This window comes from Lawsonibacter sp. OA9, from assembly GCF_022440585.1.
Map to the genome: position 1 here is coordinate 2,567,003 of NZ_JAKNTI010000022.1, position 57,671 is coordinate 2,624,673.

Sequence of the window (57,671 nt, forward strand, 5' to 3'; positions counted from 1 at the left end):
GGTCTGTCCGGCAGAGGGCATTTTGATCTGCTGTACCATAGTTCGGTCCCTCCCGATCACAGCTTGGCCAGTTTGCGTGCGCCCTCAATGATGCGCTGGGTAGAGGGGATCACAAACTGCTCCAGCGGCGGAGAGAAGGGGGTAGGCGTATCTGTGGCGCCCAGGCGGACAATAGGCGCATCCAGCAGGGTGATGGCGTTCTCAGCTACATAGGAGCCCAGTTGAGCGCCCCAGCCGCAGTTGTAGTGGTCCTCGTGGACGATCATCAGCTTCCCGGTCTTCTCCAGCGAGGCCAGCACCGTATCATAGTCGAAGGGGACCAGGCTGCGGGGGTCGATAATCTCACAGCTGATGCCCTCCTTCTCCAGCTCTTCTGCGGCCTCCATCGCCCGATACCACATCAGCAGGTTGGCCACGATGGTTACATCCTTGCCCTCCCGGCGGATGGCCGCCTTTCCAAAGGGAACGGTGTAATCTCCCTCAGGCACCTCGCCGGCGGAGCTGAGCTGGCCGGCCTCCTTTCGGGAGCCTCCGTACAGCAGCTTGTGCTCGAATACCAGCACTGGGTTGTTGTCCCGGATGGCCTGCTTCATCATGCCCTTGGCATCATAGGCGGTAGAGGGGCAGATGACCTTCAGTCCGGGCACATGAGTAAAATAGCTCTCCAGGCTTTGGGCGTGCTGGGCACCGCGGTTGGTGGCGCCGCAGGGGGCCCGCATGACCATCGGCACAGACACCTGACCGTTGGACATATAGCGCATCTTGGCCGCCTGATTGACCAGCTGATCCATCATGCAGAACAGGAAATCGCCATACTGCAGGTCGGCCACCGGGCGCATCCCCGCCATAGCCGCGCCGACACACACGCCGGAAATCATGATCTCCGCGATGGGCGTGTTGATGACCCGAGCCTCGCCAATGGGCACCGGCGTGCCGCCGAAGCCCTTATCGTCAGCGGATCTCACATTAGCGCCGAACTCGTCAGCCAGCCCCTTCGTAACGGTAAAGGCGCCGCCCATACCTCCGGGGATATCCTCGTCCTCACCGATGCAGAATACGGTGGGATCTCTTCTCATTTCTTCCGCAATGGCGCTCTTGAGCGCGTCAGCGATAGACATCACAGCCATCACTCATCATCCTCCTTAAACACGTTGATCAGAGCGTCCTCGTTGGCCGGGAAGGGCGCCTGCTTGGCGTATTCCACCGCGTCCTCGATCTCCTGCTCGATAGCCGCCTCTTCTTTTTGCAGTTCCTCCTCCGTGATCACGCCGTGTTCCAGGATCTTCTTCCGGAACAGAACCACAGGGTCCTTGGCAAACCACTCGGCCTCCTCCTCCTTGGGGCGGTAGCCGCAGGCGTCGTTTCGGGAGTGTCCGCCGTGGCGGTAGGTCTTCAGCTCCAGGATAGTAGGACCCTCCCCAGCCCTAGCCCGAGCAATGGCCCGCGTAGCAGCCTCGTTGACAGCCAGCACGTCGTTGCCGTCTACCACCTCGCTGGGAATGCCGTAGATGGCAGCCCGGTCGGCGGCCACGTTCTCCTGCAGGCAGGTCAGGCTGATTGAGGTGGTGGCAGAGTACAGGTTGTTCTCGCACACAAAGATCACCGGCAGCTTCCACAGGCCGGCCACATTCATCGTTTCATGGTAGGAGCCCTCATTGCTGGCCCCGTCGCCAAAGAAGCAGACCACCACATTGTTCTTCTTCTGCATCTTAAAGGCCAGAGCGACACCCGCCGCGATGGGCAGGTTTCCGCCAACGATGGCGTTGGCCACCATAGCGCCCACAGAGATGTCGCCGGTGTGCATAGCGCCGCCCTTGCCGCCGCAGCAGCCCTCGGCCTTGCCGAACATCTCACACATCATGGCCTTGACGCTGATACCCTTGGCGATATCATGGCCGGCGGGCCGATGGGTGGAGGCCATCCAGTCCTCATGGCTCAAATCGTAGAGCATACCGACGGCGCTGGCCTCCTCGCCAGTGCTCTGGTGGATGGTGCCGGGCATGATGCCCTCTAAAAACAGATAGTAGATACTCTCCTCATACTTTCTGATCTCGTACATCTTTTTGTACATTCCAAGGGCTTTTTCTTTCGATGGGAAATCGCTCATGATCATATCCTCCTGCTCATTACATTTTGCCGGCTGTGCCGTATTCCTTCCCACTGTTTTCCAACCAGTCCCGTCCCTTCTCCCCCTCTTTTTATTACTAATATTTTATTTCCTCGAACGTAAAGCAAGTATACTTCTAGCTCTTATTTTTGTCAATAATAGACTGAAAATAAATTTTTTCAAATCTAATTTATCTATTTTTTCTCAACCTTCTTTTACTCACGTTGTTTTTTTATTTTTTCGAACAATATTCTATTTTCTTTTATAATTATTTATTTTTACTAACATTTTTCTTTTATTTTTCTTATTTTTTACATTTCATTTCTCTTTTTATTAATTACTAATATATTTTTCAGGTTGATGGTATTCCTCTTTACCTTTTTATTCGGCACTTTTTACCTTCATTTTACTTGTGTTTCCCAAAATCATCATGTATAATAGCCAAAATCGAGCGATCGATTTAGATCAGGCCGGCAGCCTACTCCATTCTTATAGTCTGTCAGGCTAATAAAGTAAGGAGGACCAAATATCCGCGCGGCTTGCGGTACAGCAGTGTGGAGACCTGCTGCAACGTCCGCGGAGTTCCGCTCTCCGCGGGCAAGGGGTCACAGGCAGAGGCCGTGACACCAAAGCCGATCACTATGGCGACTCTCTCCCTTAGAAACATCAAAAAGATCTATCCCCATGCCAGCAACGGCAAGAAAAAGAAGGCTTCCAAAAAAGGCGAGGCTCCCACAGGCGAAAAAGCCAATCTTGAGGTGACCTCCCAGGGCGTGGTAGCTGTCCAGCAATTCAATCTGGATATCGCTGACAAGGAGTTTATCGTACTGGTCGGTCCCTCCGGCTGCGGAAAATCCACCACGCTTCGGATGGTCGCCGGTCTGGAGGAGATCTCAGAAGGCGAGCTGTACATTGACGGCAAACTGATGAACGACGTAGAGCCCAAAGACCGTGATATCGCAATGGTCTTCCAGAGCTATGCCCTGTACCCCCATATGACTGTATATGAAAATATGGCCTTCCCCCTGAAGCTTCGGAAAATGCCCAAAGACGAGATCGACCGCAAGGTGAAAGAGGCCGCAGCCACTCTGGACATCACCCAGTACCTGAACCGGAAGCCCAAGGCCCTGTCCGGCGGCCAGCGTCAGCGTGTGGCCATCGGCCGCGCCATTGTCCGCGAACCCAAAGTGCTGCTGATGGACGAGCCCCTGTCCAATTTGGACGCCAAGCTCCGCAACCAGATGCGCTCCGAAATCATCAAACTGCGCCAGAAAATCGATACCACATTTATGTACGTTACCCACGATCAGACCGAGGCTATGACCCTGGGTGACCGTATTGTCATCATGAAGGACGGCTTTATTCAGCAGATCGGCACGCCTCAGGAGGTCTTTGACCACCCGGCCAATCTGTTCGTTGCCGGCTTTATTGGCACACCCCAGATGAATTTCTTTGATGCCAAACTGCTTCTGGAAGGTGGGCGCTATTTTGTCACCACCGGGGCGGTCAAGGTGGAGCTTTCTGAAGAGAAGCAGCAAGCCCTAGCGGCGAAGAAAGTTTCCGCCCAGGATGTCACCTTAGGCGTCCGCCCCAACCACATCATCCTCAACGACGGCACCAACGCCATCGAAGCCACGGTAGATGTGTCAGAGATGATGGGCAGCGAGGTCCATCTCCACGCCAACACCCAGGGCCGGGATGTAATTATCATTGTCCCCACCATGGATATCTCCGGCAGCCATAAGGAGACATTCTCCTACGGCGCCAAGATCAATTTCACTTTCGGCGGCAACGTATGCCACATTTTTGGTGCTGACGAGAACAATTTGGAGCTTTAATCCGCTCCAGCAAATCGTTTCTTTTTGATAACAGATGAGACCGGAACCCCTACGGGCTCCGGCCTCATCGTTTCAGCAAGGAAAAGAGCGCGGGCCCCACTGGGGCTCCGCGCTCTTTTTTGGTCAATCGTTATCCAATCAGGTCCCGCAGTTCAGGGACGATGAACTTGGGTGTACGGCCGGAGAAAAAGTCGTCGATGGCCTGGGCACAGGCCAGGGAGGACCGGGTGGATGCCTCCTTGGTCGCGCCGCCGATGTGAGGGGCGACCAGTACGTTCTCCATCTTCAGCAGAGGATTCTTTAGGTCGAAGGGCTCCTGCTCCACCACATCAAGGCCGGCTCCTGCGATCTTCTTCGCTTCAAGGGCTCGGATCAGCGCCGCCTCGTCTACGATCTTTCCTCGGGAAGTGTTGATGAGAAAGGCGCTCTCCTTCATCAGGTCAAACTCATGGTCACTGATGCTGTAAACAGTGTCCTTGGTAGCGGGTACATGGAGAGACACATAGTCGGCACAGCGGAACACCTCGTCCCGATCCTCTGTTAATTGAATGTAGTCCGGCAGCTCCCGGGCGAAGGGGTCATATGCCACTACCTTCATATCAAAGCCAAGCGCCGCTTTCTTCGCCACCAGTTTTCCGATGTTGCCCGTGCCAATCAAGCCCAAGGTCTTGCCCTCCAGCTCGGTCTTTGGGATTCCCATCTTGGCATAGCGGTAGTCGCTCTCGCAGTGGGCCATCACGGCCTTAAAATTCCGGGAGCAGTAGAGCATATAGAAAATCGCCAGCTCCGCCACCGAGATGGCGTTGGCCCCGCCGGCAGTGGTGACCAGCACCTTATTGCGGCGGGCGGCCTCCAAGTCAACTCCGTCATAGCCCGCCCCATGGCGGGCTATGATCTTCAGTTTGGGGGCGTTGTCCAGTATCTTCGCGGTAATCTTAGCGGTCCGGACAATCATGGCGTCACAGTCAGCCACATCCGCCAGCACATCCTCCTCCGCAAAGCCACGTCCATCCACCACTTCATAGCCGTGGTCACGGAGATAGGCATAGCCTTCGGGTAGAATCGGCTGGGGCAGTAAAACCTTATAACTCATTATTACACTCCTTAGTCTGCGGAGGACATCCCTTCCAGCAAACGCTCAGGCACTTGCCGCATCATGATCCCCAACTCCTTTGCGGTAAATCCCTGGGTCATCAGCACCCGGGCATATTCCTCCATACCCTCGTCAGAATAGAGGGAATTCAGCTGACCAAAATCTGTGGTCAGCAGCACATGTTCACATCCTACCGCCCTGATTTGCCGGGCGATCTCCTCGATAGGTGTCCTGTTGTGGTATGTGGTAAAAAAGCTGTGTTCCACATAGGCTCCCAACGCCACGGCCTCCTGCTGTTGTTGGATCGAATAGCAATCGGCCGGGTTATCCGCATGGGTCAAGACAACGGTGCAGCCTCGCTCTGCCGCAGCCCGGACTAGAGCCATACCCTCATCGGCCCCAATGTGACCAGTCCCCACCACCATTTGGTGTCGTGTGGCCACATCCAGCACTTCCAGCGCCTGGGGCAGGAGATTTCCCTTTTCATCGCAGACCGACAAAAACCGGGACAGGTCTGCACTGGGCTCGTTCCGATGCTGATATTGCTGGTATGACCGGGCCTCCAGGGTGGGAAACCAGACCAGCTTGCCGCCCGCCTGGGCGGAACGCTCCACCGCATCGGGATTTACACCCCCAACAGAACGGTTCAACGTCACGCCGCCCGCAACTCTCAGCTGAGGAAATTGCTCTTGAAGGAGTTTCGCCCGGACGGCAGTATCGAAATAGTGATTCTTGATCGCGCACCCGGCCATCCCCCGATGGACCAGCCGCCGGGCCAGCTCCAGATCTCCGCATTTCCGCTGAACTACATCAGGAGCCGTATGGATATGCAGGTCATATGCGCCCTTTAGGAGGTCTTCCATCGTGCACCTCTTTCTTTAGTAAGGCAGGAAAATCGGAACCAGCGCAACCACCACCACATAGGTGACCAACAGCATAGGCAGACCAATCTTGCAGAAGTCCACAAACTTGTAGTGGGTCCAGCCGACCGTCATCATGTTCTGGGGCGCAGCAAAGGGGGTGGCATAGGAAGCGGCACCCGCCAAAGTGATAGTCATGGCCACAGGATATGGGCTGACACCGATCTGCTCGGCAATGGAGATGCCGATAGGCAGGAACAGCATAATAGAGGGAATGTTGGACATGAACTGGGTCAGGATGGCGGCGGCAAAGAAGATCACAGTCGTAACCATAAAGGGACTGGGATCTTCGCCCAGGATCTTTAAGATTAGTTCCGCCACGGCATCACCCGCGCCGCTGTTCTTGAATCCGGTTGAAATTGCGGTAAGAGAACCAACCAGCAACATGCAGTTCCAGTCAATAGCCCGTATAGCCTCCTGGACAGTCATACACTTGGTACCCACAATAATCAGAGCACCAATCACAGCTGCCACATGCATAGGCATGTTCTTGGGGCTGGCCGCGATCACCACCAGCACGCACAGCAGTGTGATCACAGAAATAGCGGCCTTTCTCTTGTCCAAGGGCTTTTTATCGGTCTTGGCAAACTCAGGAACATAGCCGGTGTCGGGGATCAGCTTGCGCCCTATAAAGGTGAAGTACAGGGTACCCAGGATGCAGATACCGATGCCGAAGGGAGTGATGCTGAAGAATCCGAAGGGAGTAATGCCCAATTCACTCATTACACTGTTGGCCGTGGCGTTGGAGCCGACACCCACCAGGGTCACAAAGCCTCCAAACTGAGCGCCGAACAGCAGGGAGAGCAGAGCCTTGGAGGGACCAACTCCGGCGGCGATGCACATGGCGGTAACCAGGGGAGCCATTGCAGTCATCACACCAATATTGCTGCATACAGAGCTGAGGGCGCAGGACACGATCAATGTGGCAAGAATGATATTCCTTTCACTTTTACCCGTTACACGAACCATCTTTTCACCAATCAAATCGGTGATGCCGGCGTGGAACAGGGACGATCCAATCACCATCATACCAGCCAAAAGAACGATAGTTGTGCTGTTATAGCCGGTAAAGATATCATCAATGGTAATTAGACCAGTGTAGGCGAACGCGATAGACGCGCCAATGGCAGTGACGATGATGGGAATCGGCTCCCAGATAAAGAGGACGACAGTGATTGCCAGAATGATCAGTGCGATCGTAATTGGACTCATGGTTCTCTCTCCTTATGTCGTTGTATTGGCGGGAAATATGTGTTCAGGGCCGGTATACGTCGTCGATGATTTCAAACCCCTTTTCTTCCAGTGTCTTTTCCACCCAGGCCCGGTTTGCAGTACCCTCTCTGGCCGCAATCAGCTTCTTTTCATCCGCGGCCTGGAATTTCTTGGCCTCCTCCAGAATCACGGGAGCGTCTTTTCTGGGGATCACGATCACTCCGTCAGGATCAGCCAGGATAATATCCCCAGGGTTAACACTGACACCGCCGCAGGAGATGGGCACGTTGATCTCGCCGGGACCCTCTTTATAGGGGCCGCCAGGGGTAGTTCCGGTGCAGTAGACCGGGAAATCCCAGTGTCCAATCTCGTCGATGTCACGAATGGGGCCGTCCAGAACGATACCGGCGATTTTTTTGGTATACTTCAGGTAAGCCATCATCACCTCGCCCATCAGAGCTCTGGTATCGTCCTCCTCGTTGGACACCACCAGCACATCCCCCTCCTGACACAGGTTCAGCGCCGCGTGGAGAGCCAGATTGTCCCCCGCCCGGCCCTTGACGGTATAGGCCGGACCCACCATCATCTGGTCCTTTGGCTGACTCACCAGCTTGATACGGGGGTTCATGGCACAGCTGCGGCCCATGACATCGGCGGTGTTGGATGCGGGAATGCTCTTAAACTGTGCCATGATCTCGGGGTCCGGCATCTCGCGCTTGAGGTAGATCCTCTTGCCAACAGACATAATCAATTCCTCCTCTGCTTTCCTTGTTTTTTGCGTTGCGGATTTTGTAGTTTCATAGTAATATAGTGGTATGCAAAAATCAAACGGAGTTTTTTTGAGTTTTTAACAAAAAAATTTTGTGGAGGTATGTATGGATCTGACCAGTCTATATTACTTCTCCGAGTTGGCAAAGGACCTGCATATGACTCGCACCGCCAACCGCCTCTTTATCTCCCAGCAGACGTTAAGCAACCACATCCAACGCCTGGAGGACTACTATGGTGTTCGGCTGCTCCACCGCAAGCCATCCCTCTCCCTGACCACGGCAGGGGAGTTTGTGCTGGCCTTTGCGGAGGTGATGATGAAGGAACAGACCAATCTGAAGGACATTCTGTCCGATATCGAGCAGCAGGAGCGGGGCGTCCTCCGTTTCGGCGCCAGCGCCTTGCGCTTAAATATGTGTTTGCCCGCTGTCCTGCCGCAGTTCTCTGCCCGCTATCCCAATGTGGACATCCACATTACCGACACCATCACACCCCGTCTGGAGCCGCTGGTATTAGACCGGTCCCTCGACTTTGCTATCACCCTCAACGGTGAGGAGCACCCCAAGTTGGTCACCCACCACCTGATGGACGACCAGGTCTATCTCTGTGTCGCGGACTCCCTGCTTCAGTCCTACTATGGTGAACAGGCCCCGATGCTGAAACGGAAGGCCCTCTCCGGCGCCCATGTGGAGGACTTCTCCAAGCTCCCCTTCTGCATTTTTGACAACCGTATGGGACGCCAGATCAACCAGTGTTTTGAAAGCGCCAATTTGATTCCCCGCGCCTATATCACCAGCACCTATACCCAGGCCGGCATCACCGCCTGTTTCCAGGGACTGGCCGCCTGCTTCTGCTCCCAGGCGAACCTGGTCAGCCAGCGGGACAACATTCCTTCGGATATCAACATTTTTCCCCTGCTTTACCGGAATGAGCCCCTGTCCCAGCGGCTCTCTCTCATCCGCATGAAGGACCGCTATCTGTCCCACTATTCCAAATTCTTTTTGGAGCAGCTTTTCGACTATTTCAGCGACGTGGAGCGCACCCGCATGGAGCGTCTGGGACAGATCTCCGACTGATGTTTCCGTCCGTCTGGCAGCAAAAGCGCCGGCTGGAAAGAGTATCTTTCCGTCCGGCGCTTTTCTATTCTATTATCTGGACCGGACCAGTTCCACGATTATGGAAACACACTTTTCAACGCCAATGACACCGCTGTCCAGAGAGAGGTGGTAGTTCTGGCAGCGCCCCCACTCCCTGCCGGTGAAGTGCTTATAGTTGACCTTTCGCCTTGTGTCCTTGTCGTGCAGCCGCTCCTCCGGCTTCTTCTCGCTCTCACCGTACAGACGGACGATCCGGTCTGCCCGGAAGGCAGGAGCGGCGTGGACAAAGATATGGAAGGCGTCTGGGTTATCCTTCAAAATATAGTCGGCGCAGCGGCCTACGATCACACAGGAACCCTTTTCCGCTAGATCCAGAATGACCTGGCGCTGCATACACCATAGGAAGTCGGAGGCGTTCATGCCGCCCATGACATCGGCCCGCCCACTGAAGGCGGCGAAATAGGCCAGAATGGACTTTCCAGGCGCGTACTCCCCCGCATTCTCTACATACTCTGGCGCGAAGCCGGTCTTCTCCGCCACTTGTTTGATGAGTTCCTTGTCGTAGTAGGGGATCTCCAGAGCCTCGGCCACTGATTTTCCGATACTTCTGCCCCCGCTGCCAAACTCCCGGCTAATGGTAATGATTGTCTTGCTCATATTCGTTCCTCCTCATTTAGCTCTCGATAGATTTTTCGGATGACCGGCGCCACAATCAAAAAAGTCAACAGATTTAACCCCGGCATAGAATTCGGGACTCCATCCAGATCCTAAAAGCATCGGCAGCGACAGGGAGGAGCACACGCAGAGCACAGCCGCGTTCCCAGTGCCCCGATGAGCCCCCTCGGCGCGTCCCGCTCCTATGCTGATGCTGGAAAAGCAGCCGTCCTGATTATCACTTCCGCCACCTGTGCCACCATGGTGATTGGACAGGCCACCATATTGGCAGCAAAAATCTGCTTTATCATATTATACAACGCCGCGGCCAATAAGGAAATAGTACGTGGTATCGCATATTTTCCCATCAGGACGCCCAGCCCCTCCCGCCTTTTTCAATTCCTCGGGATTTTGGAATTTTTATCTTCAAGCAAGCTGTTCCAAATTTAAACACTTTATGGCAAGTGGGCAAAAAAGGGCTCGGGACTGTCATCAACAGTTCCGAGCCTCTCACATATGTTATAAAGAATTCCTATGTATGTCAGGCTACACAGATTGCTTTATCTTCTTCCATTTTCTCATGTTAATCAAGATCAGGAGAAGCGCAATAGCAAGACCGATCAGGTCTGTCACTGTTCCAGGAATGAACATTAACAGACCACCTACGATAAAGGCTGTCCGTTCCAGGATATTCAGTTTCCACAGCAACCAGCCTTGGAAGGCCGCGGAAATCACAGCCGTACCAACAATGGCTGAAACCGCCACCGAAATAATATCCACCACGTTGCCTTGCATCATCATTGCCTCATTATAGCAGAAGGCGAATGGCACCATGAATCCGGCAAAGCCCAGTTTGCATGCCTCGATTGCCGTTGTCATGGGGCTTGTCTTTGCGATACCAGCGCCAGCATAGGCTGCCAGGGCTACAGGAGGTGTAATGGCAGACAGGCAGGCAAAATAAAACACGAACAGGTGGGCGGTCAGCGCAGGCAGACCTAGCTTGATCAGGGAGGGAGCCAGGATAGAGGCGGCAATGACATAGGCCGCTGTGGTGGGCAGGCCCATGCCCAGGATAACACAAGTGATAGCAGTAAAGAGCAGTGAAGGGAACAGCAAGCCGTGGGCCGCTTGGATCATCATGTCACCGAAGATGACTCCGATACCGGTGAGAGACACCATGCCTACCACAAATCCGGCGCAGGCACAACCGATAACAATGGACATGGAACTAAAGGCGGATTTTGCCATGGCAGGCAAAATGCTTTTTAGGGTGAATCGCTTTTTCTTGTCAAAAAGCATGATAACAGGCACTGCGCAGGTCGCCCACAGGGCGGAGTACAGCGGGGAATACTGGGCCACCAACAGGCAATACAGCAGGATCGCAATAATCAGCAGATAGATCCAGCCGGTCTTCATCACGTCCCGGGATTTGGGCACATCCTTGGGATCCATTAACTTGATGTCAGCCAACTCAGACTGGCTGACAACCGCCACTCCGCAGCCCCAATAGTATAACAGGGCAGGAATGACGGCGGCAATACAGATCGTAATATACTGGTTTTCAGTAAATGCCGCCATTAGGAAGGCACCGGAGCCCATAACTGGAGGAAGTATCTGGCCGCCAGTGGAGGCCACCGCCTCCACACCGCCAGCAAAAGCGGGCTTGTAGCCGCGGGACTTCATCAGCGGAATGGTAAAGGTGCCCGTGCCCACCACGTTGGCTACGGCGGAGCCGTTAATGGAGCCCATCAGTCCGGAGGCCACCACTGCAGAGAGGGCAGGGCCGCTCTTGATTTTTCCGGTCAGGGAGATAGCGATGTTATTGATGAAATCGGAACAGCCGGAGGATTCCAGAAATGCGCCAAACATTACAAACATGAAAATGACGGTGGCCGACACACTCATTGTCGTACCAAATAAGCCATCCAGGTCGGTGGCCAGGAAGGAACAAATACGCTCCAGTGAGTAGCCCCGGTGAGCAATAGCCCAAGGCAGATGGGGCCCAGCCAAGGCGTAGGCCACAAAAATCAGAGCTAACACAGGCATAATGTAGCCCAGCACACGCCGGGCACACTCCAGAACTACCAGACCCAGAACCGCACCAGCAAAGACGGCCATCCATGTTGTCTGGCTCAGGCGTTCGGTCATGTGATGCACCTCATCCTGGGCCATCCACCAAGCCAGCCAAGTGAGGGCAATCAAGGCAATATCCACCACCCGGCAAAATATCCGGAAGCCTTTATTCCCGGCAAACTTGTCCTTGAAGACGTGCTTATAAAGGGGCTGCGTCAGCAACACTAAGGTAAGGGCAAAGCTGAGATGGACACCTCGCTGTGTCACAAAATCAAACAGGCCGAAGAACCCGGTGTAGATATGAAAGATCGTCATGGCGATCGCCACAATGGTAGCAATCTTGATAAATTTGTCCTTTCTCCCATCTTCTACGGCTTTGGCCGCGGCCAGTTCGCTGTCCAACGAGGTTATGTCGATCTCCTTGTACTCTTTTTCTGCCATAAAATTGAATCCTTTCCTTACTACAGATTCACACAGTATCGTGTCCTACATAAAGAGAGGCCGGAGCCGAGGGCTCCTCAGTTCCGGCCGCTAGCGCATTGATATTGAAACTACCAAACCTTGTAGCTCAGGGCGCTCAAATCAGGCCCTGCTCGGCATAATACTTCTCAGCGCCTGGGTGCAGGGGAATAGGCATGTTGGTACACAGGAAGGAGGGATCGGTCATTTCGCTGAGGATAGCGTTGCCGGCCGCCAAATCGGCAGAGTTCTCGTTCATGGTCTTGCACATATCATAGACCAGGCTCTCGTCCAAATCCGCGCTCACGATGACCAGGCACTTCACACCGAAAGTCAAGGTATCATAGTCCTGACCAGTGTAGGTGCCCGCAGGAATGGTGGACTGAATGTATGCCTCGTTTCCAGCCAGAATGTCGTCGATCTCTTCCTGGGTATAGTTCAGGACCACAATGTCCTTAGTGGCAGCCAAGTTGAGCTGTCCGCCAATGGGCAGCCCAGCAAAGCCAAAGGCCGCATCAATGATGCCGTCGCCCACAGAATCGGCACCATCACCCAGCCCAAGGTTCTCCAGGCTGGTATTCTCGGCGCTGATGCCCATAACCTCGAAGGCATCCAAGCAGGAGTTCTCAGTAGCGGAAGCGGCGGGGCCAACAGCAACACGCTTGCCCAGCAGATCATGGACATACTCCAGACCGGACTCCTTCAGCGCTACGCCACTGGAAACAGAGGTGTAAACCGCGCCGATAACCCGGACATTCTCCAGTGCGGATGTAAAGGGTTCGACTCCATTGTAACCATTCAGCACCACGTCGGCGGTAGCCACGGCTACATCCACTTCGCCGCTGGCCACATCCTGAACGTTTTGGAAGGATCCAGTAGAGGTTTGGGTATTGCACTTCACACCCTGAACGCTGTTGGTCCATAACTGTGAGAGCGCCGCGCCAGCCGGATATAGGGAACCGCCAGTATCACCAGTTCCAAAAGTCATCATCACATTTCCACGGGAGGGGCTGTTCGAACCGCTTGCGGCACCACTACTGTTGTCCCTGCCGCCCTGAGAGGTGCTGGGCTTTCCGCCGCAGCCAGCCAGCATAGCCAGCATCATCGCCGCAGACAGCAAAATCCCGATCGCTTGTTTTGTTCTTTTCATTTTTTCGCTCCCTTTCTTCGATATTGAACCATTTCATTGGTTCTCAAACCATTTGCTGTGTACGACCGTACACAGCAAATCCCCCGGGGGATTTGCTGTGTACGACCGTACACAGCAAATCCCCCGGGGGATTTGCTTTCCATTTTTTCCCTCATTGGGTGAGTGTATTATATCACGGCTCATCTTTCTGCGCAATATCTCTTCTTTATTTCGCGAAACATTTGTGAGATATTACAATTTTCTGGATTTTTCTTAAACTTTTGTAATTTAGCCTACTTTTGCTCCAACTTTTTCATTTCAAATTCCGCTGTGTTTGATATGCGCTCGGTGAAGCAGGTAGTAAAGTAGTAAAAGTGAGGAGGCAGAACTCTAAAATTTCCGTAACAATCGGGATACAGAACACCTTTCACAGTCAGCAATTCAACCACTTTTTAAATATTTTATCGCTGTAGAGGCGCGCCGGATAGGGAAGCACTGTCCCCATCCGGCACTTTTTTATAAAGGCTTCTCCTCTCCACGCTCTCTACTGGAAGTGCTCTTGAGCGTATTGCGCCAAGCTGTCCCGAAAATCAGGATGGGCTATTGCGATCATAGCCTCTGCCCTCTCTCGAAGCGTTTGTCCAGATATCCTCGCTATCCCATACTCGGTTGCTACATATTGGACCATCGTCCGGGGAACAGAAACAGCGCTTCCACTGAAAAAGTATGGGACAATATTCGATTTTAGTGTTCCGTCTTTGTATCTATGAACAGCATTCAAGCAGATAAAACCTTTTCCTCCTCTGGAGCGGCAGGCTCCCTCTAAGAAGTCCATCTGTCCTCCAATGCCTGAGAGCCGACGGGTGCCAGCAGATTCTGCATTTTCTTGTCCCATAAGATCCAGTTCTACTCCGCCATCGATACTGATCACATTACTCATCCGGCCGATACGCTCCACCTCTTTTCTTGCATTGGTCAGTTTACCTGCCTTCCACAGCTCTAAAAAGGCGTCGCTGATCGTTCCTGTGTGGCAGCCCAGGTCCTTCCGATCTGACCAAGCTGGCAGCTTGACCACAGTAAAGGGCACGCTCCCCACCCCTGGGGCAGCACCGCTCCATCGGGGATTTCCTTCACCACCAGCTTGGCGATCTCAAGGTCCGCTCCACTGGGCTCCCGATAGCTGCGTTGAGAGAGCATCTCTATTTTCAGTCTCCAAAAATACTATTTTAGTTATCCTAAAAAGCAATAATAGATATATTATTTTCATATAGCCGAAGAAAAGTTTTGAATGATGCGTTTGATTACTTCGTCTGCCAGCGGGGAGAGGGGACGGTTGTCTTTTTTTATCCAGGCGATCTCGGAACGAATATTACAATCCTTTAAACGTAAAGTCCGAAAGCTGGAATAAGGGGTGTAAGCTTCTGCTTGCGTAATGTTATGAGGGTAAGCGGAATTGAGATAATATGCGTCACTGCTGTGTAGCGTTTGGTAGAGGATTGAGCGGGAAGAGACGACAAAGTAGCTGCCGGCATCGGGCAGGTGCAGGCGGTTATAAATATCCGAATAGGGACCGGAATCCAGGTAGACATATTTGATGGCGGGAAAATCTTTTAGATCCGACGCGGCTATCGTATCCTCCTTGCTGTAAAAAAGGGGATTCTTTTCGCCGATCGTGATCGCAACATCAAGTTCTGCAATGGGATAATAAAGCAATCCACGGGAACTGAGCTGCTTGAGATATCCCGGTTTATAGCAAGTCCATAGATGCGTAACGCCGATCTCGGCCACAGAGTCGACGACCATATCGGCGATGCCGTTGATGGAATTTTCATACTCCTCAATGCGGATCCCCATGGCTTTGTATTTCTTATAGATATCTGCACAGATCAGATCCAGAAAATAATAGCCTGTGCTGGCGATTGAAAGAGAAAATTCGATCTTTGGTGTGCTGTGATAGATCAGATAGTCCAATTGCTGCAGCTGCGATTGGATAGAGGACACATAGGAAACGAATGTAATGCCGAAAGGAGTGAGCGATACGCCGTTTGGTGTACGGTTGAAAATCGTACGGCCAATTTCGGTTTCAAAATTTTTGATGGATGTTGATAATACGCTTTGGGAGACAAAGAGATTCGCGGCAGCACGATTAATGGACCCTGCCTTCGCAGCCTCTACTATGTATTTTAATTGATTGAGTGTCATATGTTCCTCCTGGATCGATAACATATCTGTTATCTGTAATTACGATAACAGATATATATACTATGAACTATCTTTTTTAAAAAATCAAGTGGTATAATCAACTTGCGCTCTGGACTTTAATCGCAATTCTGAGTTGTAAAATTTAAAAAAAGGAGGAGTTTAATTTAATGGTTGGCAAGAGCGAAAATGTTCTGACAAAAAAGAACTATGGTGGATTGGCGTTTATTCCCATGCTCGCATTTTTAGTCCCATATCTCGGATGCGGCCTCTTTTTCTACTTTAGGGGCGAGAGCAGCCCCTTCAGCTTTGTTCCGCGTGAAGCGGCTCTGATGTTCGGTATCGCTGCGGCGCTTCTGATGGGATCTGGTAAATTCGAGCAGAAAACGGAAAGCTTCATGAGACATGCGGCGAGCCCTACCTTGATCCAGCAGTGCTTGATTTTCCTTATGGCAGGTATGTTTTCCTCGGTAAGCAAGGCCATGGGTGGTGTGGATGCTGTCGTTAACGCTGGTATGTCGATCCTGCCTGAGCGCTTCATCGTTCCCGGCCTATTTTTGATCTCCTGCCTGATTTCCATTTCAATGGGCACAAGCTTTGGTACCATCAGCGCAGTTGGTCCTATCGCGGTTGGCTTTGTTGAAGCGGGCGGCTATGATATGACGTTGGTCCTTTGCGCGGTTCTTGGCGGCGCCATGTTCGGCGACAACCTGTCCTTTATCTCCGATACGACCATCGCTGCTACACAGGGTGCCGGCTGCGAAATGAAGGACAAATTTAGGATGAACTTTGCTATCGCGGCACCGGCAGCAATTTTTGCAACGGTTATGTATGCGATCTTCGGTGTTGGCAATACGGTTGCCGGCACCTCCAGTGAAATTGAGATTATTAAGATTCTCCCGTATCTGGCTGTTCTTGTCATGGCTTTCTGCGGTCTGAACGTTATCTATGTTCTTGGTCTCGGCCTTGTTTTCTCTGCTACAGTCGGCTTTGTGACCGGTGGCATGAACTTTTTTGATATGTGCACTAACATGAGTTCTGGTATCAGCGGCATGTACACCATCTGCCTGATGGCCTTCACCCTCAAGGGTATCGTTGGCCGTGTGCAGGACATGGGCGGTATCGACTGGCTGCTGTCGAGAGCTACCAGTAACATCAAGACCCGTAAGGGTGCGCAGTACTTCATGGCAGTGATGATCAGCCTGGTAAACATCAGCATCGGCAACAACTGCATCACCATCATCATTTCCTGCGAAATGCTCAAACCCCTGGCCAAAAAGTTCAAAATTGCGCCCAAACGCTTCGCGTCTATCCTAGATATCTTTGCTTGCATTATGCCGGGCCTATCCCCGATTGGTATGAACGTTCTTGCGATCATGGCATTTGGTGGCCTGACCAATCCGTTCAGCATGATGAAGTATGCCTTTTATCTGTATGCACTGGGCATCATCATGCTCCTCACCATCCACTTCGATCTGATGAAGACAAAGGAAGAGATCGAAGGTCAGGAGTTCTATCCCGAACTCGATGCACAGTAAGCGGAATGGAACATTAATTGGCATAACAATGTGCAATAGATCAGAAAGAGGAGTTCTAATGAGAGAATTTACTGAAAAACATCACGCATTTATTGTCGGTTCGTTCTACTCACTTCTGACAGAACGTTTCGCACAAAGAGGGGAAGCGGCATTCGTCCATGCGACGCAGCGCTACGCTGAACAGCGCGGTGCTCGTATGGCACAACGTGCCATACGGGATGGACGAAAGCTGGATTTTGCAACCTATCGAGAATACGGCGAATGGGTCAATACGCAGACCGTAAAGGATGAGGGTTGTGATAACCAAGGGTATGTTGTATCCTATTCCCCTGATTTTGACGAACGTGTAACCCAGTGCCCCTGGGCAGCACAATTCAAAGAGATGGGGCTTACCAAATGTGGAACGACCTATTGTACTTATGTTGACAACTCGGTATGCCGCGGATTTAACCCGGATCTTGTCTTCGATGTACCGCAGTCCATGCATGAGCATGGCAGCTGTATTCAAATCCTCCGGGGAGCAAACTTCCCCGAAGGCGCAAAGTTCCAAAAGCATGCAGAGTATTTGCGGACATTCGATTTCCATTGTGGTCATGTTTACAAGACATTCAGTTCCATCACGATTGCGATTTTTGGAGCTGAAGGTCAGGTCACCGCGACCGAAGTTCTCTCTCGCTTTGCAGCGACGTATGGAGAAGATATGGCAAACGTTCTCGTCAGCTACTACGATACCGACTTTGATGTGATCTAAGAGGAAGGGGAAAATAAATGCTGAAAATTGCTAAGAAAGTCGTTACAGACGTTTTAGTAATTGGCGGCGGCGGTGCAGCTTGCACCGCCGCGGTCGCCGCATCCCGAAACGGCGCCAAGGTCGTGATGGTAAGCAAAGGAAAAGTCGGCAATAGCGGCAATACCATCATGATCGGCGGCTCCTACGGAATGGATGGAGAGAGCGCCTACTACGATTACAAAATTCCCGGAGCAGATCCGTCCTTTACCCGTGAAGTTATGTTTGAGTCTATCGTAAACGACGGATTCAATTTGAGCAACCAAAAGATAGTTCAGCAGTTTGTTGACGACAGCCCGCGCATTGTTTACGAAGTCAAGCAGTGGGGCGAGGAGCTCGGTGAGCGCTTTGACTTCTATCCTCCCGGCAACTGGGACGTAACCGGGCGCAGCTTTGGCCGTGCATTGATAAACGGTATTAAGAAATGTGAAAACATTACGATCTATAATGATGTCTCAGTGACCGATCTGCTCAAAAGCGGGGACAAGGTGACCGGTGCGCTCGGTATGGATCTTTACAACGGCGAGTTGATCCAGTTTGAAGCGAAGGCGACGATCCTTGGCACAGGCGGATTCCAACCGTACACGCTCAAAAGTTCCAATACGGATAGCACCGGTGACGGGCAAGCGATGGCTTATCGGGCTGGAGCAAAGCTCGCCGATATGGAATTCATTTTGTTCATGGTCACGGCGATTGAGCCGAAGGAGTATAGGGGTTCCATCCTGCCTGCACTTTGCACCTTCCGTGCAGCGTTTGACTATGATGCGGTCGATGCCTCTGGCAAGCTAATTGACATTCCCAAAAAGGTTCGTGAGATGGAATCTGTGAGCGAAATGGCCAAAGTTCTGGACATGTACTACTATGGCAAAGTCCTCAACGAAGGCCGCGGCACGAAGAACGACGGTTTTTATTTCGATTTCCACCGTTTTACGGACGAGGAAATTGACCGTATGTTTGATGCGGTTATGGAGCACTTTGAAGGCTTTTATCCCCATGGATATTATCACGGGGAGAGCATCATCAATTACCGAGACTACATTAAGAAACATCGCCGTATAGAGGTTGGTTTTGGCGGCGAGTACAGTGTTGGCGGTATCTATATCGATGAGAACATGATGACTGGTGTACCTGGCCTGTACGCGGCAGGCGAAGTCGGCTGTGGCGCTTTCGGCGCAAACCGTGTAGCGGATGCAGTAGTTGAAATGATAGTTCAGGGCTATAAGGCCGGTGAGGTCGCCGCACAGCGCAGCGCAGGTGAAGTTTTGGTCGAAGCAGAAAAGGCTTCTGTTGCAAAGGCTGTCGGCACGCTGGAGAAGATCCTCAGCAATAAAGGCGGTATCACGGTCAAACAGGCGAAAGAGCGACTGCAGAGCATCTCTGACGCTACATTGAAGCTTCTGCGCAACGAGCAGACTTTAGCAAAGGGCGTCAGCGACTATGAAGCATTGAAGGAGGAAATGGATAACATCAGCATTACCGCAAAGGGACTGTTGTATAACCGGGAACTTCTCGAAGCGTTGCAGTTACGTAATCTGCTGACCTGCTCTACAGTGTCGGCCAAGATGGCGCTGATGCGTAAGGAAAGCCGCGGCGTGCATTTGCGTGAAGATTACCCGTTGATTGACAATGTGGATTGGCAGGTTCGTCTGGTATCTGAGCAGAAGTGCGACAACGACAATCTGTCTACGGTGCTGCCTGTAGTAACGAAAATTCCCATGAAAAAGGCTGAGAGAATCGATTATGGGACTTACGTTATGACAGAGGATTTGGGAATGAAGAATCAGGAGGACGCCAAATGATTGCAAAGATTTTTCGTTACGATCCGACGGTCGACAAAGAGCCGTATTTCAAAGAATATGAAGTGACGATCGATCCGGAAGAACATATGACGGTCATGGCTCTATTGGAACAGATCGCAGAAACGATGGATGGTACCCTGAGCTTCTTTTCGCACAGTGCATGCCTCCATGGAATCTGTGGCCGCTGCGCTGTCAAATGCAACGGAAAGGCCGGCCTTGCCTGCCAGATGGTCCTAACAGGGGAGGACGTTGTGATCGAACCGGCCAGGAAAGCTGTCGTAAAAGATCTTGTCATTCAAAATTAAAGGATAAACGCAATGAAAAAGAACGACCCTGCCTATCAGGCATACGTCGATATTCTCTCGCGGGAACTGGTTCCTGCTATGGGCTGTACAGAACCAATTGCGATCGCCTATTGCGCGGCTAAGGCCAGATCTGTTCTGGGAGCACTCCCAGAACGGATTCTGGTTGAGGCCAGCGGAAACATGATAAAAAATGTCAAAAGCGTTGTGGTTCCCAATACAAACGGTCAAAAGGGGGTCAAGGCCGCAGCAGCGATTGGCGCATTTGGCGGCGACGAAGCCGCAGTTCTCGAGGTGATTGCGCATATCAGCAACGGAGTAAAGGAAAAGCTTCCGGAGTATATCGATGCACTTGATTTTAAGCTTTTGCCGTTGGAAACGACAGAGGCACTTGATTTTATTATAACCGTTTTTGTAAAGAACTCTTATGCTCGTGTCCGTATTGCGCAGGAACACAGCAATATTGTTCTGATCGAAAAAGATGGGGAAATTCTTTTCGAAAAAGCACTTTCATCTGTTGTATCTACGGATATACCGGACTATACTTTTTTGAACATGGCGGGGATCTTTGATTTTGCTACAAGCTGCGACCTCGAAGACGTTAAGGATATCCTGGCAAGACAAATTGCGATGAACAGCGCCATTTCGGATGAGGGCCTGCGCGGAAATTATGGTGTAAACATCGGAAAAACCTTACTTGCCACCTACGGAACAGATATCAAAACAAGAGCAAGGGCCAGAGCCGCCGCAGGATCTGACGCCCGTATGAACGGCTGTGAGCTGCCGGTGGTTATTAACTCCGGCAGTGGTAATCAGGGTATAACGGCATCTTTGCCAGTTATCGAGTATGCCGCGGCGCTAGGCGTAGATGACGAGAAGCTCTACCGTGCGCTGTTAATCTCCAATTTGACGACAATCCATGAAAAAAGTAGCATAGGGCGGCTTTCTGCCTACTGTGGTGCTGTAAGTGCCGGCGCAGGCGCAGGCGCGGGAATCACCTATTTGATGGGGGGAGATTTGAACGCAATATCACATACGGTGGTCAATGCGCTTGCCATCACGTCCGGAATTGTCTGCGACGGGGCCAAATCCTCCTGTGCGGCTAAAATTGCCGTAGCAGTTGACGCGGGAATTTTGGGTTACGAAATGTACCACAGCGGCAAACAATTCTATGACGGCGAAGGTTTGGTCGTCAAGGGTGTTGATAACAGCATCCGGCAGTTTGGGCGGCTCGCAAGAGTTGGGATGCACGAAACGGACAAAGAAATCATGCGTATGATGACGGAGGAATAATGAGAGAGCAGCAGAGTATTCAGTATCCCGCATGGTACGAAGAGATTGCTTTATTGCGGGCAAAGCTGCATGCAGCGCCGGAACTAGGGCATTGTGAGGTTATGACGACGCAGTTGATTAAAGAAAGACTGCGCGCTTACGGTGTCGAGGTACTGCCCTTCGATTTGCCTACAGGAGTCGTCGGCCGTCTTCGTGGCGCAAAACCGGGCAAGATCCTTGCGATTCGGGAGGACATTGACGCACTGCCGCTGCAAGAAGATACCGGTTTACCGTATGCTTCGACGGTCGCAGGTGTCAGCCATGCTTGCGGACATGATATCCACGCCGCCGCTCTTTTGGGCTGCGCGAAACAACTTGCACAGCAGCGCGAGGCTCTACAAGGGACAGTACTGTTTGTTTTCCAATGTGCGGAAGAAACCTTCGACGGAGCGAGCACGATGCTTTCCAAAGGAATTTTTCAGGATGAATCTCCCGATGCATTGGTGGGATTTCATTGCGCCCCGGCATTACCTCTTGGCAAAATTGGTCTGTTCAGCGGCGTGGCAAACGCAAGTTGTGATGTAATCACGATCCGTGTGATCGGTAAGGGTGGGCACGGGGCACATCCGGATGATTGTATTGACCCCATTGTGACTGCCGCTGGCCTGCTGATGCAGTTGCAGACCATTGTGAGCCGCCGTAATAAAGCAACCCATCCCCTTGTGCTCACGTTTGGCGAATTCCATGGCGGAAGTGCACCAAACATTATTCCCGATGAAGTGCTCTTGCGAGGAACAATGCGCTGTATGGACAATGCGTTCCGCTTAAAACGGTTGGAAGAGATCCGAACGCTCTGTCATTCTTTTTGTCAGTCGATGGGGGCACAGTGCGAAGTGGTCGTGGAGAAGGGGATGCCGCCGCTCGAAAATGCGGAGGACATCTGCACACAGTTGGCGGAATCCTCGAGAAAAGTACTCGGTGCAGACTGCGTAGTGCAGGACTTGACACCGTCTATGGGTTCCGATGATTTCTCCTGCATGTTGGAGGCCTGCAAAAACCACGGCGCACAGTATCTGTTGGGGACCCATCTTGCAAGCTTACCACAAAGCGGCCTGGGACTTCATGTCGCACAATGCATTTTCCCATCAGAGGCACTTTGCCCCGGTGTTGAGACCTTGACGCAGTTCGCTTTGGACTATCTCAAATGAAACAGGAGTAGGAACATCAAGGTTGTGCATCCTCAACAAGCTGTAAATAAAGGAGGAGCAGAAAAAGCGTGCAAAAATCAAGTTCAGAGAATCTGGACTATTTTTGCACACTGTGCCATCTCGATTAAAGAATGGGACAAGGCATTTACCACAACACCAGCATATCAGATATAAAATCGATGGTGAATCCAATGCCCAATACTGGGAGGCAGGCACTCTTGACCAAATTATATCGCCCTGCGCCATATAGGTGAAGCGGGTCTCATGTCCCTTTGGTGCCTTGAAGTACAGCAGAAAGGAATGGTCATACATATGAATATCGCGTTGCTTGGCTTTGGTAATGTTGGGAAGGCATTCTACAGCCTTGCCTGTAACCGAACCGATATGGCTGTAACAAGGGTCCTCTCCCGCCACCCCCGCCCCGAATTGACATGCGAGATCACGGCAGACTTTGCACAAATCGAAAATGATTCAAGTATCGATACGGTTATCGAAGTGTTGGGCGGACTGAATCCTTCTCACGACTATGTGTGCCGTGCGTTGCGTGCCGGTAAGAATGTAGTGACGGCCAATAAGCACTTGATGGTGGTATACTATGACGAGCTGGTTTCGCTGGCGCATAAAAATGATGTCAAATTGCGCTGTACAGCAGCGGCAGCAGGAGGAATCCCGTGGCTGAGTTCTATCTCTCGCGGGGCGCGCATGGACAATATTGTCGAGATTGCGGGAATACTGAATGGTACGACCAACTACATTTTAAACGAAATGACTAACCATGGATCGGATTATATGACTGCGTTGAAAGGCGCACAGGATATTGGTTTTGCGGAAAAAGATCCGACGGATGACGTAGAGGCCCTGGATCCACGACGTAAGCTTGTGCTGTCTGCAAATCTAGCCTTTGGTGTTTCGTTACGTGAAGATGACATCCCCTGTTTTGGCATTTCAACGATTTCCGCGGAAGATATCACGTTCTTTCGTGAACATGGGTGGATCTGTAAGCTGTTCACCCGTGCAAAAAAGGTGTCAAGTGGAGTTTCCGCTTTTGTCATTCCCACCCTTTTTGGCATAACAGCACCGGAAATTTACAGCAATGTGGCATTTTATGGTGAGCGCATTGGCAAGTTTGGCTTTTCCGGTGCAGGGACCAGTGCGGGTGTTTATCCTACTGGCAGCAGTGTATTGGCAGACTGTCTGGACATTCAGGCGGGCTGCGATCCATTCTATCACGTCATTGCCCCCCACCCCTGTCTGATAGATAACAGCAATGAAATGAAACGGTTTTATTTCCGTACGCAAGGAAAACAGTTTATCACCGAGCCGATATGTGTTGGAGAAGCGTTTGATCAAATAAGGCAGATCCAAAAAGCCGAACCGAGGGCCTTCATGGCTTGCCTAAACGAATAAAAAAGAATTGATTGGGTCCGCACCAAGTGAGCTTCTTTCCGTCAAGAGGACAGTGAAAAATGTAAAATTCCCCCGGCCAGCAGCCTGTAGGCTGCTGGCCACTTTTTATGCACCAAGGAACAACTCATGTCCCTCTACCGGTGTCAACACGCCCGGGCTGGCTGAATTCTCCTGGTGTTGTAATAACAGATGTAATTCACTACAATTGGCGCAAGTTCCATCTTACTGGTGAATTGTCTTCCGTCATAGCGCTCCCGCTTCTTCAGAAAGCCCTAAAAGCCTTGGGCCATTGTCAATACAGCGGGCCATACGAGACATGCTTTGTACCGTTTCCGACTATACAAATTTCTGGTGGAACACTTGGCTTGTGTATTGAGATGTGCATCCGGAGTATCCTTAACAGCCCTGTCAAATGTCTTGAATATGAGTGAATCATCGTTGCGCTCACCCAGCGCCCAGAAAAGAGCACGACGGTCTCAGAGATTTAGAATAGCACTCAGATAAAGCTTATGTACCTCAATGCACTCATTTGAGCTCCATCGCATCAGCGATCCATTTCTCGCTGGGCCTTTCAGCATAAAATGGCGGCCCGGCAAATCCTCAGCCCCCTCTTGTCGTTACCCTAGATACCATCATTATGGCGCAGATCGTTATCAGTCTCCGGCAGCCTTTATCCTAGCTTCCTGTATGGCTCCTTTCAATCTTATCTGCTACTTGCCCGTTCTCCGCAGTTTTGCTGCTCAACTTCCTGAAGCTAATTTGTGGTAATCGAAACACGCCACATCAAGCATGAACTGCCCCAGCTATACGGACAACACACAAAGTGCCCATTTTAAGATGTAGGAATATAAAATTTTAGGCTTTATCGGCTTCTTGACAACAAGGGTAGGCTTTGTTTCTTAGCAAGAGCAATTTCCATCGAGGACTACTGCTGTACCTCCATACTCTCATAATCCGCTCGACTGATAATGTTATAGAACAGGCTGACATTCTCTGCGGCATCGTGCTTTCGCAATCTATTGTATTCAAGGCTTGAATCCCCATATCGCTTGAACTTGTACACTGCTTCGTTCATCAGTGTGTCGTTGAAAGCACCAAGGGAAACCAGAAGGACAAAGTCTTTTACATCCAAGCCGGTAACTTTTTATAAAAGTGCAGGCTCAAATTATATACTGGGATTTTGTTCTGGCGCTCTGTATATACCGTACCATGAGGACCATCTTTTGCTTTAAAGAACGTTTGAAATATCTAGAAATATATTTTCCATCGTGCAGGCCGGAGCAAGCGAGAGAAGGAGCAGCAAGAGCCAATACTGAAAGCAAAGCAGATTTTTGATGACAATCAGCATCGATTTAGTATCGAGGAGATCAAAACGGTTTTAACACAAAATGGGGGTACGGGTCAGTGTCAAACAAGTCTCGGCAATCATACAGGAGTTGAAAGACTCAATACGCAAGGCTTTCTGAAAATGACAAGTCCATTTTTCGATAAAAATGTTCAAAAAGCGGACTTCATTTATCCACTGCAACAATAACATCCTCAATGCACACGTCTTGTTCTCTGGCAATGCGCGCCAAATCTTCGTACTCATACTTCGAACGGCTCACACCATACCCACGGGAGTTTTTGAGGCGAATGGTTCCATAAGGAGTGTCCATCATTGTCACATCACGATCCAGAATATATCGTTGCGTTTTCGTTTCCCGCACGCCAATCGTCGTTGTGTATTTAAACATCCAACGAACCAATTTCCCTTTGTCCTGTTCACGGCACATGACCCTAATCAGTGCGCCAGGACGAGATTTTTTCATGCCGATAGGGATAGTATAAACCTCCAACGCACCACCGTCAAACAGTCGTTCCATAGCAAAGCCGATCTGTTCTGCCGTCATGTCATCCACGTTACAGGATAGTTCCAGAACGGCATCCGTTTTTCCCTCTCTCTCGCCCAGCATGGCCCGAATACAGTTAGCGGCCTCAAAATTTTTCTTTCCCATGCCATATCCAATGGCCTGCAACTTCATCACCGGCATCTCACCAAATCTCGTCGCAAAGTGCTTCAGCAACGCAGCTCCTGTGGGCGTACAGAGTTCGCCCTGAATGCTTCCGCCGTAGATGGGAACATCTTTGAGAATGAAGGTGGTTGCGGGAGCCGGTACCGGCAGAACACCATGGGCACACCACACCGTACCGCTTCCCACATGGACAGGAGAAACAATCACCTCATCGGGTGCGATCTCATTCATCAGCAAGCAAACCGCAGTAATATCGGTGATAGCATCCATCGTCCCAACTTCATGGAAGTGGATCGCACTCACAGGTACTCCATGAGAATGGCTCTCTGCCTCAGCAATCAGTTCATAAACAGCCATGATATCCTCCTTGACCTTCTGCGGAATGGGAAGATGATCATAGACAATGTGGGAAATATCGTCTATACCACTGTGGTGATGATGCTCGTGGTCATGATGGTCATGGCTTTCTTCTTCTCCATGAACCTTCACAGAAAAATGGGTGCCGGCAATTCCGCACTTGACAGATGTCTCTTGTGTAATTGCTACATCGGGCAGGCCAAATGAGTTCATCCAACTGACAAAGCCATCACGCTCCGGAATCAACTCCAGCAGGGCTGCCGCCAGCATATCACCCGCAGCACCCATGCCGCAATCCAAGTACAGCGTCTTCATATGTTAATTCTCCTTTTTTGCATCCATATGGTTAATCATGCTGGCCAGATAACCAGCTCCAAAACCATTATCGATATTCACGACAGAAACGCCGCTGGCGCAAGAATTCAGCATAGACAACAGGGCAGACAAGCCGTTGAAAGACGCCCCATAGCCCACACTGGTGGGCACAGCAATAACCGGGCAGTCCGCAAGACCGCCGATGACACTGGCAAGGGCTCCCTCCATGCCTGCTATGGCCACAATCACGCTGGCGCTCATAATGTCGTCCAAGTACCTCAGAGTACGGTGAAGCCCAGCAACGCCCACATCGTACAATCGCACAACCTCATTGCCCAAGATCTGTACAGTCAAGGCAGCTTCCTCTGCTATGGGAATGTCACTGGTTCCTCCGGTAGCAATCACAATTCTTCCGATACCGGTAGGCTCCGGTAGCTGACCGACGATCCCTACTCTGGCATCAGCGTGATAGTCCAACTCATGAGCCTGTCCAACGGCGGCAGCGGCCTCCGGCGACATACGGGTAATAAGGATGGTGTCTTGCCGATTTTTCTTCATCACATCCAGAATTCCGATGATCTGTTGCGGTGTTTTACCTGCGCCGTAGATAACCTCCGCCACTCCCTGACGGATCTTGCGGTGCAAATCCACCTTTGCAAACCCGATGTCCTCAAAGGGTTCAGCTTTAATTTTCAGCAAAGCATCATCCACTGACAGTTCTCCGGTCTGTACGGATTCCAGTACACGTTTAATTTCGTTGTTCATTCCCGTACCTCCAGATCTAGCAGCACAGCACTGTAACTCTTTTTTAATTCGGAGAAGATTGCCTGCCGCTTTTCCAACAAAAGCGGCAGTTGTGCCTCAGGCAGTTGTAGCCGAGCGGCAGTTCCAATCATTCTCACCCGAAAATCCGCAAACCCCTGTGAAAACAGGAAGTCCTCCGCCGTTTCAGTCCTTTGCAGCATTTCCTCCGTAATCTCCACGCCGGTAGGGATTCGGGTGGCGAGGCAGGCATAGGCCGACTTGTCCCAGGTGAAAAGCCCCGCCTTTTTGGAGAGTCGCCGCACCTCCGCCTTTGTTAACCCACATTCCCGCAGAGGGGAGCGAACCGAAAGCTCCCCCAGCGCGCGCATTCCGGGACGATCTCCCGCATCATCAGAGGCGTTGGTCCCGTCTATCAGTACAGAAAATCCATCCTCTGCCGCCGCCTTGATAATGGCATTGAAAATAGAATATTTGCAGTAATAGCACCGGTCGGCGGAATTAGTTGTAATCTGTGGATCGTTCAAGACATCCACATCCAGCATCTTCATATCCGCCCCTAATTCCGACGCAAGCCGCCTAGCGTCATCCAGTTCAAACCTGGGCTGAAATACCGACTTTACATAGTAGGCCCTGACCTTGGCACGGCAGTTGGTTGCGGCATACAGCAAATACGAAGAATCTACCCCGCCTGAAAAAGCTAACGCAACTTTTGGATTTTCAGCAAAGAATTCCTGCAAGGTCATAATTTACACCTGTCACACTTTGATTTTACAGAGATCATAATAGATGAAAGTATCTTTTCCGTCAAACACTTTCATATTAACCAGTAAAGGTATGCCGAACCAAATTATGAGCATCGGCCTTTCCCCAAAATCCACTCTCAAATTATACACGGAAACGGTCATAACTTTGGTAACAATCTATGCAAAGCTTCCTGCCCTCTTGAATCCGAATCCAGTTGGCAGCGGCAGATTCACCACAGCACTCACAAATGTAAGAATCAAAAATACGCGCGCGTTCCGGCAAATCAATTCTAACCTGTTTTGCATCAAACATTTCATCGTTGTTGCAATCGTGGTAATAACGAAACGTTTCTTCTCGGCTCATAGAAGCAGTCTTATTTTTCAAAACCAGCCTGACAGATGTCCCATTGGCTCGGTTATAGAAAGAAAATGCCTGTTTTCCGGTCATATGGAATAACAAATTTCCTTTACCCACACTACAGCCCAAAATAACCTGGATCGCATCCACACCACAGGCATCGTTTTCTGTGATACATGCCACCTGCTCGTCCTTTGAAAACTCAATTCCCAGTAACTCGATGGCATACAAAGCTGCCCTATATCCAATCGTCAGGCCTGGGCACGCATGACCATGGAACGCTGCACATTTTTCCCACAAGGCCTTTTTATCTATCTCCATCTTTTTCTCCTATCCAATCATGACAAATTTTCGTCCATCAACTTCCATGACTTGCGCGGAGATCCCGTAAACCTCCTCAATGGCTGACTCTTCTACTGTTTCTATTCCACCATAGCGGTAACCCACGCCATTTTTCAAAAAGTAAAAACGGTCACAATAGCGCAACGCCAGATTCAAGTCATGAATGACAATCAGCACCGTGATTCTTTGTTCCTTCGCAATTTGCCGCACCAATGCCATCATTTCGTATTGATTTCTTGGATCAAGATTGCTGGTTGGTTCATCCAACAATAGCACTTTTGGTTGCTGCACCAAGGCACGCGCCAACATGACCTTTTGCAGTTCTCCACCTGAAAGTTCGTCCATCTGCCTCACCTGAAATTCTTCCAACCCAACCCGTTGGATCATGGCCGCGCACAAATCCAGATCCTCTTGGCTAACTCCCCACTTGATATATGGTTTTCTTCCCAATAACACACAGTCAAACACCGTAGCCTGCGTTATTTCATTTTTCTGTGCTACATACGCAATGGTTCGGGCCATCTCGTTCCGACTCATGCTCTGGACAGATTTCCCATCAATGAGGACCTCACCAGCTTCAGGTATGCGGATGCGATTAATACAGGTAATCAACGTACTCTTACCTGCTCCATTATTGCCCAAAATCCCTACACATTCACTGTCCTGAGCCGCAAAATTCACATCCCGCAAAATTTGACTTTTTCCATAAGAAAAGGAAATGTTTTTTATTTCGATCATTTTACACTCCCTCTCCGCATGATCAGCCACAGGAAAAGAGGTGCCCCAAGAAAAGAAGTCAATGCGCCGATGGGCAGCACTACAGGCGGGACCAACATCCGGCAGGCAATATCCGAGGCCAGCATAAGCACTGCACCGCACAGTGCCGTGCAGGGGATCAAAAACCGAAAATCATTTCCTACAAAGCGCCGCATGATGTGTGAGGCAATCAAACCGATAAAGTTGATACATCCCACAAACGCCACAGAAACTGAGGAAATCAGCGCACACATGACCATGCTGGTGGGAATAAGAAAGTCCACAGGCACACCCAGACTTTTCGCCGTATGGGTCCCGCTCTCCATGGCGTTATAGCTCCAGCGATGGTAGTAGAAAAACAAGAATGCAACCAAACTGAGCTCTGCGATTAAGGTAATCTCACCCCAGCCAGCGCGTCCCAAGTTGCCAAAAGTCCAGTGGACTACTGTGGCCACCATCACATCATCCGCAAAATATTGTACTAATGTCGTTCCACCGCTGAACATGGAGCTGATTGCAACACCTGCCAGTACCATAACAGATGGTGTGACACCTCGTAGCCGGGACAACGCCAGAATCACTGCCGTTGTTGCTACTCCACCCAAAAAGGCGCAAAATGTCACCATTGCCGGATTGGTAATAGTAAGAGAGGCAACAGAACCGCTGCCAGTATTGACCTGCGTTCCGGCTCCCAGATAGATAATCGACACCGCAGCGCCAAAGGATGCTCCTTGAGATACCCCCAATGTAGATGCGGACGCCAACGGATTGCGTAACACATTTTGCATGATGCACCCACACATAGCAAGTGCCATACCCACTACAAGTGCTGCGGCAATCCTTGGCATTCGCACGTTCCAGACAATGGTGGATGTTTGCCTTGTTCCGTTCCCGAACACAGCGAGAACGACTTCCTTCAAGGTCAATCCAGCGGAACCTGCCATCAAAGAAGCAAGGCTGGCAATCACTGCCAAAATTACCATTACCAGCAGCACCAGCCATTTCCGCCTGATATATTGCTGATATTTCACCATATCATTTGGCTGATGCTTTATCATTGGGAATTACGCTCCAATCTCAATCTTTCCGTAATACAGACCGCCGGCCTTCATCTGCTCAAAGGTGTTGTCACCCAGCATGAACTCCAAAATCTCACCGGCCTTTTCCTCAAAATCAATGTCAGCAAATTGCTCGGGATACAGGATGCTACCAGCAAAATAAGAGTTGACCAGAATATAAGAAATATTAGGACCTGCCGCATTGGTGGAAGGCATGGTATAGACCTGGCCTTCCTGAATGGCACGCAAGGATTCAAACACACCTGGGTTGGTGGCATACTCGTCATTTACAAGATCCATATTGCCAGGATCAAGGAATACGATATCAGGATCCCATTCAATAATCTGCTCCCAGTCCACCTCAAAGCCATTTTGTCCCAGATATGCCTTTCCGGACTCCTGTGCGGTATCTGTCGCCTCGCCAATGACCTCTTCTATGTAGCTATCCGCCACATTATTCGCATTCACAGCCAGGAACGGCGGGAAATTGACATAAGTAAAGGGGAACCCGTGGCGCCCATTGAATGTAACTGCTCCTGTATAGGCTTTCAGCTTTTCCGTGTCAGGAATATCTTTGGTGCGGTCATTCAAATCGTCTTTACAGGCATCAACATAGGCCAGCACTTCTTCACACCGATCCTCAGCGCCAACGACCTCGGCAAACACACGCATAGCACGATAGAAGCCCTCATCAATAAAATACTGGGTTCGATAGCGAACACAAACAACCGGGATACCAGTCTGGTTTTGCAGTTCCTCAGCGGCATCTTCGTTGAATCCAGCAATGATGACATCCGGCTGAACCTGAATGATTTGTTCAGCGTAACCATTATTTTCTCCACTGCCGCCACCAGAACCGACAGAGGGAAGTCCTTTCAGTTGCTCATGATAAACAGGGCTGTAATCATAACGAGCTGTCATCCCATTGATGTCGCTATCCTCGGCACCCACCATCATGTCTACTACATCTAAATAGGCAGCAAAGCGGGGAGCCATGGAGCCAAGACAAATAATGGAATCTACTTCATAGGGAATTTCCACTTCACGGTTCCACACATCAACAACTGTGCGGGCCTCTGGCTGCTCAGTACCGTTGGTATCTGGTGTCTGATCTTGATCGATGCTATTTTCAGGACCGTCAGAGTTGCCACAGGCCACAAGACTAAATGCCATTATCAACGCCCACAGCAGTACAGGAAACTTTTTCATGGTAATTTCAAATCCTTTCAAGTTGAATCCATCTGCATCTTGCCAAAAATAAAAAGAGGCATACAACCTCCCTTCAGAGAAGTCATATGCCTCTTAGCATACATTTCAGCAGCTTATCAGATACGCCAGCAATTGGAGCGCTTCAGCCTCCTCAACTTGCTTCACACAAGTTATTTTTACCTATCATACATGACCCTTTTCTTTTTGTCAAGACTCGTCCTTTAAAAATCCACCGATTTCTTTGACCGCCTATTTAATCAAAAAGCTGCTAAAAATAATGAGAATTCCTTCTTTGATATTGCGCCAGCCCCCCCAATCTACAGATATGTGTTGGCTCGTACCCCTCTATATAATTGGCAAGGCCACTAAGTTTCGTTACCTTACAGTTAGGCGAAAGCCTAATCTCACAGCTACCTGGTGAGGTTCACACCTATGTGTGGCCTCAGACATTCCTGGACCTCGTAGCGCACCACCACTCCTATATACAGGAAACTTCCATGAAGGTCTACAGTTTTTGGCGCTGTCCCGGCAGAGCAGGTGTGTATCTCTTCGTTGAGAGTAGAAGAGACACAAATGAACCACTATGTCGTGATCAAATACAACGGTGAGCAATTATCGGTGCCAAAGGAGGTAGCAGAGTTCCCGGAGCAGGATCGTAAATAGGAACAAGCACAGAAGAAGCAGGACGTGGGGCATCTGGGTAAAAACGAGTTTGAAACGGTGTGGCCCGGCTTGGACTGTGTCAGGCGATCCGTGGAGGATGCCGTGCTCCGGAACCTCCGATTTGAAGATCTCATGGAGCCATTGAAAGGCTGAATGCCAGAGAGCAGAAAATGATCTCTCTACAGTATGACGACAAGGTGACCACGCTAACCAAATGCCCATTATGGACAAGCTACTGGAGTATGTGGGAGGCATCCTGCGGGCGTTCTGCGATCTAATCTGCTATTAACAAATGAACCAAGTCCCGCATCGGCAATCCAGTCTAAGAATTGTCGAACTGTTCTGTCCCAATGAAAAGGAGTGTTGAAATGAAATCGTCTATTTATAAAAGCTACGATAAACTGCCGCTGCTCCTCCACTCTGATATAGTGTCAAAGGCTTTGGGCTTCGCGCCGTCCAGTGACTATGAATTGATGCACGAAAAAAAATTCCCCATACGGCAGGGGCCAATGAAGCATCGATTCGGCGTGCTTTTGATGCAAATAATATCTGTGTGAGATCTTGCAGCGAGGCGATATTCTTATAAGCCTGCTTTCGATCTGAGCAGATCCCATGGACCTCCCAACAATGCAGAATAGCCGCCGACAATATGGAACAGAGCTCATTCGTGCTTTGATACAGAAATTGCAGCAGATACAGGATTCGCATTTGACTTTTATTTTTCAAACTGCGCCCTCTCACTATCCTTTGTTAATATCAGCTGTCTAATTTCCCGTATTTTAACAGTCTAATTCTTCAGATATTCAGATAGAGTTTTTTACAGATGTCCGGCATAAATGATAATCAGTTGGTTTGTAATAAAGCCGACAATATTCCTATCTGTTCTATAGGAAATAAACGAGCTAAAACTTCATATTTTTAGTAATACTGTTTCGTTGTTCTCAGAAGTTCGGCCACTTGCTCCTAAGTCAAATCGCACTCCTCCCCCAAATCCTTGAGTCGAGATTCAATGCCCATATCATGTTTCCCCATAACAATACATCAAAGGTAGTTTAATCATTACGGTGCTTAAAGTCCACGATAATTATTGATAATAGTCTCCAGAGAATCCATCTGTTTTGATGTCAGGCCAGAGACGTCCAGAAAACAGTACTTCTAATCATTTAGGCCAAAAAGGAAATTCCTTATCACACCTAATGCAAGAAACAGGAAAATAAGCCTATGTAATGAAAGTAGGGCAAGAGGATGTTCCGCTTCGTCACCCATGTTGTTCCGCCATCTCAACTTATCCCGCCCCTGAAACCGCTACAGGCCCCGCCGCAAAACGATTTTGCGACGGGGCCTGCTCGGCTTTTTCTCAGATAATTTTTTATTCCTCATTTTTTTTACGCAATGCCGTTTTGAAATTGCCGTAAACCAGAAGAATCAGCAAAATCAGAATGACCAGAGAAATGGGGCGGAACAGAATGTAGGACACAATGTTACTGTTCTTGGCAGCTGCAATGGTCAAAGACCGACGCAGATTTTTTTCCGCCATGGACCCTAGGATCATACCCAGTACCGCAGGCGCAATAGGGATCTGGAACCGCTTGAACACCAAGCCGATAAGGCCAAATACCACCGCCACCAGAACGTCAAACAGGCTGTTGCGTGCACTGTATGCGCCGAAAATGGAGAAGGCCAGCACAGCTGGAATAATTAGCTTGATGTCCACACTCAGCACCTTGCTGAACGCGGGGGTAGCCAGCAGGCCAATCACCACCATGAGAATAGTGCTGACAAGCAAACCCAGCATCAGAGAGTAGACAACATCGGCGTGCTCGCTGAACAACTTGGGACCAGGAATCATCCCATGCACAGTTAATGCCCCAAAAATGATGGCCGAAGTGGCCGAACCCGGAATACCCAAGGCCAGCAACGGGACAAAGGATCCGCCCACAGCGGCGTTATTGGCACTTTCAGGGGCTACAATTCCGTCTATTGCTCCTTTGCCAAACTGACTGGCTTCCTTGGAAGTGCGTTTTGCCTCTCCATAGGAGATAAAGGAGGCAATTGCTCCTCCAGTACCAGGCAGAATTCCAATTATCGTACCAATAATTGAGGACTTGATCAGTAGCTTCCACCGTTTGGCCACACCCCGGATACCCTCCAGCACCGGGAAAGGATGGTTTTTCCCACTGATGACGGAGTTGTCTCCCTGATTGCAGATCAGGTTGAGCATCTCCGCGATGGCAAATAGGCCCACACTTACAGGAATGAGATCGAAGCCGGCCTGAAGATTGACGTTGTCGAAAGTAAATCGGTAGTTGGCACTGACTGCGTCCATTCCCACAATGGACAGCACTAGGCCGATGGCCACAGAAATAAAGCCTTTGCTGAAACTCTTGCCCATCAGGCTCCCCACCACGGCCAGGCCTCCTAGACAGACTAGAAATAACTCCGGCGGGCCAAATTTGAGTGCCGCCTGGGAAAGGAAGGGTGTGAACAGCATCATGATAACTACGCCGAACACACCGCCAAATCCACTGGCCAGCACGGAATAGCTCAGAGCCTCCTTGGCCCGGCCCTGGCGGGCCAGGGGACTACCGTTCAGGGCGGTGCAGGCAGCCTCTCCTGTCCCGGGGCAGTTGAGCAGGATGGCGGAAATCGAACCACCGTAGGTAGCCCCCATATACAGGCCGCTGAGCATGATAAGCCCAAGAGAAGGAGACAGCCCATAGGTCAGTGGGAGCAACAGTGCCACACCCACCACGCCGTTTAGTCCGGGCATGGCCCCGAAGATAATTCCCAATACCACGCCCAACAGGTTGATAAGCAGGGCCATGGGGGAAAATACTGTGGAAATAACCTCTGCAAGCATAGTGGTCCTCCCTGGTTGTCAACGGTTGAGGGCGTCGGGATTCTCCTCCAGAAGCTGTTGGATCATTTCATAATCTTGATCTAATCGCTGCTTGACCTGATCCTGATCCAGGAAGCGATAGATCTCACCCATGTTGGCCATACTCTCCTGGAACTCCTCGGCGGAAGAGACCTCCTGAATCTTCTGGGTGATGGCATCCTCGATCTCCTTGGGGGTGCCAGCAGGGGCAACGATCACCCGGTAAGTCTCCGTCGACACATCATAACCCAAGCTTTTCATGGTGGGAATATCAGGAATAGTGGGGATAGCCTCTCCGGCAAAGGTCGCCAGGGTGTTGATGCCCTGTCCCTCTACCTGGGCGACGTAGTTCTTATCCAGCACAGCACAGTCCACATGTCCGCCCATAATAGCGTTGAGGCTGTCTCCGCCACCATCCTGCATCACAGTGGTCAACTGGATACCAGCCGCCTGCTCAAACAGAGAGACCTCAGCCACATGGGTCTTGCCGGATACAGCTACAGTCAACTCGCCGGGATGTTCCTTGGCGTAGTCGATCATCTGCTGCAGATCAGTAAATCCGCTGTCTTTACTGGCCATAAGCACATTGGCTGTGGTATTAATAGCCCCCAAATAATCGAAGGACTCGTAATCGTAGGAAACATTTTCGCCGGTAAACAGCACCAGGATATGGTCCAGATTGGACAGAGCACCGATGGTGTAGCCATCCGGGTCAGCCCCAGACAGCTCAGTCAGGCCTACTTGGCTGAGGCCGCCAGGTTTATTGGCGATGAGGAAGGACTCGCCCCAGGACTTCTCCATGGAGGAAGCCAGCAGACGGCACAGAGTGTCCGTGCCTCCACCCGCAGCATAAGGAATGATGAATTGCACGCTCTTTTCCGGGTAGGATGTCGCGGCACTCCCGTCTTGGTTTTCTGAGTCGTTGCTCTTAGGGGTGTTAGCACAGCCGCCAAGCAACAAACTGGCCGAAAGAATAATCGCAAACAAGCTTCTCTTTTTCATAATAATACCTCCATTTTTCTAGTTAGTTTAACATTCTACGGGTTAATAAAAAATCCCGGTTGGGGTAGCCATCTTTAGCAGCAGGCCAAAGCAGACATAGGTCAGCGCTAGAAGAATGATGTCAAAAACCAGAGTGGATACCACAGTCTTGGGAGTGAATTCCTTCTGCACCAGAAGGGAAATCGCCACCAAAACCAAAAAGATGGTTGCGTAAAAGCCCAGACGGTCATAGCTGAAATAAGATGCCAATAAAACCAACAAAGCCAGCCACTCCCGACCAGTCAGCAGGGCCTTGTGAACATCAAGGAAATCTCCCTTTCCAAACACATGCACAGCCTGAATCGCTGCCGCAGAAATGGACACCGCCAAAATAACAGAGGGGAAAATCCGGCTTTCGGACACAGTAATGATGGAGAGCTGCCAGACCAGAATGGCGCAGAATACCAGCATCCCCAACAGAAGATAGAACTCCGCATTGGACCATACATTCTTTTTCATACCGAATCCCCCTTGTAGGTTGTCCATCGCCCGTCCCGGAAGCACGTTCCATAACGAGCCAAGGCCTGTTCCGACAAGTCCAGCCCGATTCCCGGGTTATCAAGGAAGTAGTAGCGTCCCTTTCGAATCTGCTCGGCAGGCTCACACAAAAGCTCCCGCTGCTCCACAGCACCATAAGGGTACTCCATGGGCGCCCCAGAACCGATCAAAGCAGAGAGATGGGCGCTGTGGGCAGTGGCAATAATGCCGTTGGGGTTATGTAAAGTCATCTTGAAGTTCAGGCTCTCCAACACGGGAATGAGGGCCCGCACCGCGTCTGGACCACCGATGTACTTCACATCGGGCATGAGAATCTCATAACACCCAGAGTTAGCCAATGTCATCATGGCCTTGGGGCACAGGGAGTCCTCCCCTGCAGCCCAGCGGACAGTGGGAAAGCTCGCTCTTGCCCGCTTCATAGAAGCAAAATCGTCAGCGGGCACCGGATCCTCCATCCAGTATGGGATACCCCATCGCCGGGTGATGGCCTCTACGGCCCGTTCCAGGGTATACCCTTGGAATCGCTGGTGACAGTCGATGGCAATCTGAGCAAATGGCACTGCCTCGGCTAGGGCTTGGATGCGGTCCATTGCCGGCCCCATGTTCGGGTCCATTTGGGTGGGAATCACCTCATCAAAGGGGGTACACTTCACCATGGAGAACCCCTCAGCCAAGGCAGCCGCGCCATTGCGTTGCAATGAATCGGGAGATCGGTCCCCCCATAGGGCCTTATTCAGGTTGGCATAGAGGGGGATGGAATCTACCCCGTCCGCTCCATAAAGCTTGTACAGGGGAACGTTATAATACCGGGCGGTCAAATCCCACAGGGCCTGGTTCAGTCCACTTAGAGCAGTGGAGACGGTGCGTATGGTCCGCACTACTGGATAGCGCCAGTTTTCCAACAGAGAACAGCAATCCTTGATTGCTAGTAAATTCTTCCCCGATAAGGACTCAGTAAGGTCGGACAATAAACTGGCCACGGCGCTGTCGTCGCAGCTACCGGTAATCTCACCCCAGCCAGACAGGCCGTCCTGGCTCTGAAGTCGTACCAAAAGCCACTGATCCCGGAGCATCGCTACCCTTATGATGTCAAGTCGTTTAAGTTTCAGGGCCTATTCCTCCTTAAATAGATTCTTAAAGCGTTCCAGGTTGTACTCAAATGTTCCTTCAATAATCCGCTTTGTCTTTTCTGCATCACGCTCCAAAATTGCCTGATAAATATTTGAGTGGTTTTGAATCGCCCGTTGGAAGTTCCCGCCAGAGGCGTCCGCCATCTCCCGAAAGTATTTCAGCAACTCGGTCTTGCATCCCCTCATCACTGTAGCAAACAAAGGGTTGTGAGAGCCCTTAATCATGGCCATATGGAACTCAAAGTCCGCCTCTACATACTTGCGGGCATCCGAACCACTGGCAACCATATGATCCAGGGCGGTTTTCAGCGCCTCAAAATCCTGGGACTGACCATGTTGGCACATCAACTCCACACTGGTAAATTCAATCGCCCGCCGTAGCTCCATAACATACCGGTACTCGTTGCTGGTAATGTTCATCTTTTCTATAGAAAATGAAATCATGTTTTCGCCAATATGATTGGAGCTGACGAAGGACCCCTTTCCCGGCTTGGTAACTACCAGGTTTTGCGCCTGAAGCTTTTGGATGGCGGTTCGAATGCTAATGCGGCTGACATGAAACTGCTCACAAAGTTTGTTTTCTGAAGGGAGCTTATCCCCCACCTTCCACTCCTTTTCAGTAATTTTGTTGAGCAGAATGTTATACACTTCATCGGTCAATAGCTTACTGTTCATGTGTTCTCCCTCAGAAACTGTTAATACCTGTATTACAGGTTTTATATGTTTATTATAGCATCCAGGCTTTTTATTGTCAATCATTAGTTTTCACCCAAATACATCTCCATCTCCATTTAAACAGCCCCGGTACCACAGGTGGAGAATGTTCCCCTGACCACGAAAAAAGTCTGCTGACAGGCAAGCTACTCCCCATTGTCCTAATATTCGTTGGTCCCAGTACCTGTAATTACCCCGTTGTAGGGATGTTCTAGACCTCCGCTATTCTGAACATGGTTTTCATAGAGACTCCGAAAATACATGTCGGGTTTTCAATTTTGGCAACAAATGGCCATGACTCTCCAATCTCATCGGCAAATGCTTCCCGTGCCAAACTGCGCAGTTTCCAGTAATATTGAACCTTCAGGACAAATCTAATGTACCGCTTTTGATATTTTGTTTCCATAGCATACCTCTTTCACTAAAGGAGGTATCCTTTATAGAGGAAATATATTAATATTTTTAGTGTATACTCTGAGTACAGGCGGATTACAAAATTAACATCCAGTCTGCGCGGTTTACTTCCGGGAAAGTAATACAACCCTCGAAAAACCAGAAGTTAATTTTACAAACATTACTCGATCTGAGATTTATTCTTACAAAGGGAATTGAAATATTTCTGACCGATGTTTTAGCATATATATGAACCGGACACTCAGCGAAGAGATAGGCATGCGAAGCGGAGATCGAAGCGTTTTTGCAAATCTTGCCAGAGTAACTTCCACCTCTAGATACAGATATATTCCGAATGGCGGCAGCCTAGTTTTACTTCTTGAGCAGATGGGGTGTCAGGTTAATATCGTTGGCGAGGATCTCCTGAATGCCGAGGGAAGACAAAGCGGATTCTCCATATAAGAAGCTGAACAGCCGGCGTACAGATTGGCTGTTCAGCTTTTTTCTTGTATAGGAGTTAATGTGACTCATCATAAACAGAATATCCCTCTTCCGCAGATGGTCAAAGGATATGCCCTTCGGGATGATACAGAAAATAAATTTATGTGTAACCTCACAGCTACTCTTTTGTCCGGAATGCTGCGGATTGCAGTAGAAAACTCTGCTCGTACTTCACCAAATTCGGTATATGCAATAGCCACGGAATCAGTAAACTTACTGTTCCTGTCAGTCAATATGATTTGGAATAGGCGGCAATACTGTTCATGTTCAAGGGCTTTATATAACCACTCAAAAACCTCTGCAGCAAACCGTGCAGTGTTCCGTTCTCTCAGGAGTGCCAGCATGAGTTTGGAACTGCGGAAAAATACCGTATCGATCTACACGAAGGGGATATCTGGATTGATTGTTGTGTGCTCAAAAAAATCTTCCTAGGTTCTTCCGAGATAGCACTGTTTATCTACCCATACAGACGTTTTCTTCCTGCGCACCTTGAGCGCACCTTTCTGGGCAAATCAATATCCCCAAGGAACAGGAGACCTGTGTCCATATAATTGTAGATAGTTGTCTCGTCCAGCATGATCTCATGTGTATTATCTACTCAGATCTGGCTAAACTCTGCCAGTGTTACCGCAAGCCCCGCCGGGATGTGCCGCGGGCATTTTCGTATGCCTTCCAGGCAAATTTGGCTTCATAAAGATGACGTTCCAATTTGCAAGTTTGACGCTGCTCGCATCCATCACAGATATACGGAGTCTTATTCAGTTTTTCGCATTTCTCCTACTGAAAGTTCTAGCATATTTCAATGTACTTAGCTTTGTAACAGGAACTGCAGGACTTCCCATAGGCAAATCGGCAAGAGTTGCATAAATCGCTGTAGTGTTTGCAATCTTTGCGGACAATACATGGATTATATTCTCCTGCTTGTTTAAGTTTAGTATACATACGAACTTCCTTGGATATTGTGGTCCTGGTCCTTGCTCCGCTCCGTTGCAATGACAGGAAATCTTTTTCGTTCTCTGAGACCAACTTCAATGACGATTTGGTCACTAAAGGTTACATGTGTATTTTTGGCTATGGTTTTCTCCGTTTCTCGACGCCGCCATACAGGGAAAGTGAAGGAACTCTGCCTCTTAAGCCCCGGGGTTTATCGCTTTTATTTCCGGAAAAGCAGCAAAAAAGCAGCATCCGTTAAAGATGCTGCTTTCCCGCACACCCTATGTGCTGTTCAGGTCGCTCCTCAGCGTTGCCCTATCCCGCACATAGATAAGCATTTTTATTATAATTTGCTGTTGGAGTCAATTCAAGCGCTGCGGAAACTCCTGATTGATAAGAATGCAAAGAAAAAGGACCTGCGTCTGTCCAACGGTATGTCCACCAATGCCCTCACCAAGCCGGGCCGTAACGAGCATATCAGCACAGAGATCTTCACCAAGATCTGTGAGATGCTAGACCGGGGGTAGTGTATCTGTGGTCCGATATTGGGTGAGTGGCTGTGCATCCTGGGCTGTCAGGTCTCTGTATGGCATCGTGACATAGGCCTTGCCCGTGTACAGGACCTTTGGGGCTGCCACCTGGACTTTACTTTTATCTTCCTGTAGGATATGATATTTTTATTCGAATACATCGTTGCGGCTGTTTTGTGCAGCAGAGATATCCAGACTGGAGGCTCATACTGTGAAAAAACTGCTCCTTGTGGTCAAACATGAGCAAGAGATGCTACGATTTCAAAATACGTTGGAGAACTACTTCCTGGGGACTATCCACATAGAGGCTATCTGCGAAGATACGGTAGTCCCCGGCGTCATTTATAGCACAGACGTGCTTCTCACCTACTCTGACTTGGTCCACGCACCGGTGTGCCGGTCAGTCCGCTATGAGAGTTATATCCCTCTTACCGTCACCCTGACACGCAGTACATATCCGGCTATCATGCAGATCCCCAAAGACGAACTGCTGGTGCTGTTGGATGACGACGAGGATAGTGCCCGGCAGATCACGGTGCTGATCCACCAGCTCTTCCGCGGTGATCTTCGCTTTCTGTCGCTCAATAATTGCCGGACGGCCCCTACTGCGCTGGCATTCCGGGGGGATGACTGGTTCATCCCTATGATGGAAGATACGAGAACAGATCTTGTTCTATTGGATGAGAAGGTCATTGACCGCTCCTCTCTGTTGGATATCATCCATCGTTTGGATATGGATGCAGATCTGTACCGCGGTAAGGACATGATCCATGCCCGCCGCACCTTCCCTGCGGTAAACAGCTTCAATTCCCTATTTCAAGAGCATACCCGCTCTGAGGACCGGATGTCCATGATATTCGACCATATGACCAACGGAGCCATCACATTCTGTCGTCACGGCATCGTATTCGATTGCAGTGCTAAGGTCCAGTCTATCCTCCATATGAGCCGGGAGGAACTTTTGCGCTGCAATGTGACCCAGTTGCTGCCGCTTTCGCTGAATGAACTGGTGAACGGCCAGGTAAGTGAAAAAGTTATTGAATTTGACGGCAGTGACTATATCCTTACTATCATCCCAGCCGACAGTGAAAAGGACCGATATGGTCTGCTGATGATGAATAATTTCGATGTAGAACAGCGCCGCTTCATCCGGCATCGCAAGGTCATTGTGGAAAAACGAAACACTGCTAAGTATGACTTGCAGGATTTGGTAGGCACCAGCCAAAGATTAGCCATTTGCAAACGGACTGCCCTCCAGATTGCGAAGTCTGATGGAGCTGCGTTGCTACTGGGTGAGAGCGGTACCGGCAAGGAACTTTTCGCCCACATCATCCATCGCCACTCTCCCCGGCGGGACGGTCCCTTTTTGGCTGTAAACTGTGCGGCATTTTCTCCATCACTGCTGGAGAGCGAACTGTTCGGCTATGAATCCGGCGCATTTACCGGAGCCGCCAAGGGAGGCAAAGCCGGATTGTTCGAAGCTGCCCACAACGGGACCGTCTTTCTGGATGAGATTGGGGAGATGCCGGTACAACTGCAAACACGTCTGCTGCGTGTTCTTCAGGAACATGAGGTCATCCGGGTGGGAGGCCATAACACCACCGATGTGGATGTGCGGATCATCGCTGCGACCAATCAGGATCTGCACCGGGCGGTGGCGGAGGGTAGATTCCGCAAAGACCTTTATTACCGCCTCAGCGTCCTGCCCTTATATATCCCGCCGCTTCGCGACCGGCGCGAGGATATCCCGGAGCTGTTCCGTTTTTTTATGGAGCAACGACAGGTCGAATTTGCGCTCTCCCCTGCTCTACGCAGTTTTTTCCTCACATATCCCTGGCCGGGAAATATACGGGAATTGCGCAATCTTGTGGAATATTTCTCGGTTCTTGGCAAATCCGTCGTGGGGACAGAGGATCTTCCGTGCAGCTGTGCGCCGGTACCTGTCCCAATCCCGGAAGAGCCTATGCCTGTACCGCAGCCGGCTACACAGGGGCAGACGGAAACAGCGCTTGCCATATTGCTGGATCATTATCGCAACGGCTACCGCATCGGGCGGGTAGAGTTTGCCAAACAGATGACACAGCGGGGCTATTTTATGGGAGAGCAACAGGCGCGAGCCATACTAAAAAAGTTGGAGCAGCAAGGCCTTGTCACGATTTTGCGTGGCCGTGGAGGTACGGTCCTTACAGAGGCAGGCTTGCTTCGTGCCACCTCTGCGGATGTGCTGGTTTAATCGGCTATTAGCAGTACAGCAAATACAATTTATACATTTTTGGGCCAGGCCATTTATAGTGTGCGTACAAAAAGCCGGGGAAAAGGTGGACTTTTCCCCGGCTTTTTGTTGGCACGAATTTTGCTTTATATTTTTGTAGAGACATTGTCTCGGTGAGAAATAAAAGGAGGAATCTGTTATGAGCAACACCGCGCAAAAGCCAAAAGCAAAAGGCATGGATCGATTTTTCGACTTTATCGAGCGAACAGGAAATAAGCTTCCTACGCCGTTCATGCTGTTTGTCTATCTGACCATCGCAACTGCTGCATTGTCTGCAATTTTGTCCTATATGGGCGTATCTGTGACCTATATGGCCGCCGGAAAGGACGGCGTTCTGGCAGAGACTACGGTCGCAGTCAAAAATCTCTTCAGCAGTGATGTGCTATACGCTACGATGAAGGGATTCGTGTCCAACTATGTTTCTTTCGCACCATTGGGCATCATCATCGTGATGATGTTCGGCATTGCGCTGATTGACTATACCGGTCTAGTCCGCACACTGGTTAAAAAGACCTTACTGGGTGCGCCCACCGTCTTGATAACCTTTGCGCTTGCCTTCGTGGGTGCCAACGCCAGTATCGCTTCCAATGCGGGCTGGATGCTGGCGATGGTATTGGGCGGCACGATCTTCGGAGCTATCGGTCGTAATCCTCTGGCTGGCGTCATCATCGGCAACGCTGGTTTTGCTGGCGGATTTTGCGCCAATCTGCTGGTCACCGGATCTGATGCCATGCTAGCCGGGATCACCCAAGGCGTAGCACAGGGCGCCGGGATCCCTCATGAAGGGATCCATCCACTGATCAACTGGTATTTTCTGATGATCTCCACGGTCACGGTGGCATTTGTGATCGTCCTGGTGGCCAAGCGGTTTACCTTTACCCGCTTGGATCAGATGTATGGCATTGCCAAGATGGATGTGGCCGACGAAGATAAGACCGTCAGTGCTGCTGAGATGCGGGGATTGAAGTTCGCGGGGATTGCCTGCGTCATTTTTATCTTGATCCTGCTATGCCTCACAGTTCCGGAACATAGCTTTTTCCGCAGTCCTGAGGGCAAGATTCTTCCCTCTTCCCCCTTCATGGATTCTTTGATGTTCCTGCTATTTGCCTTCTTCACCACCGTAGGCATCGCATATGGCATTGGCGCCGGAGTCATCAAATCTGAAAAGGACATTTCTCTAATCATGGCCAAGGGCGTGAACAGCGTGGCCAGCTTCCTGGTCGTATCCCTGTCTGCATCCTTGTTCATCAAGCTCTTCAACACCAGCAATATCACAACCATCATTGCGGTCAACGGCGCTGAACTGCTGAAAAAGCTCCATCTGGGCGGCATCCCACTGGCAGTTCTGTTTATCATCCTGGTGGCGATTGCAAACCTTTTCCTGGTCAGTGGTTCAGCTAAGTGGATGATCTTCGCTCCTATTTTTGTTCCTATGTTCTTTGAGGTCGGGTTCTCTCCGGCACTGACCCAGATGGCTTACCGCATTGGCGACTCCGTTACGAATATCATCTCTCCCCTGTCCACCTTCATCCCAGTGGTGCTTGGTATCATGGAGCAGTACAACCCCAAGAAGGAACCTATCAAGATGGGCACATATATCTCGTTGATGCTCCCCTATTCTGTTGCGATCTTCTTTACATATACTATCCAGCTGATCATCTGGATGATCTTCAAGCTACCTCTTGGCCCCGGTGCCGGTATTTGACCTTGTTTGATTCTGTATTCTTAAGGAGGAATTTTATTATGGGTTGCGAAAGAAAGAGTTTGGTCTCCGAAAAAGTATGGGCACTGTATGATACGCTGCTCCATGATGATGCGGTAAAAAAGGCACTCCAATATTTGGAGGACACAGAGCCTGAGACGATTGCCCATCAAGTCCGTTTGTGTGAAACGCCGGCACCCTCGTTCTCAGAAAAGGCACGGGCAGATTACCTTGCCGACCAGTTGGAGAAAGCAGGGATGGAAAATGTCTATTTGGATGAGGTATGGAATGTTTACTCTCAGTGGCCGGGCAGCCAAGGGAAAGCAACGCTGTATGCCTGTGCACATATGGACACCGTGTTCGATGGCATTAATGAGATCCATGCTGAACTGCGTGAGGACGGGAAGTACTATGCGCCGGGCATCGCTGACAACGCCCGGGGCATGGCCGCAATCATTGCCATTGCCAATGCCCTCCACCACGCAGGCCTGCGCACCGTTCATAACCTAAAGCTATGCGGCAGCGTCTGCGAGGAATGCAACGGTAATATGCGGGGTAGCAAGACCATGTTCGCCAATCATCGCGATATCGACGGCTTCCTGGCCGTGGACGGTGCGGGACTGAAGATGATCTATCAGGGGCTGGGTGGCAACCGCTATCGTGTCACCTTCCACGGTCCCGGTGGACATAGTTATATGCACTTCGGAACGCCGAACGCCATCCATGCCATGGGGCGGGCAATCGCCAAGATCGATGATATCCAAGTGCCTGACCGGCCAAAGACCACCTTTGCCGTTGGCGTGGTAGAAGGGGGCACTGCCATCACGGCCATCGCCTCTGAGGCTACCATGTTTGTTGATCTGCGCTCGGAGGATAGTGCGGAGATGAAAAAGCTAGAGCAGGGCTTCCAGCAGGCAGTAGACGCAGCCGTCCAGGAAGAGAACCGGCGTTGGAACACCGATACTATCTCAGCGGAGGTGGAAATGATTGGAGACACACCCAGTGGGACTCAGTCCATCCACTCCGTCATGGTGCAAGCGGCTCTTGGTGCGACCTACTCTCTGGGACAAACTCCTGATCTCTGGGACGTGGCCGGCGGCACAGACGCCAATGTGCCGCTGAGTTTGGGGATCCCTGCTATCCATATGAGTGCGGGAGGATTTGCCATGTGCGGACATTCCGTCAATGAATGGTTCGATCCCACTAACTCCCACTATGGCCCGCAAAGCATCCTGTTGGCGATCTTGGCTCTGGCTGGTGTGGAAGGGCTGAGTGAACCGCTACTGTCCCTGGAAAAGAATTAACAGAAAAGAGGAGACTGTTTTATGACAGATCAAGCGATCCTGGATATCCTTCTGGCTGAAGTGAAGCCCGCTCTGGGCTGTACCGGCCCCATTTCTGTGGCCTTTGCAGCTGCCGCTGCCAAGGATGCGGTGGGTGGTACCCCGCTCCAGGTCCGGGTCCTGATGGACAAGGACACCTATAAAAACTCTATCGCAGTCGTTACACCGGGCACTCCGTTCATGGGCGTCCTCAAGCCGGCTGTCACCGGAGCGATGTACGGCGACTCTTCCCTGGGTTTGGAGGTCCTCAAGACCATGAAGGATTTTGATCAAGAGAAAGTGGAGCGCTTTGCCAAGGAGTGTGCCACAGTCGAGATCAAATGGGACTACGAGGGGATGGGTGTCTACATCGAGGCGTACGTCACCACTGAAAACGGAATTGGCCATGCTGTTGTGGCAAAATCTCACGCCAACGTGGTCCTGCTAGAAGCCAATGAGCAACTTCTCAAAAAAGACGAGTTCTATTTTCAAGATGCGCATACCTTTGAGACAAAGGCACCGATCCGTGCGTTCAAAATCCGTGATTTTTATCGATTTGCCAAACAGGTGGATCGTGAGGATATCTCCTTCTTAGACGAGGCGTTACGCATCAATCGTGCGTTGTCCGAGGCGGGCCTGAAGGGCAAGCTAGGTGCTGGCATCGGAGCTGCTATCCAAACGCTTCCTGGAGATCCGATCTATCTCCGGGCCAAGGTCCTAGCGGCTGCCGCTTCTGATGCACGTATGTCTGGCGAAAATCTCTCTGCCATGAGCTGTGCCAGTAGCGGGAATGTAGGGATCACAGCATCCGTGCCTCTCATCCCGATTGCGGAAGCCTTTGGCTGCTCCCATGAGACTCTCCTCCGTGCAGTGGCACTCAGCTACCTCATGACAATATACATCAAGAGCCATATCGGCCGCCTGTCTGCTATGTGTGCCTGTGCCATTGCGGCCAGCATCGGCATCGGTTGCGGCGTATCCTTCCTGCTGGATGATGACTATGATAAGATCGAGATGACGATCAAAAATATCGTAGGCAGCATTGGTGGCGTGCTGTGTGATGGTGCCAAGTTTGGCTGCGCTATGAAGCTGTCCACAGCGGTAGGTGTCGCCATCGAGTCTGCCAGAATGGCCAGCATCGGAGCGGCGATCCCGGATGGCGACGGCATCGTTTGCTATAGTGCCGATGATACGCTGGCCATGCTGGGCCGCATAGCATCCAATGGCATGCTAGACGCGGATGCCTATATGTGCAAGGAGATCATTGAACGCGAGCAGCACAGGGAGTGACCCTTCTTTTGGAGGTGCGGACCCCTGCAAGCTCAAAAAGAACACTGGGATAGTAATCGCTATCTCAGTGTTCTTTCATATCCGTCGGAAGAGATATAACGACCTGCCTGTAGGGGTAGCTTTCCTGGGCGCTCATTTGTGACACATTTTCGCATTGTTGCAGGCGATTCTTTGCACTATGCCAGATACGGGCTCATCTGTCAGTGTTTTGGATGATGGCCGCTATGAGATACCCAAGGCGGTGAAGGAATCCTATCGTTGGTTGCTATTCCATAATTTCGGCATTGACACAGAACATCCGTTTTCTTAAAATAAAAGCACAATTTAAACAGCCGCAGCAATGCTGCACCGAGCACAGAGGTACACTGACAGCCAGTCAGCGTCGAATGAAAAGTCTCCACCGAATCGCCGGGCGCATGAGAAACATACGAAACAAGGCAGGTCTCTGCCGAGTATCGTACCGTTCCCATATGCCCGGGTTTTATTTTTCTCAGAATCCTGTTTGTCAGCCCTTTGGGCAACAAGAAGTTGTCCAATCGTCAGGCAGAGAGCTCCCGCAAAATAAGAACTAAAATTCTGCAGAGAAGAAAGCAAGAAGAGGTAACTTGGGTGACAAATTAATCTGCAAAAGCTACGAGGAGTTGCCCCAGGGCGGCTTGATCATAGGCTGGATGTGATATCCCTAGGAATTACTACGCTGAAAACAATAGAGGCCCCCACGACGGAAATTGCGATGGTGTTGACAATGAGTGCGCCTATCCTCTCAAATAATAACATTCTGATAACTCTGCTCATTTCCCCTAGCCTCTCTCCGCTTCTGGGATATTTTGTGCAACTTCAAAAGAGGATATCTCATGGCAAAACAACGAGTCAACGGCGAAGGGAACATCGGAAAACGTAAGGATGGCCGCTGAGGGGGGAACACCGCTGAATACGACAACAAGGCCGACCAGCGGATCATCGAGAATGTACTGGGCAGGACTCAGGCCGAAGTCAACAAAGCAGCAACTGAATACACAGCAGCCACCTAGCTGCGGACGTGGTATAAGCTCTACGCCAAGCCAAACATCCGCACCGCCACCGCCAACCGCTATGAGCTGATGGCCGAGAAATATACCATTCCTCGCATCGGGATTGTCAAGCTGAAAAAGCTGACCACCCGGCACCTGCAAAAGCTCTACAAGGAGTTATTAGAAAGCGGCAGAATCCAAATTGGAAAGAGCCAGAGCAAAGGACTCAGCACTACCACAGTCCACAGCGTCCACCTGATGCTCCACGTCGCTCTGGGCCGGGCGGTGAAGGAGCGATTCATCCCCCGCAATCCCTGCAAGGACTGCATCGTCCCAAAGCCCCGGAAGCTGGATATATGACAGTTCTTTCCCCAAAGCAGATGGGGGCCTATCTGGAAGCCGCACAGCGGCGGGAGCTGCTCCCCAGATTTGAACTGGGGACCTCATCCCTACCAAAAAACCTTCGGCGCTCTTGAGACGTACCCATTCATACCTCATCATACGGGGAAGTGCCTGCGCCGCAATGGATTGCTGGTCGGGTACTTCCCGACTTGTGTTTTCCCATATTAAGCTGGTTCAATGTGTTTTAGGGGAGCTGTTGGAAGATTTGTTGGAAACCCGAAAGCGAGATATTCATGGAAAACCGCGCGGCAGAAATCAAGAAGATGATATCGCATAAACATATAATAGTGAAAGTAAGACCTTTGCAACATTCTGGAACTATATCAACACAGGCGAATGTTATTCGATTGCATCGACCACTGGATGTTCCTCGTTCATGTCAAGTAGAGATACTGTATTTGCTCCATGCCGCCATATCCCGGAACATAAAGGTCACGATCTGGCCCCGGGTGCAGACGGCGTTGGGACCGAAGGTGGTGGCAGAGGTACCGGCGGTGATGTTGTTCTCGGCAGCCCACTCCACGGCGTCGGCATAGAAGGTATCCTCGTCCATATCCGTGAAGGGCCGGGGCGTTTTATAGCCGATGGCATACTTGGAGAAGTGCCGGATGGTAAAGATCACTCTCCCGGTGCGGGTGTCGTACATGGTTTCGCAGTGGGTGATGTTGCCGTCATCGTCCAGGAACCAGACCACCACACCGACGGGGTCCTGATCCACGGGCAGGTCGTAGGGCAGGGACACAGTAGTGACGACTTCCTCAAAGTCGGTGATAAACCTGCGATAGTCAGGTCGAACACTGGGGCGTCGCCCACGGCCTCCTGCTGGCGGCTGTTCAGGGTCGCCAACGTCCACCGGCTCCATAGCGCTGGTGACATTGCCCCAGCCTGGCCCGCCACGGCGGCCAGAGCCTCCGGGGGACAGGGTGACTTCGCCGTACCGCAGCGATACGGTCAGGCTGTTGTCGTTGCCGGCGGCGCTCTCCAGGCCAGCTGCGAGGAGGGATGTGGAGGCCCTGGTACCTGCGTCAATGGAGATAGCCTCGCCCTGGTCGGCCCGGTCCACGGCATTGTTCATCTGGGAGGCGGACACGGTGCCGCCACTGACCCCCGCGCTGCCGGAGGAGCTGGAGCCGGAGGAGCCGCCAGATGCAATCATTGCTGCCGGAGCCATAATCCAGCGTGGCCGTTCAGGTCGATGGCCACCTTTTGGGGAATTGTTTCCGTGGTGGTCACATCATCCAGCAAGGTAATAACAGCCTGCCCGTTTCCTGCGGCAGTAAAAGCCGCGTCCGGCCAGGAAATCTGTGGGCTTTGTGTTCTCGGCCACCACTTCGTTCCCGGTAATGCTCAGGTTTTGAACCGTTCCTACCTGGTTAATGTCTCCTAACACGTCCACAAATTGAAGTGTTTGACTGTTCCCAGAGTGGTTTGTCAAAGTGTCGTTTTGAATGGCAACATTTTTCGCACCCTTGCCTTGAATATAAATCACACACCAAGTGTCACTATTTGTTTATGGAACTATAAAATGACAATTCTCAATACAAAATAATGAGAAACCTTCGTTTTGCAGGGACGGATATTATCTGCCCGCATGATACTATCCATAGTCTAGCATCCAGTAGCGGGGGAGTCCATAATTTGTTTGATTTCCAGTCGCCCTGTGCTTCCCGCCCAGACGGCTACCGCTATGCCATCATTGCGTTATACTTTTCCGTAACCGGGCTCCAGGGAAATGCTAAGTCGATCCAATAGGACATCTGTCCGGTATAAATCTGTAAAACCCGCAGATATTCAGCCAGCTCCTCCAAGGTCTCCGCATCCTTGGCGGCAAATGCGAATCTCAAAAAGATTGTGTGCATGTCATTCATGGCATAGTAATTCAAATAGCGATAGCCGTAAAAGCACAACTGCTCCACCGCCAGGTCCTTCAGTGTGTCCAAGTCACCTTGTCCACTCTTCGCTATGGCCTGCATTGTATTGAGAAAATAGGTAACGTTGTTGGTATCCCCCATAGCAAAGATCACCGCAGTAAAGTTGCGGCCAATCTCCTTGTTGTGGGCTAGTATACGCCGGATATCTAAAGGCTGCTCCATATGAGCAGTTTCACAACGGATTTTCATCTCTGTCAGCAGCATCTTATCCATGTGCAGACACCCCCTCATCGTCCGCCTCCACAACCTCCACAGTTACAATACTGCCTGGCTGAGCCCACATTTTTCGCCCCTCCACGGCAAAGCGTTTTGTCTCCTCTGGACACATTTTAGCAAAACGGTTACCGGTATTCAGCGCAATCATATCGTCATAGAACAGGCATATGACCTGCCTAATCCCCCAAAAAATGATATCTCCCGGAGTGCTGAACACAGGATTTTCCAATTCATCTGCGAAACAGGACGGCGGCGCACGGAATACTGCCTCGTTATCACAGACCTTTGCTGACAGCCAAATAGACTGAAATGGACAGGCCGCCTCGATGGCGGCGCAAGTCTTGGGTGCCTTGTCTATTTCCATGTCGGCATAAAACACCTTTCCACCAAAAGAAAGTTTCAGCTTTTTCATTTCCATCCCTCCCGATAAATAATTTTTCTCAGACTCTCTTCAAAATTCATTTTTATCACTCCATACAGCCGAGTTCTTTCTGTTTTTGTCAAGAAAAAAGTTATGCGCAAGAAACACCTGTAAGGCTTGAGTGTGGGCAGGTGCAAAAGGAACTATTTCATGCTCCAGTGCGAACCTTTATATGCCCATTTTAGTTTTGCTTTCCGCAGAATCCCGAGAAACGCATTGAGCGTTCCTTTATTATTTCGCTCCAGTAGAAGGTTTGCCAGAGAGTCGGCGGTGAAGAACCGCACATGGCTGTCCTGCTGGCAGGCCGTTAGGGCAATGGCTGTGGCCAGGTGGGTCTTACCTGTCCCCACGGAACCCAGAAAAATCAGGTTCTCTTTGCTTTTCAGAAAATCCAGTCCCACCATGTATTCCTGGGTCAATCCGCTGTTTAATGTTCCGGTTCCAGACAAAATCCTCCAGTGTCTTAATGACCTGGAAGCCGGCGGTCTTTACCATCCGGTTGATCCGGTTCGTTTCCCGTTCCCGCAGTTCCAGCAGTTCTTTCACATACTGCTCCGGATCACCATAGTAGGAGATGCTCCGCCACTCCTTCGCCAAACCGCCCAGTTTCAATGTCCGCATATACTGCTCAATCTGCTCAGTCATGACCCATATCCCCCGTCAGGCCATCGTAGGCGGTGAGGTTTGGGTTATAGCGCAAAGCCGGCTCGGTGTTCGGAATTTCAATGGCAATGGTTCCGGCCTGAATTAGCGCCTGGAGAGCATGTAATAACACTGCCGGATGCTGTCCGGGTCAGTCCTACCGTTTTAGCGGCCAATGAGATCGCGTCCTCACAAAACTCCGCGTTCCCGTCTCTCACAATTTCATCTAACAGCCGCAGCGCGTCTTTTCGCTCCCGACCTCTGAATTGGGCCAGCAGGTCCCGCCATAACTTGGGGATTTGTTGGAAGAAACGGGTATGCTCCACCGCGCCTGGCTTTTTCAGCAAGGTGCCAATGTACTGTTTCCAGTCATAGATTTCTTTCTCTTTTCCGTAACTTCTAGAGTAATTGCCCACCGGCTGGTGGTCGTGGTAAAACTCGATGTGGCCAAAGAAAAGCTTTGTCTGGACGATTCTTCCCGCCAAGACCGGAGGCAGCCCATAGCGGTTGGTATCAATCACCGCAAATCCGTATTTGTTTACGCTCACCGCTTCATACTGGAAGATAGAGAACAGATGCTCCGGCAGTTTCAGCAAGCTGTTTTCGTCCGCTACCCATAACTCTTGAATAGGCAGCTTATATTTGTAGTGGAGCCGCTGGGCATCCTTCTCGCACCACTCCCACAGCCACTGGTTAAATTCTTCAAACAAGGTTATTGTAGGAACGGGAACAAACTCGTTCCTACGGCTGTACCCCACCTTGTTCTCTACATTCCCTTTCTCATTTCCAGAAGTCGAGTTGCAGAAGTCCGCTTGGAACCGGTAGTGTAACATGAACCGGCGGAATCCATCGGTCAGCACACGCCCGGTCCCCTCCAGCACCTGGGTCACCGCCGTGAACAGGTTGTCGAACTTCAGGCGGGGCGGCACTGCGCCAATGTGTTCAAAGATCCTCTGCAATCCTGTCAGAAGATATTCCTAGTTCTGAGATGGGAAAAACTGTGTGTAACCCCTGTTTGACCGGGAAAACGACACCGTCAGCGCGTAGTCTTTTTGTTTCTGGCCTTTGCCATCGTAGTAAATGCTCTCTCCAAAGTCTACCTGCCCATTCCTGGCCGGATGTGGCAAAGGCAGGTATCTCTCTACCGCCAGCTTCATCACCAGCTTCTTCCCTACATACCGTTTCACGCTGGAGCAGCTGCCTGGGGTACCCCTTTTCATCCCGCAGCCTGGCATAGATCCGCGTCGCTGTATGCGGCTGTTTCCGTGGGATCTTTCGATCCGCCTCCATCCACTCGTCTATCACTGGAATATACGCCTGAAGAGCCGGATAGTTTTCCGCTTCCAGATTGGGCAGTTCTTCCTCATTCCAATTTTCCTTGTAGGAATATTTCTGGACGATCTGGAAACTCAGCCCCGTCCGCCGGGCAATTTCCCGCAAACTTACCTCTTCATTTTCGTATAGATCTTTGATATACTGTTGTTGAGCCATTCTCATCACCTTTCTGCTACCTCTTTTAGTCCTCGGCAAACTAAAGGTAGCTGTTTTTTCAGGTGCTGACAATGGCTCTTTTTCTTTGCTATCCACTTCGCTTAACTTTTCGTGACTTTTCACTCTACTTTTATTTTACCGAAAACAGACTTCTTTCCGCATCTGCTCTATTTGTTGGACGCTCATGGGGCGGTATACGCTGTTGTCCGCGGCATCGGAGCTTTCGCTATACATAAACTTACAATTTTTGGATAGCACATTGTTAAATCAACTTCTGACTGGCAGATTATATATCATTCCCGCTTCCAGCGGCAGGACCTGAATCTTGGTGGTATCGTCCATACCCTCCGGTGCCAGTAGCCGGCAGGCTTTGCCGCTGATTAGCGCAAACTGCTGATCGGTGATGTATTGAATCTCCAGGCAGGAAATCTCTTCCACAGAGTTGGCCTCACGCCAGTTCTTAATACTGATCAGTCACTTCCCGTTGTTATAAATCTCGCTGATGCCCTCGTCGGTATGCTCAAAGACTTCAATCAATCCTTTCATATGTTCGCAGTTCTTTCATTTCATGTGCTGAGATATAAAGCCCTGTACTTCCTCCAGCATTGGGTATGAGAGCAAAGTCCCCCCCCGCGTGGTGGTGTAGGAGGCATACGCCCCTGCCCATTTGCAGGCATCTTCAATGTCCTTGCCCCAGATCAGATTAACGATTACGGCGGACAGGAATGCATCCCCCGCCCCGGAGGTGTCCACACAGTCCACTTTCACTGGGGAGACCTCCCAAAAGCGATCTCCCCGCAAACCAATACTGCCATTCTCCCCCAGGGTAATGATAACACATCCGCAGCCCAACTTATCTCTGGCCTGTTGGGCCAGCCGCTTTATGGGAAGTTCCTTCCAGGAGGACAGTCCGCAGACAATTGCCGCCTCGGTCTCGTTGATGATAAGGTAATCGGCGCAGTCCAGTTTCCCTACCGGCTCCAAAGGAATCGGACTGAGATTTACAATTGTGGTCATCCCACAATTCTTTGCTTTCCTCAGACCGGCCAGCACCAGCTCTTCCCGAATCTCAAAGCCTCCGTAGAAATAACTTGCAGGCTGGAGACGCTCGATTTCCCGCTCCACTTCCTGAACCGTCAATGCCCGGCTGGAGGATTCTCCGCAAACAATCAGATTATTCCCACCCTTTTCTACGATACGGATACCCTGGCCCGTCATGACCTCATCCGTCCGGAGCAGGCCGCTGGTATCTACCCCGGCTTCACGCATCCACTTTTCGCCTCGGTCCCCCGCCGGGTCCTTTCCGGCCTTACCCACAAAAGCCGGATGAACACCCAAGCGCGCCATGGCCACACAGGCGTTGGGACCCTTTCCCGCGTCAATACTAGGCTGCCAATTGTACCCCTTGATGGTATCACCGGGACGGGGGAGCCGATCCACCTGACAAGACTGTCCGCCGCCCAGGTTGTTTAGCACAATTACATCCACAGCCATATCAATCTCTCCCCATATTCTCATTGGACAAAATAATCTCATCATAGGACAGTGGGTGATCCGCGCTTTTTCTGTCGCAGCAGAAAATAACCTCCGGCACATATTTGGGGAACAGCGTAATGGGATATTCCAGCGTTGGTTCACTGAACATAGCCACACGAATCACCGTAGGTTTCAGCTTTCCGGTGGCCACCATCGCCACACACCGTCTTGCCGTCAGTAGGGTTTTAAAGCCCAGCGTAATCATAAAGGGGTCAATCACATCATACAGGCCCCCGTAGGTCCGCACGCTCTTCAAGATGATACTGTCCAAATTTTTTACGGTGATCCGGGTCTTAGAACTCGCATACTGCTCCAGCGTCAGATTATAGAAGGGGTTTTCGGGAAACTCGTTGGCCCCCACCAATCCGTGAAAGCCCACGCCAATCCAGGCGGTATCAATACCGCCTAGTTCCTCGCACAGACGGTCCGGGTAGTCCATATCCTCCACTCTGGGCCAGATACGCTGCACTTCAGGCACGTTCAACTCTGGGTCGATTTTTCCATAGAACCGGGCCAGCATCCGACCCTCGCAACTTTTGGGATTATTTTCCTTCGGATAAGGACGGCACTCCCAGTCCAGAATCTCGTCAATATGGAACACATACAGATTTTTCAGGCTGATTCGCTCCTCATTGACACGCCTGATAAATGTTTTATACTGATCCTCCGGTCCGGAGGGCAGGACCCACTTCGTAATCTTTCCGGCAACGTTGTTCGCAATAAGCTCATCCGCCATCATGTTGCCTACTAGTTCTGCGACTTGCGGTCTGGTGTCCTGCAGAATCAGTTTGATTTTACTGTCCGGGTGGCCTTCCAGTTGGTCCAGTGGAATACTGCACCACTTCTCCTTTTCCTCCCTGGATATCCGGTATTCGTACATATTGCTCCTCCATTTCTTGAATGTATAAGTCAGATGAATTTTTCCGCCGGCAACCTCTTATGTCCATCCATCGCCACCAGCAGGACAGCGGAAAGGATCATTGCCATACCGGCGATGATTTTAACGCTCAAATTATCGTGATAGACGATGACGCTGACAATTACACTTGTAATTAGCTTCAGCATGTTGACAAAGGACGCTGTAGGCGCCCCAATCTGCTTGATGCCAGCGGTGATGAAGTAGAATGCACCCAGATTACTGAAACCGCAGACAATCAACAGCATAATACCCGCCTCGACCGTCCCCGGCAAACGAACCTCGCTTGAAACGCCGACGATAGCCCGAAGAGAAGCGAACTTCCCAGTCCGAAATAGGCCAGTTTGACCAGTAGGGGCAACTCATTTATCTTCCCCTTATCATTCGCAATCATATAAAAGGAGTAGGTCAGACTGGACGCAAGGGCTAATAAGATGCCTGTCGCGGAAATTGCTCTGTTTCCGTCCATATTGGTAATGAGCATCATACCTCCGCTGGAGCAAACAATGGCGACGTGTTTAAAGACCGTGAATTTCTGGTGAAAGAAAAGAATCATCACAACAGCAACAATAGTGGGGTAGGGGAAGTGCAGGATGATTGTCAGTCCCACCGGGATACGCTGTGTTGCACTATTGACCAGAAAGGAGGTCACGCCCATGCCAACGGCTCCCAGGATCATCAGATACAGAGCGCATTCCACTTGACCTTCAGGGACTCCTGCCTGATTCGCGTGAGCAAAAAGGCCAGCACCGTAAGGATGAGTTGGGAATAAAACACAACACACATCGGCGCTACCCCGCTGAGCACCACATATCTGTCACCATTGGGCTTGATCCCGAACAGCAGCGACGCAGCAATAATACAAAGAACTCCCTTCAAAAGAATCCCCCTTTCTATTACAATAAAATTAGATTAGGGCCCTCTGCAGCCAGCCGGGATTTTCGCCCATCCCGTGCCAAAGCTACAATAAAAACTTGGGTCTGCTTTACGCAGACCCAAGTTTTTATCAATTGAGCCTTACCGTGATCAGTGCATATCAGCCTCTTCCCACAAGTTCAGTTTTACACCCAAACCCATCTTAACGGCATTATCATATATCTGTTTGCCCCAGGCAACGTCGTAGACAGGCAGACCGCCCTGACCAAACAGAACGATCTGATCGTCGTTCACACGGCCTGGCACGTTCCCGTTGATGATGGCACCCAAATTGTAGAACTGATCGGCCTTCATCTTGCCTTCCTTGATCCAATCTAGATAGTAGGCACCAATCAGCTCAATGGAGTCATGCCAAGGATAAGGCAACTCCTCCGACCATGCCTCATACATGCCCCAGTTATCTACCACGCGGAGGATGTCATCCCGCAGAACATAATCCATGTCCATTTCGATACCGGCGGGTAGGGAAACATAGGCGCCCTTTTTAATCCAGTCGCCCTTGATGTAAGGCAGGCTCTTGCCG

Annotated in this window: 59 protein-coding genes (2 of these 59 running past the window's edge); 15 read left to right on the top strand and 44 right to left on the bottom strand. The window is 50.7% G+C overall.

The genetic code is table 11. The features are described 5' to 3' along the window. The 3 genes in view from MCG44_RS13645 to MCG44_RS13655 are tightly spaced (at most 17 nt apart) and all read right to left on the bottom strand, a layout consistent with a single transcriptional unit that may run on beyond the window. Positions 1-39, bottom strand: the beginning of a protein-coding gene (locus tag MCG44_RS13645) for a 2-oxo acid dehydrogenase subunit E2 (protein ID WP_240288740.1). Its footprint begins 1,545 nt before the window's first position; 39 of the gene's 1,584 nt are visible here — the first part of the coding sequence; its start codon is at positions 37-39; its stop codon lies beyond the left edge, outside the window. 17 nt (positions 40-56) lie between these two features. Next, positions 57-1,127 carry an alpha-ketoacid dehydrogenase subunit beta gene (locus MCG44_RS13650; RefSeq protein WP_240288933.1) on the bottom strand — a complete coding sequence of 357 codons (1,071 nt, stop codon included), beginning with the start codon at positions 1,125-1,127 and terminating at the stop codon, positions 57-59. Beyond that, the gene (locus MCG44_RS13655) at positions 1,127-2,107 is read right to left on the bottom strand and encodes a thiamine pyrophosphate-dependent dehydrogenase E1 component subunit alpha (RefSeq protein ID WP_240288741.1); all 981 of its coding nucleotides are present in this window, start codon (positions 2,105-2,107) and stop codon (positions 1,127-1,129) included. Before MCG44_RS13655 ends, MCG44_RS13650 begins: the two co-directional genes overlap by 1 nt. A gap of 641 nt (positions 2,108-2,748) precedes the next feature. Between MCG44_RS13655 and MCG44_RS13660 the strand changes: the two genes are divergently transcribed. Further along, positions 2,749-3,945 carry an ABC transporter ATP-binding protein gene (locus MCG44_RS13660; RefSeq protein ID WP_186852373.1) on the top strand — a complete coding sequence of 399 codons (1,197 nt, stop codon included), beginning with the start codon at positions 2,749-2,751 and terminating at the stop codon, positions 3,943-3,945. A gap of 130 nt (positions 3,946-4,075) precedes the next feature. Here MCG44_RS13660 and MCG44_RS13665 read toward each other — a convergent pair whose 3' ends face one another. From MCG44_RS13665 to MCG44_RS13680, 4 genes are read right to left on the bottom strand one after another with little or no spacing between them, the layout of a single operon-like run. Beyond that, positions 4,076-5,038: a hydroxyacid dehydrogenase gene (locus MCG44_RS13665; RefSeq protein ID WP_240288742.1), complete on the bottom strand. Its 963-nt coding sequence runs from the start codon at positions 5,036-5,038 to the stop codon at positions 4,076-4,078. A gap of 11 nt (positions 5,039-5,049) precedes the next feature. Then, the gene (locus MCG44_RS13670) at positions 5,050-5,901 is read right to left on the bottom strand and encodes a DUF6282 family protein (protein ID WP_240288744.1); all 852 of its coding nucleotides are present in this window, start codon (positions 5,899-5,901) and stop codon (positions 5,050-5,052) included. Between the two features lie 15 nt (positions 5,902-5,916). After that, a complete protein-coding gene (locus MCG44_RS13675; protein ID WP_240288746.1) occupies positions 5,917-7,170 on the bottom strand; it encodes an SLC13 family permease in 1,254 nt (417 codons plus the stop codon). A 43-nt stretch (positions 7,171-7,213) separates the two neighbouring features. Next, complete coding sequence (locus MCG44_RS13680; RefSeq protein WP_147572873.1) at positions 7,214-7,915, bottom strand: RraA family protein; 702 nt, start codon at positions 7,913-7,915, stop codon at positions 7,214-7,216. Positions 7,916-8,045: 130 nt separating this feature from the next. On the opposite strand from MCG44_RS13680, the gene MCG44_RS13685 reads away from it, so the two are divergent. Further along, the gene (locus MCG44_RS13685; protein ID WP_147572874.1) at positions 8,046-9,014 is read left to right on the top strand and encodes a LysR family transcriptional regulator; all 969 of its coding nucleotides are present in this window, start codon (positions 8,046-8,048) and stop codon (positions 9,012-9,014) included. A gap of 72 nt (positions 9,015-9,086) precedes the next feature. Here MCG44_RS13685 and MCG44_RS13690 read toward each other — a convergent pair whose 3' ends face one another. The 7 genes from MCG44_RS13690 to MCG44_RS13720 all read right to left on the bottom strand — a co-directional run bounded on the left by MCG44_RS13690 (position 9,087) and on the right by MCG44_RS13720 (position 15,552). Then, positions 9,087-9,692 (bottom strand): AAA family ATPase, encoded by a 606-nt coding sequence (locus MCG44_RS13690; RefSeq protein WP_240288748.1) that lies wholly within the window; start codon positions 9,690-9,692, stop codon positions 9,087-9,089. A gap of 200 nt (positions 9,693-9,892) precedes the next feature. Beyond that, entirely contained in the window at positions 9,893-10,057 is a 165-nt protein-coding gene (locus tag MCG44_RS13695; RefSeq protein ID WP_240288750.1) for a hypothetical protein, read from the bottom strand. Positions 10,058-10,235: 178 nt separating this feature from the next. Further along, complete coding sequence (locus MCG44_RS13700) at positions 10,236-12,203, bottom strand: TRAP transporter permease (protein WP_186852379.1); 1,968 nt, start codon at positions 12,201-12,203, stop codon at positions 10,236-10,238. A 136-nt stretch (positions 12,204-12,339) separates the two neighbouring features. Then, entirely contained in the window at positions 12,340-13,371 is a 1,032-nt protein-coding gene (locus MCG44_RS13705; RefSeq protein ID WP_240288752.1) for a TAXI family TRAP transporter solute-binding subunit, read from the bottom strand. Between the two features lie 523 nt (positions 13,372-13,894). Then, positions 13,895-14,290 carry an acetyl-CoA hydrolase/transferase C-terminal domain-containing protein gene (locus MCG44_RS13710; protein WP_240288754.1) on the bottom strand — a complete coding sequence of 132 codons (396 nt, stop codon included), beginning with the start codon at positions 14,288-14,290 and terminating at the stop codon, positions 13,895-13,897. Positions 14,291-14,349: 59 nt separating this feature from the next. After that, complete coding sequence (locus tag MCG44_RS13715) at positions 14,350-14,547, bottom strand: hypothetical protein (protein WP_240288757.1); 198 nt, start codon at positions 14,545-14,547, stop codon at positions 14,350-14,352. A gap of 66 nt (positions 14,548-14,613) precedes the next feature. After that, positions 14,614-15,552 carry a LysR family transcriptional regulator gene (locus MCG44_RS13720; RefSeq protein ID WP_240288759.1) on the bottom strand — a complete coding sequence of 313 codons (939 nt, stop codon included), beginning with the start codon at positions 15,550-15,552 and terminating at the stop codon, positions 14,614-14,616. Between the two features lie 167 nt (positions 15,553-15,719). Between MCG44_RS13720 and MCG44_RS13725 the strand changes: the two genes are divergently transcribed. From MCG44_RS13725 to MCG44_RS13755, 7 genes are all read left to right on the top strand, one after another. Continuing rightward, complete coding sequence (locus tag MCG44_RS13725; RefSeq protein ID WP_240288761.1) at positions 15,720-17,087, top strand: Na+/H+ antiporter NhaC family protein; 1,368 nt, start codon at positions 15,720-15,722, stop codon at positions 17,085-17,087. A gap of 58 nt (positions 17,088-17,145) precedes the next feature. Then, positions 17,146-17,838 carry an L-2-amino-thiazoline-4-carboxylic acid hydrolase gene (locus tag MCG44_RS13730; RefSeq protein WP_240288762.1) on the top strand — a complete coding sequence of 231 codons (693 nt, stop codon included), beginning with the start codon at positions 17,146-17,148 and terminating at the stop codon, positions 17,836-17,838. 17 nt (positions 17,839-17,855) lie between these two features. Next, entirely contained in the window at positions 17,856-19,673 is a 1,818-nt protein-coding gene (locus MCG44_RS13735; protein ID WP_240288764.1) for an FAD-binding protein, read from the top strand. Next, positions 19,670-19,978, top strand: coding sequence for a 2Fe-2S iron-sulfur cluster-binding protein (locus MCG44_RS13740; protein ID WP_240288766.1), 309 nt, complete (start codon positions 19,670-19,672; stop codon positions 19,976-19,978). The genes MCG44_RS13735 and MCG44_RS13740 overlap by 4 nt, the downstream gene beginning before the upstream one ends. Positions 19,979-19,990: 12 nt before the next feature. Further along, positions 19,991-21,268, top strand: a complete 1,278-nt coding sequence (locus MCG44_RS13745; protein WP_240288767.1) for a serine dehydratase subunit alpha family protein — start codon at positions 19,991-19,993, stop codon at positions 21,266-21,268. Further along, entirely contained in the window at positions 21,268-22,455 is a 1,188-nt protein-coding gene (locus MCG44_RS13750; RefSeq protein ID WP_240288769.1) for a M20 metallopeptidase family protein, read from the top strand. The genes MCG44_RS13745 and MCG44_RS13750 overlap by 1 nt, the downstream gene beginning before the upstream one ends. Before the next feature lie 312 nt (positions 22,456-22,767). Continuing rightward, the gene (locus tag MCG44_RS13755; RefSeq protein ID WP_240288771.1) at positions 22,768-23,862 is read left to right on the top strand and encodes a homoserine dehydrogenase; all 1,095 of its coding nucleotides are present in this window, start codon (positions 22,768-22,770) and stop codon (positions 23,860-23,862) included. 143 nt (positions 23,863-24,005) lie between these two features. On the opposite strand, the gene MCG44_RS15190 is transcribed toward MCG44_RS13755, so the two are convergent. From MCG44_RS15190 to MCG44_RS13830, 15 genes are all read right to left on the bottom strand, one after another. Beyond that, the gene (locus MCG44_RS15190; RefSeq protein ID WP_374740504.1) at positions 24,006-24,128 is read right to left on the bottom strand and encodes an IS3 family transposase; all 123 of its coding nucleotides are present in this window, start codon (positions 24,126-24,128) and stop codon (positions 24,006-24,008) included. 1,245 nt (positions 24,129-25,373) lie between these two features. Next, the gene (gene larC / locus MCG44_RS13760; RefSeq protein ID WP_240288773.1) at positions 25,374-26,549 is read right to left on the bottom strand and encodes a nickel pincer cofactor biosynthesis protein LarC; all 1,176 of its coding nucleotides are present in this window, start codon (positions 26,547-26,549) and stop codon (positions 25,374-25,376) included. Positions 26,550-26,552: 3 nt separating this feature from the next. Continuing rightward, positions 26,553-27,314, bottom strand: coding sequence for a nickel pincer cofactor biosynthesis protein LarB (gene larB, locus MCG44_RS13765; RefSeq protein ID WP_240288774.1), 762 nt, complete (start codon positions 27,312-27,314; stop codon positions 26,553-26,555). Next, positions 27,311-28,057: an ATP-dependent sacrificial sulfur transferase LarE gene (gene larE, locus MCG44_RS13770; RefSeq protein WP_240288776.1), complete on the bottom strand. Its 747-nt coding sequence runs from the start codon at positions 28,055-28,057 to the stop codon at positions 27,311-27,313. The genes larB and larE overlap by 4 nt, the downstream gene beginning before the upstream one ends. 142 nt (positions 28,058-28,199) lie before the next feature. Continuing rightward, positions 28,200-28,736, bottom strand: coding sequence for an FmdE family protein (locus tag MCG44_RS13775; RefSeq protein ID WP_240288778.1), 537 nt, complete (start codon positions 28,734-28,736; stop codon positions 28,200-28,202). Between the two features lie 9 nt (positions 28,737-28,745). Further along, positions 28,746-29,495, bottom strand: a complete 750-nt coding sequence (locus MCG44_RS13780; RefSeq protein ID WP_240288780.1) for an ABC transporter ATP-binding protein — start codon at positions 29,493-29,495, stop codon at positions 28,746-28,748. Then, positions 29,492-30,571 (bottom strand): FecCD family ABC transporter permease, encoded by a 1,080-nt coding sequence (locus tag MCG44_RS13785; RefSeq protein WP_240288782.1) that lies wholly within the window; start codon positions 30,569-30,571, stop codon positions 29,492-29,494. Before MCG44_RS13785 ends, MCG44_RS13780 begins: the two co-directional genes overlap by 4 nt. Positions 30,572-30,577: 6 nt before the next feature. Then, on the bottom strand, positions 30,578-31,801 hold the full coding sequence (locus tag MCG44_RS13790; RefSeq protein ID WP_240288784.1) for an ABC transporter substrate-binding protein: 1,224 nt from the start codon (positions 31,799-31,801) through the stop codon (positions 30,578-30,580). A 2,011-nt stretch (positions 31,802-33,812) separates the two neighbouring features. Next, positions 33,813-35,303 (bottom strand): tripartite tricarboxylate transporter permease, encoded by a 1,491-nt coding sequence (locus MCG44_RS13800; protein WP_240288786.1) that lies wholly within the window; start codon positions 35,301-35,303, stop codon positions 33,813-33,815. An 18-nt stretch (positions 35,304-35,321) separates the two neighbouring features. After that, on the bottom strand, positions 35,322-36,323 hold the full coding sequence (locus MCG44_RS13805) for a Bug family tripartite tricarboxylate transporter substrate binding protein (RefSeq protein ID WP_240288788.1): 1,002 nt from the start codon (positions 36,321-36,323) through the stop codon (positions 35,322-35,324). A 42-nt stretch (positions 36,324-36,365) separates the two neighbouring features. Next, positions 36,366-36,821, bottom strand: coding sequence for a hypothetical protein (locus MCG44_RS13810; RefSeq protein ID WP_240288791.1), 456 nt, complete (start codon positions 36,819-36,821; stop codon positions 36,366-36,368). Beyond that, positions 36,818-37,933 (bottom strand): mandelate racemase/muconate lactonizing enzyme family protein, encoded by a 1,116-nt coding sequence (locus MCG44_RS13815; RefSeq protein ID WP_263858403.1) that lies wholly within the window; start codon positions 37,931-37,933, stop codon positions 36,818-36,820. The genes MCG44_RS13810 and MCG44_RS13815 overlap by 4 nt, the downstream gene beginning before the upstream one ends. Positions 37,934-37,972: 39 nt before the next feature. Then, the gene (locus MCG44_RS13820) at positions 37,973-38,749 is read right to left on the bottom strand and encodes a FadR/GntR family transcriptional regulator (RefSeq protein WP_240288794.1); all 777 of its coding nucleotides are present in this window, start codon (positions 38,747-38,749) and stop codon (positions 37,973-37,975) included. A 166-nt stretch (positions 38,750-38,915) separates the two neighbouring features. Then, positions 38,916-39,110, bottom strand: a complete 195-nt coding sequence (locus MCG44_RS13825; RefSeq protein WP_240288796.1) for an XRE family transcriptional regulator — start codon at positions 39,108-39,110, stop codon at positions 38,916-38,918. Between the two features lie 359 nt (positions 39,111-39,469). Further along, on the bottom strand, positions 39,470-39,631 hold the full coding sequence (locus MCG44_RS13830) for a hypothetical protein (protein ID WP_240288798.1): 162 nt from the start codon (positions 39,629-39,631) through the stop codon (positions 39,470-39,472). 1,256 nt (positions 39,632-40,887) lie between these two features. Between MCG44_RS13830 and MCG44_RS13835 the strand changes: the two genes are divergently transcribed. The 6 genes from MCG44_RS13835 (at position 40,888) to MCG44_RS13860 (ending at position 49,017) form a co-directional block, all read left to right on the top strand. Next, positions 40,888-41,058, top strand: coding sequence for a helix-turn-helix domain-containing protein (locus MCG44_RS13835; RefSeq protein ID WP_240288800.1), 171 nt, complete (start codon positions 40,888-40,890; stop codon positions 41,056-41,058). A 214-nt stretch (positions 41,059-41,272) separates the two neighbouring features. Beyond that, on the top strand, positions 41,273-43,294 hold the full coding sequence (locus tag MCG44_RS13840) for a sigma 54-interacting transcriptional regulator (protein WP_240288802.1): 2,022 nt from the start codon (positions 41,273-41,275) through the stop codon (positions 43,292-43,294). A 178-nt stretch (positions 43,295-43,472) separates the two neighbouring features. After that, positions 43,473-45,038: an AbgT family transporter gene (locus MCG44_RS13845; protein ID WP_240288804.1), complete on the top strand. Its 1,566-nt coding sequence runs from the start codon at positions 43,473-43,475 to the stop codon at positions 45,036-45,038. Positions 45,039-45,076: 38 nt separating this feature from the next. Further along, on the top strand, positions 45,077-46,339 hold the full coding sequence (locus tag MCG44_RS13850; protein ID WP_240288806.1) for a M20/M25/M40 family metallo-hydrolase: 1,263 nt from the start codon (positions 45,077-45,079) through the stop codon (positions 46,337-46,339). Positions 46,340-46,360: 21 nt separating this feature from the next. Continuing rightward, on the top strand, positions 46,361-47,647 hold the full coding sequence (locus MCG44_RS13855) for a serine dehydratase subunit alpha family protein (protein WP_240288808.1): 1,287 nt from the start codon (positions 46,361-46,363) through the stop codon (positions 47,645-47,647). Between the two features lie 1,097 nt (positions 47,648-48,744). Then, positions 48,745-49,017, top strand: a complete 273-nt coding sequence (locus tag MCG44_RS13860; protein ID WP_240288934.1) for a hypothetical protein — start codon at positions 48,745-48,747, stop codon at positions 49,015-49,017. Positions 49,018-49,438: 421 nt separating this feature from the next. Here MCG44_RS13860 and MCG44_RS13865 read toward each other — a convergent pair whose 3' ends face one another. The 15 genes from MCG44_RS13865 to MCG44_RS13935 all read right to left on the bottom strand — a co-directional run. Further along, positions 49,439-50,230 carry an S-layer homology domain-containing protein gene (locus tag MCG44_RS13865; protein ID WP_240288810.1) on the bottom strand — a complete coding sequence of 264 codons (792 nt, stop codon included), beginning with the start codon at positions 50,228-50,230 and terminating at the stop codon, positions 49,439-49,441. 63 nt (positions 50,231-50,293) lie between these two features. Beyond that, on the bottom strand, positions 50,294-50,548 hold the full coding sequence (locus MCG44_RS13870) for a hypothetical protein (RefSeq protein ID WP_240288812.1): 255 nt from the start codon (positions 50,546-50,548) through the stop codon (positions 50,294-50,296). 196 nt (positions 50,549-50,744) lie between these two features. Next, positions 50,745-51,203: a hypothetical protein gene (locus MCG44_RS13875; protein WP_240288813.1), complete on the bottom strand. Its 459-nt coding sequence runs from the start codon at positions 51,201-51,203 to the stop codon at positions 50,745-50,747. Beyond that, entirely contained in the window at positions 51,196-51,618 is a 423-nt protein-coding gene (locus MCG44_RS13880) for a hypothetical protein (RefSeq protein WP_240288814.1), read from the bottom strand. Before MCG44_RS13880 ends, MCG44_RS13875 begins: the two co-directional genes overlap by 8 nt. 152 nt (positions 51,619-51,770) lie before the next feature. Next, positions 51,771-52,031 (bottom strand): ATP-binding protein, encoded by a 261-nt coding sequence (locus tag MCG44_RS15195; protein ID WP_412531148.1) that lies wholly within the window; start codon positions 52,029-52,031, stop codon positions 51,771-51,773. Further along, the gene (locus MCG44_RS13890) at positions 51,964-52,272 is read right to left on the bottom strand and encodes an ATP-binding protein (protein ID WP_240288815.1); all 309 of its coding nucleotides are present in this window, start codon (positions 52,270-52,272) and stop codon (positions 51,964-51,966) included. Before MCG44_RS13890 ends, MCG44_RS15195 begins: the two co-directional genes overlap by 68 nt. 77 nt (positions 52,273-52,349) lie before the next feature. Next, positions 52,350-53,228, bottom strand: a complete 879-nt coding sequence (locus MCG44_RS13895) for a Mu transposase domain-containing protein (protein WP_240288816.1) — start codon at positions 53,226-53,228, stop codon at positions 52,350-52,352. Next, the gene (locus tag MCG44_RS13900; RefSeq protein ID WP_240288817.1) at positions 53,212-53,883 is read right to left on the bottom strand and encodes a hypothetical protein; all 672 of its coding nucleotides are present in this window, start codon (positions 53,881-53,883) and stop codon (positions 53,212-53,214) included. The genes MCG44_RS13895 and MCG44_RS13900 overlap by 17 nt, the downstream gene beginning before the upstream one ends. 144 nt (positions 53,884-54,027) lie before the next feature. Next, positions 54,028-54,198 carry a hypothetical protein gene (locus tag MCG44_RS13905; RefSeq protein ID WP_240288818.1) on the bottom strand — a complete coding sequence of 57 codons (171 nt, stop codon included), beginning with the start codon at positions 54,196-54,198 and terminating at the stop codon, positions 54,028-54,030. 123 nt (positions 54,199-54,321) lie between these two features. Further along, complete coding sequence (locus MCG44_RS13910; RefSeq protein ID WP_240288819.1) at positions 54,322-55,254, bottom strand: ribokinase; 933 nt, start codon at positions 55,252-55,254, stop codon at positions 54,322-54,324. A 1-nt stretch (position 55,255) separates the two neighbouring features. Continuing rightward, the gene (locus tag MCG44_RS13915) at positions 55,256-56,176 is read right to left on the bottom strand and encodes a glucosamine-6-phosphate isomerase (RefSeq protein WP_240288820.1); all 921 of its coding nucleotides are present in this window, start codon (positions 56,174-56,176) and stop codon (positions 55,256-55,258) included. A gap of 29 nt (positions 56,177-56,205) precedes the next feature. After that, on the bottom strand, positions 56,206-56,460 hold the full coding sequence (locus MCG44_RS13920; protein WP_240288821.1) for an EamA family transporter: 255 nt from the start codon (positions 56,458-56,460) through the stop codon (positions 56,206-56,208). Next, complete coding sequence (locus MCG44_RS13925; RefSeq protein WP_240288822.1) at positions 56,451-56,870, bottom strand: hypothetical protein; 420 nt, start codon at positions 56,868-56,870, stop codon at positions 56,451-56,453. Before MCG44_RS13925 ends, MCG44_RS13920 begins: the two co-directional genes overlap by 10 nt. A gap of 20 nt (positions 56,871-56,890) precedes the next feature. Continuing rightward, positions 56,891-57,091, bottom strand: a complete 201-nt coding sequence (locus tag MCG44_RS13930; protein ID WP_240288823.1) for a hypothetical protein — start codon at positions 57,089-57,091, stop codon at positions 56,891-56,893. Positions 57,092-57,238: 147 nt separating this feature from the next. Beyond that, positions 57,239-57,671: the 3' end of a tyramine oxidase subunit B gene (locus tag MCG44_RS13935; RefSeq protein ID WP_240288824.1), read on the bottom strand. Its footprint extends 695 nt past the window's final position; 433 of the gene's 1,128 nt are visible here — the last part of the coding sequence; the start codon falls outside the window, past its right edge; its stop codon occupies positions 57,239-57,241.

What these genes read in the sequence shown, in the direction of transcription:
- MCG44_RS13805 (WP_240288788.1), bottom strand. Translation starts at nt 36,323, where the DNA reads ATGAAAAAGAGAAGCTTGTTTGCGATTATTCTTTCGGCCAGTTTGTTG.
- larE (WP_240288776.1), bottom strand. Translation starts at nt 28,057, where the DNA reads ATGACCTTGCAGGAATTCTTTGCTGAAAATCCAAAAGTTGCGTTAGCT.
- MCG44_RS13675 (WP_240288746.1), bottom strand. Translation starts at nt 7,170, where the DNA reads ATGAGTCCAATTACGATCGCACTGATCATTCTGGCAATCACTGTCGTC.
- MCG44_RS13670 (WP_240288744.1), bottom strand. Translation starts at nt 5,901, where the DNA reads ATGGAAGACCTCCTAAAGGGCGCATATGACCTGCATATCCATACGGCT.
- MCG44_RS13745 (WP_240288767.1), top strand. Translation starts at nt 19,991, where the DNA reads ATGAAAAAGAACGACCCTGCCTATCAGGCATACGTCGATATTCTCTCG.
- MCG44_RS13740 (WP_240288766.1), top strand. Translation starts at nt 19,670, where the DNA reads ATGATTGCAAAGATTTTTCGTTACGATCCGACGGTCGACAAAGAGCCG.
- larB (WP_240288774.1), bottom strand. Translation starts at nt 27,314, where the DNA reads ATGAACAACGAAATTAAACGTGTACTGGAATCCGTACAGACCGGAGAA.
- MCG44_RS13825 (WP_240288796.1), bottom strand. Translation starts at nt 39,110, where the DNA reads ATGGAAACAAAATATCAAAAGCGGTACATTAGATTTGTCCTGAAGGTT.
- MCG44_RS13680 (WP_147572873.1), bottom strand. Translation starts at nt 7,915, where the DNA reads ATGTCTGTTGGCAAGAGGATCTACCTCAAGCGCGAGATGCCGGACCCC.
- MCG44_RS13715 (WP_240288757.1), bottom strand. Translation starts at nt 14,547, where the DNA reads ATGCTCTCTCAACGCAGCTATCGGGAGCCCAGTGGAGCGGACCTTGAG.
- MCG44_RS13855 (WP_240288808.1), top strand. Translation starts at nt 46,361, where the DNA reads ATGACAGATCAAGCGATCCTGGATATCCTTCTGGCTGAAGTGAAGCCC.
- MCG44_RS13800 (WP_240288786.1), bottom strand. Translation starts at nt 35,303, where the DNA reads ATGCTTGCAGAGGTTATTTCCACAGTATTTTCCCCCATGGCCCTGCTT.
- MCG44_RS13725 (WP_240288761.1), top strand. Translation starts at nt 15,720, where the DNA reads ATGGTTGGCAAGAGCGAAAATGTTCTGACAAAAAAGAACTATGGTGGA.
- MCG44_RS13810 (WP_240288791.1), bottom strand. Translation starts at nt 36,821, where the DNA reads ATGAAAAAGAATGTATGGTCCAATGCGGAGTTCTATCTTCTGTTGGGG.
- MCG44_RS13705 (WP_240288752.1), bottom strand. Translation starts at nt 13,371, where the DNA reads ATGAAAAGAACAAAACAAGCGATCGGGATTTTGCTGTCTGCGGCGATG.
- MCG44_RS13720 (WP_240288759.1), bottom strand. Translation starts at nt 15,552, where the DNA reads ATGACACTCAATCAATTAAAATACATAGTAGAGGCTGCGAAGGCAGGG.
- larC (WP_240288773.1), bottom strand. Translation starts at nt 26,549, where the DNA reads ATGAAGACGCTGTACTTGGATTGCGGCATGGGTGCTGCGGGTGATATG.
- MCG44_RS13700 (WP_186852379.1), bottom strand. Translation starts at nt 12,203, where the DNA reads ATGGCAGAAAAAGAGTACAAGGAGATCGACATAACCTCGTTGGACAGC.
- MCG44_RS13650 (WP_240288933.1), bottom strand. Translation starts at nt 1,127, where the DNA reads ATGGCTGTGATGTCTATCGCTGACGCGCTCAAGAGCGCCATTGCGGAA.
- MCG44_RS13785 (WP_240288782.1), bottom strand. Translation starts at nt 30,571, where the DNA reads ATGATAAAGCATCAGCCAAATGATATGGTGAAATATCAGCAATATATC.
- MCG44_RS13880 (WP_240288814.1), bottom strand. Translation starts at nt 51,618, where the DNA reads ATGAAAAAGCTGAAACTTTCTTTTGGTGGAAAGGTGTTTTATGCCGAC.
- MCG44_RS13665 (WP_240288742.1), bottom strand. Translation starts at nt 5,038, where the DNA reads ATGAGTTATAAGGTTTTACTGCCCCAGCCGATTCTACCCGAAGGCTAT.
- MCG44_RS13910 (WP_240288819.1), bottom strand. Translation starts at nt 55,254, where the DNA reads ATGGCTGTGGATGTAATTGTGCTAAACAACCTGGGCGGCGGACAGTCT.
- MCG44_RS13850 (WP_240288806.1), top strand. Translation starts at nt 45,077, where the DNA reads ATGGGTTGCGAAAGAAAGAGTTTGGTCTCCGAAAAAGTATGGGCACTG.
- MCG44_RS13730 (WP_240288762.1), top strand. Translation starts at nt 17,146, where the DNA reads ATGAGAGAATTTACTGAAAAACATCACGCATTTATTGTCGGTTCGTTC.
- MCG44_RS13735 (WP_240288764.1), top strand. Translation starts at nt 17,856, where the DNA reads ATGCTGAAAATTGCTAAGAAAGTCGTTACAGACGTTTTAGTAATTGGC.
- MCG44_RS13655 (WP_240288741.1), bottom strand. Translation starts at nt 2,107, where the DNA reads ATGAGCGATTTCCCATCGAAAGAAAAAGCCCTTGGAATGTACAAAAAG.
- MCG44_RS13685 (WP_147572874.1), top strand. Translation starts at nt 8,046, where the DNA reads ATGGATCTGACCAGTCTATATTACTTCTCCGAGTTGGCAAAGGACCTG.
- MCG44_RS13660 (WP_186852373.1), top strand. Translation starts at nt 2,749, where the DNA reads ATGGCGACTCTCTCCCTTAGAAACATCAAAAAGATCTATCCCCATGCC.
- MCG44_RS13820 (WP_240288794.1), bottom strand. Translation starts at nt 38,749, where the DNA reads ATGATTGACAATAAAAAGCCTGGATGCTATAATAAACATATAAAACCT.
- MCG44_RS13690 (WP_240288748.1), bottom strand. Translation starts at nt 9,692, where the DNA reads ATGAGCAAGACAATCATTACCATTAGCCGGGAGTTTGGCAGCGGGGGC.
- MCG44_RS15195 (WP_412531148.1), bottom strand. Translation starts at nt 52,031, where the DNA reads ATGGTGGGACTGGATTTTCTGAAAAGCAAAGAGAACCTGATTTTTCTG.
- MCG44_RS13845 (WP_240288804.1), top strand. Translation starts at nt 43,473, where the DNA reads ATGAGCAACACCGCGCAAAAGCCAAAAGCAAAAGGCATGGATCGATTT.
- MCG44_RS13780 (WP_240288780.1), bottom strand. Translation starts at nt 29,495, where the DNA reads ATGATCGAAATAAAAAACATTTCCTTTTCTTATGGAAAAAGTCAAATT.
- MCG44_RS13890 (WP_240288815.1), bottom strand. Translation starts at nt 52,272, where the DNA reads ATGACTGAGCAGATTGAGCAGTATATGCGGACATTGAAACTGGGCGGT.
- MCG44_RS13710 (WP_240288754.1), bottom strand. Translation starts at nt 14,290, where the DNA reads ATGAGTAATGTGATCAGTATCGATGGCGGAGTAGAACTGGATCTTATG.
- MCG44_RS13815 (WP_263858403.1), bottom strand. Translation starts at nt 37,933, where the DNA reads ATGCTCCGGGATCAGTGGCTTTTGGTACGACTTCAGAGCCAGGACGGC.
- MCG44_RS13920 (WP_240288821.1), bottom strand. Translation starts at nt 56,460, where the DNA reads ATGCTGTTGATTGTCTGCGGTTTCAGTAATCTGGGTGCATTCTACTTC.
- MCG44_RS13750 (WP_240288769.1), top strand. Translation starts at nt 21,268, where the DNA reads ATGAGAGAGCAGCAGAGTATTCAGTATCCCGCATGGTACGAAGAGATT.
- MCG44_RS13875 (WP_240288813.1), bottom strand. Translation starts at nt 51,203, where the DNA reads ATGGATAAGATGCTGCTGACAGAGATGAAAATCCGTTGTGAAACTGCT.
- MCG44_RS13755 (WP_240288771.1), top strand. Translation starts at nt 22,768, where the DNA reads ATGAATATCGCGTTGCTTGGCTTTGGTAATGTTGGGAAGGCATTCTAC.
- MCG44_RS13915 (WP_240288820.1), bottom strand. Translation starts at nt 56,176, where the DNA reads ATGTACGAATACCGGATATCCAGGGAGGAAAAGGAGAAGTGGTGCAGT.
- MCG44_RS13775 (WP_240288778.1), bottom strand. Translation starts at nt 28,736, where the DNA reads ATGGAGATAGATAAAAAGGCCTTGTGGGAAAAATGTGCAGCGTTCCAT.
- MCG44_RS13695 (WP_240288750.1), bottom strand. Translation starts at nt 10,057, where the DNA reads ATGGGAAAATATGCGATACCACGTACTATTTCCTTATTGGCCGCGGCG.
- MCG44_RS13925 (WP_240288822.1), bottom strand. Translation starts at nt 56,870, where the DNA reads ATGGGCGTGACCTCCTTTCTGGTCAATAGTGCAACACAGCGTATCCCG.
- MCG44_RS13865 (WP_240288810.1), bottom strand. Translation starts at nt 50,230, where the DNA reads ATGGCTCCGGCAGCAATGATTGCATCTGGCGGCTCCTCCGGCTCCAGC.
- MCG44_RS13830 (WP_240288798.1), bottom strand. Translation starts at nt 39,631, where the DNA reads ATGATGAGTCACATTAACTCCTATACAAGAAAAAAGCTGAACAGCCAA.